This is a genomic window from Mesorhizobium sp. B2-4-17 (assembly GCF_006441275.1).
Classification (GTDB): Bacteria; Pseudomonadota; Alphaproteobacteria; order Rhizobiales; family Rhizobiaceae; genus Mesorhizobium.
Genome location: NZ_VFUX01000003.1, coordinates 167,823 through 215,560 on the forward strand (window position 1 = coordinate 167,823; position 47,738 = coordinate 215,560).

Consider the following 47,738-nt stretch of genomic DNA (forward strand, 5'->3'; position numbering starts at 1 on the left):
GAAGGGTGAATACGCCGAGCATGTCGACGACATCGCTGCCAACGTCCAGGTCGCCCCGGATCGTCGTCCCCGCGGGAATCCGGTCGACGTCGTAGACCGTGCCGTCCTCGGCCGTTACAACGGGCCACCAGATTTCTCTGTCCCGCCAGCCCTGGGCGATGGTGTAGGGCCTCAAGGCTTCCATGACTAGGCGCGCTGGGCGCCCGTTGTGCCTGCCTTGGATCTGGCTGATCGACCATCGAGCGTTCGCTTCCTGCCGCAGCTCGATCGTGACGACCGGTCGCTTCTTCGAATCCCGCACCGAAAGGTACCGCCCCCATCCCGCCCGCAGCCTGCCGTCATATGAGCCGTGTCCGATGCAATGATGCATGCGGCGGGATTCGAGATCAAGAGCCTCAGGAGTCAACATCCTGACCAGCTTATAGCCGTCGCCGAGGCCGGAGACGAACTCCTCGTCGTCCGGCCCGAGCGCCTTCGCTATACCGCCGTTGCGTCGATCCATGGCTCTGTCGGCTTCGCGCACGAGATCGTCATACGTGCCGCATTTCATCAGTTTTTTCGGCCTGCTGTGTTGGTCAAGATTTCCCAGCCACGGCGCGCCTTCATAGAGATCGGCTCGCAGCCAGTCTACAATGTGCGACAGCTGCTCGATACGGGGCATCGGATCGCTCCAGCCCTCGCTTGGCTTCTTTGGGTATTCTCCGCGGATGTTATTTGCGGCGATGCGCAGGATTGAATGTCTGACGAGATATGCCTCGGCCTGGCCGAGGCGCTCTAGCGCGCGAAGTTGGTCCAGCCATTCGTTGAGGAATTCGACGTCCTGCGGCAGCAATCCCTTGAGATTCATCGTCCCCCCTTCACGCGTCGACGTCCGTGCTCTCTGGCGTCCGTGGCGACGTAGGTCCCGCAGGACCCGTCCCAGCAGAAATTTATCGTCATTGCGAACATGGCCGCCACGATCGTCATGTCACGCAGCCTCCGCGATCTGCACGGCGTCGGCGTCGATCCGGCGCGCCGCTTCGCCCAAGTCCGCCAGCGTCGCCGACCTGCCGTCGATCCGGAACAGCCGCGGCGAGAGCTGCTCGATCCGACGCCAGGCGTTTCCGCAGAGATCGAGCAGCTGGCTCTCGGCGACGGCGCGGGTGTGCGTGCCCAGGTGCGCGTGTCGATAGCGTCGAGAGCGAGCGCCTTGGCGGCCCAGTGCAGTCCTGCGGTCGCATCGCGATATGAAGCCCGTTCCTGCTGCCCGCCCGCGCGCGGCCCGATGGGACGTGTCTGGAGCCGCGCCTCGATCGGAATGAGAGCCTGCAAGACTCCGGGCTCGGCGGCGATGGCGACCGCCAGCGGAGCCCTGACGCTGCCGCTGACCTTGGCCTGCGGAGCGTCGACCTCGATGACGAGCCGCCGTCGGCGGGCTCGGGCTGAAAGCCCCTGGTGATGCCCGGGCTGAATCGGACCCTGTCTTCGCCCTCAGGCCTAGCGCGCAGCCATGCGGACCCGAAGCCACAGGCTTCCAGCGCGGCGGCTGGTACCGTCAGGATGCACCAGCCACGAGTCCCTTTCGCGTCGCTGCGGTTCCGCGACCGGACATCGAGCGTCCCCTTGAAAACCTGCTGCATGAGGTAGCCCCCTTTTGCTTGTCTGCAAGAAGGGTTTTTCGGGCAGTCGGAAATTACAAATCAGTCAGCCCGAACAATATGTTGACGTGCACAGGCAGCATATGCTGCGCGTCAACTGAATGAGGCCGAAAATAAATTTTAAGGGGTCGCTTTTCTTTCCTGGATCCTTGTATGCGAGTGGTCGGGAACAGGAGATTTCAACATGGCACAGCATCGAGGAATGGACGTCGGCACGGCTGTCGGTTTGCAAGCAACGAGCCTCGGCGTCGGCATCGGAGCGGTAATGTTCACTGGACATGCGAACGCCATGGAGCGCGTCCGGCAGGACCGCGAGGCTCGCGAGCAGGCAACGTACGACGCTGCTGTGTCCGCGGCTCTCGGCAACGCCGAACAGCTCGGCCGCATCGCCCGCCAGGCGGTCCGTGATCTGGCTACGGCGAACGCGGAAATCGCAAAGCTGCGCCGCGCGCTGGAGCAGCGGCAGGGCTTCATCGACCGGATGAAGAGGGTTGCATGAAGAAGTCAGTCGACGAGCTGTTCGAAGAATTCAAGGACCTGCTGCAAGAAGTCCCTGAAGCAGAGCGCGCGCTGCGCGACTATCGCGCGATCCGCGGCGTCCAGTCACGTGACGCCGCTATTTCCCGGATGCGTGAGCGCGAGCTGAGGCAACGCGAAGATGAGTGGAGTGCGCTACGCGAGTACCTGCGCGCGAGCGGCATGAGCGTTTCGGATTCGATCCATTAAAAGATCGCGGGCCGGGTGGACAACAGCACTCGGTCCTTCGATTTCCTGAGGAACTGACGAGGTCGGCAACCCGACTACCCCGCAGCGCTTGCCGGACACGGCAAGCTCGCACGCTTTCGGCCCGGCCGTCGCCAGCCGCTGCAGGTCCTCCTCGCGCAATCCCAGTAGCCAATCCGTCTGCGCCGGCGACAGGCCGGAGATGTCGACTGCTCCGCGGATCGCGGGGTCGAGCGCGGATGCATATTGATGCACCGCCATTCCGACGTCGCTCGCGTGGGCGAAGTCGTTGGCGACCTCGCGCGTGTACTCGTCGCGGTACTCGTTGCGGACGTCCTCCGGAGTCGTCGTCGGCTGCGCCAGCTGCGGCATTGACGGCGGGGCAACGCAAAGCAGGCGACAGAACGCGGCGATGACGGCGAGGATCGCGCGCAGGATCGCTTCCACGGCTTCAAGTGCCAGGCGGATGACAGCTTTCATATGACGAACTCCTAAAATTGTCGGCGTATTGACAATGGTGGCGGATTCTGCAGCAAGCTACATGCAGATTTTTGAAGCTAAATTTGTTTACGAAGGCCCGAGAAAACTTGGAAGTTGCAATTTTCAATTTGCAAGTATCAAAAACTTTTTGCGAACTGGCTTGTATTGAGCGTCATTACACACAATCATTTCCTTGTCAGCGGGGTGCTGATGACAAGGGAGGACGACTTGACTGACATCGAAACACTGACCGCAGCGGTGCTCCGGACGTTCAAAACGACAGCGCAGAAAACCCAGGTGCGGGCGGTGCCGTTCGCCGCTGACGAGATCGTCCGCAGGGCTCTAGCGGACACGGCGCACAGGCACGCGTTTCTCGAGACTGTCGAAGTCGAGGGCGTGGCGGTCAGCGTCTACGGCATACCGACGCTTTCGAAAAAGCTGCTGGTCTTCACCGCGGACGACGGCAAGGCGTACAGCGGCTTCGCGCCGATGAGCAAGCCTGCCGCGCCCAGGGTGCCGAAGGCACTGAAGAAAGCCGCGCCTGCGGAGGAGCCCAAGGCGAAGCATGCAATGCCGATCGTGACGGCTGAACCGAAGAATTTCGAGGCCGACGAGCGGATCGGCGTCGGGGCACGCACTCACAACGGCGAGCGCAGGCTTTTCACATACGTGCGTCAGGGCGCGGCCGTGGGCGACCGCGTCGTTTCGGACGGGTGGACTACTCGTATCGTCGAACTTGCGGATGTCAGTGACCGAGGTCGGCTTGTGTATCTCGAAGAGGAACGCGACTTCGACCGCGTCATCGCAGTCATGTCCGCGCTGGCTCGCGAGCCGAAGCAGCACGATGAACTCTTCGGCTCGACAACTCAGGGCGGAGACAAGGAATACCTGAAATCCGTGCCAGGCACATTCACTGCCGGCGACCGATTTGCATCGACGACAGGCCGGGGCTCGCGGGAACTCGTCGTCACAGGACTTGGGAAACCGTTCCAGGCTGATTATTCGACGAAATGGGTGCAATACGCATACGTCGTCAGAGCCGAGGCTTACGACGCGATGACTGACACTGATAAAGCTGCGCTTCCGAAGGACGCGGCCGAAGCCGAGGTTTTGGCCGTCGCCAAGGCAAAGGAAACCGCAAAGACGGCGCGAAGGGCGGCTACCGTCCTCGGCGGCAGGGCGCTGACGGGCACTCCGAAACAGAAGGCTTGGGCGGAGAAAATCCGCGCTGCGGTACTCGCGAAAGCACCGCCCTCGGCGGCCGAGGAGTATCTCTCCGGAGAGAAGTTCCGAGCCGCGACATACTGGATAGAAAACCACCGCAACGCCCTGCCGCGGTGAATCCGATGGGGCTGCGCTCATACCAGTTCGATCTGAGCTTGAACGGTGTCGGCCGCGAGTACAAACGTGCTCGCGCAGGCCGATACTGGTACTGGAAAGACCGTCGTTCTCGCCGACGCCGCGAAGCGCGAGAAATATATCATCGTCGTAGCGCACCGCAATATCCTGATCCGCCAGGCGTCACTGACGCTTGCGAAGCACGGCATCATCCATGGATCTGGCTGCTCGGAGCACACGCGCCGCATGTGCTTGCTTGAGCAGCGCCGCGTTCTCGGCAAGGAGATGCTCCGCAAGGACGCCATCGCCGAGGCGAGCACGCACGCCAGCTATCGCGTCGTCGAGCGGCTGACAGCCGAACTCGAAGCGGCGCATCCGTCAGACACTCAAACGGACTGGGACTGGGCAGGCTTCGCAGCCAACGGCGCGCAGTCGGTGTTGAGGGCATCATGAGGCGGTACGACGATGACATGGACACGGATGAGCACGGCCGCAGGCTCCTCGAAGCAAAGCTGGCGCTCGCCATGCGGGATCACGCCGTCGGGGAGAAGGCAATCATTGGCGCCTTGAGGAACAGGGACGACGACGCGGTCGCCGCCGCAAGAGAACACCGGATGCGAGCTGCGGCCATCATCGCAGACATCGAAGAAAACAGAGGGGAGTACAGGCCATGAGGACCGCATCACATCAGGAGATCCGAGATCACTACGTCGAGGTCCGCGACCGCCTCAAGCGCAGCGGCTGGGATTCGTATCGCATCGCCGGCGAGCTCGGCGTTGCGCGGCAGACCAGCTACCAGTACGCCTTCAAGCCGGAGGCTAAGGGAGCCCGCGTGATCCCGGCTGAGAAGCTGGACAAGCTGCGCACCGCTGCCGTACGCGCGATTCACCAGCACTGGGACCGCGGCCAATTTCCATGGTTGACGCGAGAGCAGCGGCTGTGGATCGTTTTCGGACCGCAGCTGGAGGTCGTGCTGCAGACGACGCAGCCCGGCTTCGCCGCGTTCTACGCGGCCCGACATGGCTACTCGTGTATGCCCGGCAAGGAGGACGTCAAGCCTGATTTCAGGCTGCAGCTGGACGAAGAGCTGTGCGTGAAGTGGCTTGGCTTCCGCCACGGCGGCCTTGTGACGAAGGACGATGCGATGGCCATTGCCGACGTCGACGAATACCTCGTCGAGCGCGTGGGTCTCGAGAACCCGGGCTGGCGCATCCAGCCGACTGCGGCGCAGGTCCAGCGCATCCGTGAGCTTCATGATAGGAGATTTCTCAATGCTGCGTAAACCAGTCCAGCGCCCATATGCGGCTCATCCGCAAGAAGAACACCAAACCCGAACTCGATGTTCGGCGTCTCGTTCACTCGATGGGATATCGCTACAGGCTTCATCGCCGTGACTTGCCCGGCACGCCAGACCTGGTATTTCCATCATGCAAAAAGGTGATCCTCGTTCATGGTTGCTTCTGGCATCAGCATGATTGCCGGTTGGGGGATCGTCAGCCCAAGGCCAACCCCTCGTACTGGCTGCCGAAATTGCAGCGCAACAAAGATCGAGACGCGGCGACGGAACGGGCGCTCTTGGTTCTTGGCTGGGGGGTGATGGTGGTTTGGGAATGCGAGGTGCGTGACAAGGTCGCGGTCGCCGGCCGAATTCGTCGCTTCCTGGATGAGCCGAACATATCGTAACGGTTTGATAGAAAAGGGAATTTCTGTTGTGGTGCTCTGGCACTCTTCAAGCTAAGCTGAATCGTGCGCGGTAGAATCGCGCCGCCGGGGGGCACTTTCGCAGCGTGATCCGCCTACCAGCGATTCTGCGGGAGCACGATTTTTGTCCACATTGCGTTTCATTGACCTATTCGCAGGCTTAGGGGGCTTTCATCAGGCACTTGCGCAACTCGGGCATCGATGTGTTTTTGCATCGGAAATCGATCCGACGTTGGTTGATCTCTATGAGAAGAATTTTGGAATCCGTCCGTCTGGGGATATTCGACAGGCATACAAGAGCATCCCGCCGCACGATGTTTTGTGCGCAGGATTTCCTTGCCAGCCATTTTCCAAAGCTGGCGAGCAGCTTGGATTTGATTGCCCGCAATGGGGCGATCTCTTCGAATACGTGATCAGGATTTTGAAGCGGCATAAGCCTCGCTTCCTTCTTGTAGAAAACGTCCCCAACTTGCTGAGGCACGATCAGGGGCGGACGTGGGAACGCGTGTGCCAACGTTTGCGTGATGCAGGCTATGCCATCGACTTCAAGCTCCTATCGCCACATATGTTCGGCGTTCCGCAGACTCGGGAACGCGCATTGATCGTCGGTGCGCGGGCGGGACTAGCTCAGTTCGTATGGCCTATCGCGACACACAGCGCCGATGATATTTCCATCGCCGCCGTGCTAGACGACGCTCCGACGGAAGCCCGAGCTTTGACACCCGCCGCAATCAGCTATCTCACCGCTTGGCAGACCCTGCTCGACCGGCTTCCGCGCGATGAGCAACTCCCCTCTTTTCCGATATGGGCTATGGAGTTCGGCGCGACATACCCGTATCGCGTCGCGACCCCTACGAGCATGTCCGCGAAAGATTTGGGATCGTTCAAGGGAGCGTTTGGGCAGCCGCTACGCGGACTACAGAAATCAGAGATGGTCGCCCTTCTGCCGTCCTATGCCCGTTCCGCGAACGATACCTTTCCGAACTGGAAGATCGATTTCATTGATCAGAACCGCGCGTTCTATCGCAAGCACCGCGCGATCGTCGACGCTTGGCTGCCATCCATCCGGGAGTTCGCCCCCAGTTTCCAGAAGCTGGAATGGAATTGGAAGAACGGACCAAAAGACCTTTGGCACACCGTCATCCAGTTTCGAGCTTCAGGTATCCGGGCAAAGCGGCCCAATGCAGCGCCATCGCTTGTCGCCCTCACGACAAGCCAAGTGCCTGTCATTCCTTGGCAAAAGCGCTACATGACGATGCGCGAATGTGCCCGGCTGCAAAGCATGGGTAAGCTCACACATTTGCCCGAAACGCAGACGGCCGCCTACAAGGCGTTAGGCAACGCCGTAAACGTTGAAGTAGTGACGGCGGTTGCGACGCAGCTTCTGTCCGGGCCGCCCCCGAGAAAATTGAACCGCGGCAAGCGCGTGGTGAGTGGGGCCGCGCCCATATCCACTTCGCGCAGAAAGAAGGCCGATGAGGCTCGCATCGCCATCTAGTGAGGAACCGATCTCGGCACCTCCACCGCAAACGGTGAGCATCCGTCCAGGTGTAAGTGTGCTTTCCGTCCTGAGGCATCTCAACTATCAGCCTTGGTTCGCGCTGGCCGAGTTCGTGGACAACGCCGTCCAAAGCTACCTTGAGAATAAGGTCGAGCTTCAAAAGCTCCACGGTGAGCAGTGGAAGCTCAAGGTCTCCATCTCCATCGATACGTCGGCGCCAGGCCGGATCGTCATCCGTGACAACGCTGCTGGAATTCAGCAAAGCGTGTTTCCCAGAGCTTTTCGCCCCGCTGTCATTCCCCCCGACCGCTCCGGCTTGTCCGAATTTGGAATGGGGATGAAAAGCGCGGCGTGCTGGTTTTCGTCACGCTGGCACGTGCGGACCAAAGCGCTTGGAGAAGAAGTTGAGCGCTCGGTTCATTTCGATATAAATCACATCGTTCGTGACGAGATTGAGGAACTGACGATCGACGAGCGCGGCGCTCAGGCAAACGCGCACTACACCGAAATCGTTCTAGAAGATCTGCACCATGTGCCCCTGGGTCGCACGCTTGGCAAGATCAAGGAGCATCTAACGGACATCTACCGCGTTTTTGTCCGTGAGGGCACGTTGGAGTTGAAACTCGGCGCGGACACTCTCGCCTATGCTGAGCCGCCCGTGCTTAATGCGCCATACTACAAAGAACCAACTGGGAAGCCGCATCTTTGGCGCAAAGACATCGGGTTCGACTTAGGCGGCGGTCTTTCTGTGACCGGCTTCGCCGCTCTGCGCGACCCGGGCAACTATTCCCGCTCCGGGTTCGCGCTGTTTCGGCGAAGCCGATTGATCGAGGGAAGCGGTGAAGAGGGATACCGGCCCACTGCGATCTTTGGGACCAGCGGCAGCAGCAGCTATGCGCGCCTGCGCCTTTTCGGCGAACTCCACCTGAGAGGCTTCGAGGTCAGCCATACGAAGGATGGCTTTCGATGGGACGAGAACGAGGAGCCGTTCCTCGACCTTCTCAGGGAGCATCTTGATAGCGAGGAACTGCCACTGCTCCGGCAGTGCGAGAACTACCGATCACTTGCATCCAAGAAAGATCGCAAACTAGCCGCGACCATAGCGCTTCAGCGCGCGGGCAATGCAATTGCGGATACCGTTCCCGACGTTCTCCCCGGAATCGCGGACAAGGAGCCGGTCGAGACACGGACCGAACCGCTGGACGAACAACCAACTCTAGCCACGCGGGAGTTCCGCTTCGACTTCCGCGGCGATCCATGGCTCGTCAGGATCGAGCTATCTGACGATCCCGCCGAAGGCGACTGGCTGTCTATCAGTGATCTCGGAGCCGCCACGGAGTGCGGCCCCGATACGATCGAGATACGCGTTTCGATGGCGCATCCATTTATGATCTCATTCGCTCAGACCGAAGCCGACGCTATTGAGCCGCTTCTGCGCATAGCGGCAGCGCTTGCAATTTCAGAGAAGCTGGCGCGACGCGCGGGCGTGAAATCGGCGGGCACTGTACGGCGCAATATGAATGATCTTCTCAGGGAGGCCTTGTCGCAGCCATGACTTCCAAAGCCTCACCCCCGGCGGGCAAGCCGCTTAAGCCCGGTATTAAATGGGTTCCCAGTCGGGGCGAGCAGGCCCTGGGTGTCGCCGAGCGAAGCAAGCTGGACGCCAATGCCCAGGAGGCGCTGCTTCAGTCGGCCGCCGAAATATTGGGATCGGGCATGGACCCGAAGAAGCTGCCCGACAAGGCTACCGGCCTAGTGGTCGGATACGTCCAAAGCGGAAAGACGCTTTCATTCACGACCGTTATCGGCCTTGCCCGCGACAATGGCTTTCCAATCGTGATCCTCGTCGCAGGCAACAAGGACAATTTGCTCACCCAGTCTCATCAGCGACTCCATAAGGATTTGGACGTCGATGGCGGAGAAGGGCTGCCTGCCTGGATCATGGAGAAGAACCCCAAGGTGCAGGACGGGCAGTATGAGCAACTTCTGCGGCAGACGATTGCAAATTGGCGGGACACGACACGCGATCCCGATGAGAAGCCCACGCTGCTGCTGACGGTTCTGAAGCAAAATCATCGTCTTCGTGCGCTGACGGGTTTGCTCAGCAAGCTGAATTTGACGGATGTCCCCGCGCTTGTGATCGACGACGAAGCGGATCAGGCAAGCCTGAACACGAAGGTGAATCAGAACAACGAAAGCACTACCTACACCCGGCTCCGCGAGTTGCGTGATGCGTTACCCTGCCATACCTTTTTGCAGTACACCGCGACACCTCAGGCGCCCTTGCTCATCAATATCGCGGACATTCTGTCTCCCGATTTTGTTCACGTCCTTGAGCCAGGCACCGGTTATGTTGGCGGCGAAGAATTCTTCAAGACCGGCAGCCCGTACGTCAAAACAATTCCAGTTGGCGACATTCCGCCGAACAACGCGCCGATGCCGGTCGATCCGCCTGACAGCCTTCTCACGGCCATGAGGCTCTTTTACGTCGGGCTCGCTGCCAGCATCATCGCCAAATCGGGCCGACGTTCCATGCTCATTCACCCGGCGCGCGAGCGGCTGGTTCATCTGGCCAATGTCCAGTGGGCGGCCGCCGCTAAGGAGGCCTGGTATAGCGCCCTGCTGGCACCCGCCCATGATCCTGATCGAAAGGAGGCGATTGCCGATTTCAATAAGGCCTACGACGAGTTGGCCAAAACCGACCCCACGTTGCCGGACTTCAACCTTATTGTTGAGAAACTGCCGCGTGCGCTGCGCGGCACGACGATCATTGAGTTCAACACACGCGGCGCGCCGAAAACGCCCGAAATTAACTGGCGCAATGCCGAGGGCTGGATTCTCGTCGGCGGCCAGGCCGTTGATCGCGGCTTCACGGTGGATTCGCTTTCGATCACCTACATGCCCAGAGGCGTTGGGGTCGGCAACGCCGACACGATCCAGCAGCGCGCGCGCTTCTTTGGCTACAAGCGCAAGTACCTTGGACTGTGCCGCATTTACATGGAGCAGAATCTGAAGGGCGCGTTTGAGGACTATGTCGAGCACGAGCAGACGATGCGTACCGAACTCAAGAGGCTCTCCGAAACTGGCGTTAACCTTCATACGTGGCGACGACGCCTCATTCTTGATCCAGCCCTTCATCCATGCCGAAGGTCGGTGGTCTCAGACCCCTACACGCGCGCACGGGCTGGCGGAGGCTGGACCCAGCAGCGCGGCGCGTTGATGACAATCGTCACCCGCCAGGCAAATGGCGCTGTCCTCAACGAGTTAGCCAAAGGCATCACGTTCCAGCCGGATACCACCTACCCGTCAAAGGAGGCGGCGCAGCAACACCTCATCGCACCGAGCGTGCCCATGCAAGCAGTCGTGGACGCTTTAGTTGACTACCGCTTTGAAGACCCGCGCGACACGGCGAGCTTCACGGGGCTGCTTGTCACGATTGGCGAAGCGTTGCGGCGAAACAAGAACCTCGTCGCCACGGTGTATCGAATGAGGCCGACCGCAGGTGGCCGGCGTGACATTCACGACGACGGCACGATTGACAACTTCCTACAAGGCCGGACGGACCGTGTGGGCGGCTATCCCGGAGACACATCCTTTCAACAGCCCAATCGCGTGACCGTTCAGTTGCACGCCTATGACCTGAGGTTTGCGAGCAGCGGTAAGCCAGCTGCGGAAGCGGCCCCGCTCATTGTTTTCCACATTCCGCCTGCGCTGGCGAAGGACTGGCTGGTGCAGGTGCAAAGCGGGCAATAACGACAGTTGGCAGCAGCAAATGTTGGCCTGGTAGGGGAGCGAGCATGGGCAATCCAGAGAATTTTAGCCTTGATATCCCCCGACGTTGCCAATGCTGATCGACGGGCTTTGGGCGGAGGTGTCAAAGAAGCGAGCGGGTGGCGCGCTCCCGTTGAACGCCTCGTTCCTGCTGGCAATCTCGACACCCATGGTCAATCTTCCGATTTAGCGGATCTGGAAGCCGCAGATGAACCGGGCGGTGGAGCACCTCAATGATGCCGTTCTCGATCCGCACCTGGCAGCGATAATTAGGAAGGGTATCGGTTCGGAGGTGGTGGCCAACGCTGGCTTCTATCGTCCGGGAACATGGCGTTATCATTATCTTCCTAGGGGCGGCGGCCTACCTGACCTGTCCCAGGACGGCCTTCCGAAGCCTTTCGAGGGGGCACTGGCATCACCCGGAGCGGAGAAGGCCGCCGGCACATTGAGCACGGCGAGCTTCTGCACAATCCTGCGAAATGGCCTTGCTCACGGCGGCATCCTTTACTTGGATAAAGATGGTCAGACCACACGGAGCGCACCCGTACAAATGTTCTGTTTTGTGAGCACAAAGCAGTCTCAGCAAAATGGGATTGAAGGGCTGCATTTCCTTCGCGTCCGAATGAAGGACTATCGCGCATTCTTGCAGATCTGGACCAACTGGCTTCAGGCGTCGGCCACACCATCAAAGGTGCCCACTCAACTGGCCGCCGCGAAGTGACGCTGGCTAGACCGACCTCGCTAACGGTTGCGCCATGACAAGAACCTTTATCCATAATTCGAACCAGCGAGCGCTAGTCCCGTCACAGGTCCGACGGTTGATCTGGAGATCTCAGAGATCGAGGATGCCGGGATACGGGAAGTCCTTCAGACGCCCGGTGCCGCGTATTGAGCGTGGTCTATTCTGGACGCGCTTCTGACCGCAACCGGCCCGGGAACGCCGTTTGTGTTTAAGGACCCGCTCGGGCAGGCACGCGAGGTCAAGGTGGCCTTGTCGGGATTGTTCGGACGCTTTGTCGCCCGGGCCTAGAATCGTGCCACCATTCCCAAGCGCCGCTGTGGCTCACGAAAGGAAGAAAACGGTAACCGCCAACGCATGCGCTGGTCTGTCGGTTAAGGCGGCGGTAGCTGCAAAATTGGACTGCACTGCGACCGGGACGACCGCATTGCCTCCAACCGACACGAAGCCGCGTCTCGGCTACGATACGAATCCTTGGTTTGTTTCGTCCTTTGGACTTTGAGGTCCAGCTGCGGTTCCCTGGCGGACGCTCCCTGTTCGTGCTCGCAGTGCGGCGGACAAAAAGGCAACGGACGGACTGAAGTCAACGAGGCGCCGGGCGAGCGACTGGCGAAGTTGACGGCCTCCGCGTTGGCCTTGGGCTTTGACCGCCGCGTCCCGCACGACTTGCCAACGGCTCCTTTATTGCTGAGCCGCGCGCCATTTGCCAGGCGTTACGCCCACCTGGCGCGAGAAAGCGCGGGTCAGGTGGCTCTGATCGGCAAAGCCACTGGCAAGCGCAATATCGGCCAGGGAGTGGGTCCCTCCGAGCATACCCCTGGCGCGAGCAACGCGACGGTTCATCAGCCATTGGTAGGGCGCCATGCCCGTCGACTTTCGAAAGGCGTGCGCGAACTGGCTGGTCCGCAATCCGCACAGTGTCGCCAGATCAACAAGGCCGATACCGCCGATCAGGCTGGTTTCGATAATGTCCTTGGCAAGACGCTCCTGCCAGGTGCTCAGTCCTCCGGCAACGGGTCGCCGGGTGGCAAGAGCGCCGTAGTGTGCGCACACATATATGCCGAGCCCCCACATGAAATGATCGGCAAGCAGCGGATCAAGAGTCTCGGGCGCTTCGAAAAAAGGGGAAATACGCAATGCCAAGTCCCGAAGGATCGGATCTCCTGTAACGTGAAAGAGGCTGCGACCGAGGTACTTCACATGAGGCACCTCCAGATCGTCGGCAATCTCACGCATGAAATTGCGCCGCAGCAAGATCTCGATGGTATGCCGGGGTGTGGAAAAATCGATGTGCTGCACGTCGGACAGGTAAAGTATGTGCGTCTCCCCTTTGCGACGCGGGTTCGCGTAATTTTTACCGTCGACGAGGATGCTGCTTGTTTCATCGCTGAAACGAACACCGATGCTGTAGGCATCCTCCCAAACCGGAAACGCGGCGTCGACCCCGACAGGATGGAAGCCATAACTGATGTCGGCTGCAAGGAGCTGTGAACGCGCCAGGGCACGTACCGCAAGCTTGCGATCGGTATTGCTCGGAAGTCTGATGGGGACCGTTGCGATGTCAATCACCTTGGCTTTTACATTCAGGGTCATACCGACCTCGCTTTCCCAAGCAAAAGACTAGCAACACGGCGCGGCGGTTGCCATACCGGGCTCCGTCTGGATTGTAGCGGGGGATGCAACCGTGTGTGGGACTGCAAGTCCGTTGGCCCCTGCTCCATCGAAATGATTTCAGGGGCTTTGAGAGCCGATGGGACGGCGGGAGTAAACCCCGCCGTCCTTCTCCGATCAAAGTCGGGATCGTTATGATCCGGCAAGAGCATTCACGTCCGCGCAGAACTCGGCGTGCGGCTTGCTCATCGCGGCATCCTGGCACAGCCTGTGCACTTCGTTCTGCTTTTCCTTCGGCATTGCCATGAAGACCTTCTTGAATTCCGGCATCGGCTTCAGCTGCTTCAGTGCCGAATCCGCGTAGAAGGGCGCCATGTTGGAAGGTTCGTCGAGAGCGCCGGCAAGAGACACGCCGCCAAAGGCAAAAAGAGAAGCGGTTGCGAGGCAGATGACTTAGAGGTTCATGGATGTGATCCTTGTTTTGGGGGCATGGGGTCATCCCAACCACGACCGTTCTGGTAGCAATGAATAGGCCTGACGCCTCGGCGTGCGGGCCGAGGCGCATCAATGCCTGGATGTTTTCTGGTCCTGCCGCGGATGAGGCCGACGGTTGGGCGGTGAGAAAGAGCCAGCTAGTTTCCGACCGGCTTTGCCGTCTGGGCGGCCTCTTCGATGAGTTCGGCAACCGCACCGGGCTTCGACACGTAGATGGCGTGGCTGCCCGGCACCTCGACGACGGTGGAGCCGGCGCGCTTCGACATGGCGCGCTGGGCGTCCGGCGGGATCATCTTGTCTTCGGTTGCCACCAAATACCAACTGGGCTTTACCTTCCAGGCAGGCGCGCTGACCTTGCCTTCCAGCGCGGCCACGGCCCAGGGAACCTGGGAGTCGGCCATGAAGGAAGCGAGGTCCGGGCGGACATCGGCGGCGAACGATGCGGCGAACTTCGCCCGGTCAAGGAACAGGAATCCGTCGACCGGCGCCAGGATCGGCGGCACCGGAGCGCCGGGCGGCGGGTTGGCGATCAGGCTTGAAACGGATTCTCCGGCATCGGGCGCAAATGCGGTGATGTAGACCACGCCCGCCACCTTGGGATCGGTGCCGGCTTCCGAAACGACGACGCCGCCATAGGAGTGGCCGACGAGGATGACGTTGCCCGATGCCGCGGCGATCGCGCGCTTGGTCACCGAGACATCGTCGGCGAGCGATGTGGTCGGGTTCTGGACGATGGTGACGTCATAGCCATCCTTCTTGAGGATCTCATAGACGCCTTCCCAGCCGGATCCATCGACAAATCCGCCATGGACCAGCACGATGGATTTCACCGGGGCGGCGATTGCGCCCGTTGCTGATATGCCCAGGGCAAGCGCGGCAGCCGAGACTAGTGCGGTTAGAGCAGTTGACATTGAAGTTTCTCCTTTGGAGCCTGTTTCGGTGACGAGTTCACTGCGAACTCTCCACCGGCCAACGGTAGGGCTGCTTCAGCGTCTGCTGATTGAACGATCCTGCGGTGCAGGGGCTCCAGCAGGTCGATTGTCGCCCTTTAGTGCGCTGATTCTATGCTTCGACACCCACGCTCTCGTGTCTTGGAGCGATGCCGGATAGGCGAAGAACAAGTGCCAAGAATCCTGGGGCATGTCGGCACCTCCAATCTCGGAACGGCCATGTATTTGAGCCGCTTAGGTTCAGACGGCTCGGCGAGGTGCTTACTAAGACCTCGCCCGTGGATGCTCACTTGCACAGCAATTCCGATGACGAACAACACTTTCGGTTAAGATGCTTTAACTCCAAGACTCCAAACGGGCCGCTATGCCACTGCGGGCCGTGTTCTATCCTCTGCGGCTTAAGTGATCATATCAATTGCGTGCGGCGAGGTCCCCCACGCTATTTCATTGACGAACAGCCAAAATATAGACCAGCCCAGCGCCCAGAACACTTTTGCTCCTTGAGTTATTATTGAATAACTGTAAAATGCTTCAGCAGTTTTGAGACGACGCGCCAAGTTCCCTTCAATCCGGGTTCGCAGACGAAGGCATCTCCGGGAGAAAGCTCTACAGCAGTTCCACCATCCGGAGTAATGACACATTGACCTTCGATGATATGGCAGAACTCCCAGATCCCGGTGTAGTCTATTCTCCAGACACAGGGTGTGCATTCCCAAATGCCCGCTGCCCCTCGACCATCTTCCGTGCTCGAAAAGCTCCACGCGCGTGTCGTCGGATTGCCCTCCAGAACCTCCGGGAAGAACGGCGGATTCAGCTTTGGAGTAACGTCCCCTATGTTAAATCGGACCAACTTGCTCATTTGATATCTCCTTCCTACTTTTGGAGGCTTTGATCCCTGATCATTTCCCGGGCAGCATTAAATCCTGGGAGACCTGTGATGTTTCCGCCGGGGTGCGACGCCGACCCGCACAGATAAAGTCCACTGAACGCAGTCCGGTAGTCACCCGCCCCCTCAAATGGGCGCGCAAACCCGACCTGGCCGTTTGTAAATGCCCCCATAAGCACGTCGGCTTCGCGCATGTTGGGCTGGTTCAGCGCAACATCTCTGGGGCTTTGCGAAAAGGTGCCTATCGTGGCGGCCCGCAGATTGGGCGCGTAGGACGTCCACATTTCCAACATCTGTTGCGCGTGGCTTTCCTTTTCCCGTACCCAGTTGTTTGGATCCCCGTGAAGCGCGTAAGGACTCTTCTGCCACATAAACGCGGTGTGTTGGCCTGGCGGAGCTTGCGACGGATCAAAGGCCGTCGGCGTTCCTCCCCAGAGCACACGTGGGCCCGGCTCCCCCTTGTCATGTGCTCTAACAATATCGAGAAACGTAGTTACGCTATCGATTCCCATGATGACTGTTAGCGAGCGCTGCACATCGGGATGGGTATCCGCCACTCGATAGATCGGCGGCTCTTTCAGATTCAGGTGAAGCGAGAATATCGGCCCCAGAACATTATACTTGAAGTTTTTGACTTTGGCAGTCAGATCACCATTCAGCCTATCTTCGCCAATTAGTTCCAAGAACGTGAGATGTGGATTGAGGGCTGATGCAACAATTTTGTTCGCAAGTATTTTTTCACCGTTGTGAAGCTCAACACCGACCGCTCGATTATCTTCAATCAGGATTCGTTTGACAGGGGCGTTTGTGCGGACCACGCCGCCTGCACTTTCTACCGCGCGTACCAAGGCCCTCGCGAGTGTCGCGGCACCCCCACGACATGTCTGAACCCGTGCTGGAGAGGCGAACAATGACGCTATGTGATGGCCAAATCCCTTGGCGCGGAGATCGACTTCGCGCATTCCATTGATGAAAAGCAATGCCGCCTGGATACCCGGATGCCTGAATTCACTTGTCACGAACTCGAGGGGTGAATTCTGACTCACTTCCAGAAGCAGGCGGCCGTCGGCTGTCTTTTCCAACAATTCTCTACGCTTCTCAGCAGGTATTGGTGTCGAGCGTGCTTCATCCGTCAGAATATTCTTTAAGATCGGGATAAAGGCGTCGCGCCATTTTCGCAGTGTGTTCGCGTCATCACGATCAAGGGCGGAAAAGGATTCGAACGTCTTTTCGAAATCCGTCCACCATTGTAGCACCGTTCCGGTCGATGATATTATCGAGGCGTACAAATCCGCGCCGATGTAATCGACGCCATGGCTCGCCAGGTTGAGGTCCTTGAACCAAGGCATCTCGGTGATGCCTCGATGGAAAAACGCGTGGAGATTGTGGAAGAAACCTGGCTGGCTCGGATCCTCTACGGTCGATAACCCCCCGCCAGCTACAGGGGCGGCATCCAGAGATAGTGTCCGGAGGCCACTTCGACTGAGATAGGCTTGTGTTATGAGGCCGTTGTGACCAGCGCCTACGATGATTGCATCAAACTGATGATTCAACGCGGCCTTCCTCCCTAATTTTTTGTGTGGTTCACCATAGCGAGGGACGGATCATGGGAATGTATCTGGCGATACATCACTTCAGAAATTGGCCGTGGCGTATGCCCTGCCGTCAAACACCTTCGGAAGCTGCCACCCCCAACCCAGTTCCCGTTGATCGGAGGCGCGATGGTTTATCAGCCGAGCATCGAGAGCGCGCATACCTGCGAGACATCTGTTGGCTATGATTAGTGGCGCGGCGGTCAACCGCGCCCCGCCCGCAAGGTGTGAGCAATCGTCTCTTAGATCGCCATTCTATGCCTGTAGGCTCTGCCACATCGCGAGGTCGCGTTCGTCAGTCCAGATCCGTGGCCAGTCGATGCCCTGTGCTTCGTCGTATGCACGGCTTACGTTGAAGGGCAGGCAATGTTCGTAGATGGCGTAATCACCAAACGGCTCGTCGAGAGCCTTACGCACGTCCGAGAACGTCTCTTTCAGCGAGTAGCCCTTGGCGACTGCCCTCTCCGCCGCCCCGTAAAGGGCGGTAACGAAGTCGGTCGTTCCTGCAATGGCGGCCGAAACCTTGTCTTCGCCGACAAGCGCGTCACCTCTGCCTGGGACGACCGCGACGGGGTGATAAGCGGCGAGGCGTCGCAGCGTCGCTGGCCACTCGCGAAGGAACGCATCGCCGCAATAGCAGGCGGATTTGTATTCGATCAGATCGCCGGAGAAGAGAACGCCGGCGTCGGGAACCCACGCGATCGTGTCGCCTGCGGTGTGTCCGCGTCCGGGATGAAGTATCTCGACGCGCCGCTTGCCGAGCCACAATGTGAGCGCCCCTTCGAATGTCAGACTTGGCCAGGTGAGGCCGGGGATAGACTCCTTGCCCCGGAAGAGCCGGGGAAATCGCGCGATCTCCGAAGCCATGTCTTCCTCCCCGCGCTCGACAATCAGCTTGCGTGTTGCTTCGTGCGCGACAACTTCGGAGGCGCCATACGCGGACGCGCCCAGCACGCGCACGGCGTGATAGTGGGAGAGCAGGACGTACTTGATAGGTTTGTCCGTGACCGTTCGGACCCGTGAAATGACATCGTGTGCCATGGCGGGAGTCGCCTGGGCATCGATCACCATGCATGAGTCATCGCCGACGATGATGCCAGTATTAGGATCACCTTCGGCCGTATAGGCAAACAGGCCTGGACCGATCTCGGAGAAGGAGATGGTTTTGTCGGAAAGATCGCCTTTCGAGGCAAACTGTGTGGTGCTCATTCTTTACTCCTGACTTTCTCGTGGGGGAAGTGGATTGTTCTCAAAGGCACGCCCGCGCGTTGCGACGCTTGATCCGGACAGCGCAGAATCGAAAACGAGCGGTGTTGGGGCGAAGGACGAGAGGCGTTCCAGAAAGCGTGCGACGCGCAATACGCGCCGGTCGGCGCCCGGCGCTGCGGCAACCTGGATCCCGATCGGCAATCCGCCCTGGCTGGGCCATGGAATGGAAATCGCGGGTCCGTGCGCCAGATTGAACAAGGGTGTGAAAACGTTCCAGTCAAGCCATCCTGCGGAGCGACCTGGCTGCTGCAAGGCGTCGATTGTCGGCGCAGCGATTGCCATGGTTGGGGTCAGGACAACGTCGACCTGGCCGCCGAGTACGCTGGCCGCGTGGTTGGCGATCTCTTCACGATCCCGATAGAGCTGGATGACATCCGACGCGCAAAGGTCATGCAGCGGCGCGATGAATTGCATAAGTTCAGGATCAAGCTCGTTGCGACGGGCGACGGGCACACGGTGGACTGCGTCCGCGCATCCGATGCGATAGAGAACGCCAGCAATATCCCGGGCCCGAACGAACGACAGATCGACTTCCTGGAGGCTTGCAAAATGGGTGTGCAATGTCGCTAGAAAATCCCGCCACGGCTTAAGGATGTCGTCCCCGTCGAGCTGAACGGTCAGATCGCTCGGGACACCAATACGAAGCCCCGCGAGATCAGTGTCGTGTTCGATATCATCGAACCAGAGCGGGTGTTGCCGAAGCGACGTCCAATCAACCGCCGTCGGTCCTGACATGACGGACGCACTGATTGCAGCGTCAACCACGCTGGCGGTGATTGGCCCAATGTGAGGGAGCTGGGAGAACGCCGCAGGATAGGGGTCGAGCGGAATCAGGCCGAATGTCGGCTTGAACCCAACCGTACCACAGAAAGCGGCAGGAATCCTGACCGAGCCTGCTGCATCGGTAGCAACCGCCATCGCGCCGATGCCGAGCGCAATGGCGGCGGCGGCGCCGCCGCTGCTTCCTCCGGAAGTACGGGATAGATCTAGAGGATTTCGCGTTGTGCCGGACAAAGGACTGTCGGTCACCCCTTTCCACGCAAACTCCGGCGTCGTGGTCTTCCCGATAAAAACAGCTCCTGCCTCACGCAGGCGGCGTATCACAGTAGCGTCGTCACGGACCGGTCCGGTGAGCGATGTCGTTGACCCACGACGCGTCGGCCATCCAGATACGTTTATCGTGTCTTTCACTGTTGTTGGGACGCCATCGAGTGGGCCGATCGCCTCCCCCCGAAGGTGTCGTGCCTCCGCCTCTTGAGCCATGCGGATAGTCATTTGGGGGTCAACGCAGCAGAAGGCATTGACCTGCGAGCCCCTCTCGGCGATTGCCTTCAACTGGGCCCGTGCAACCTCGCTCGGTGACAGAGCCCCACTGCGAAAGAGTTTGGCAAGCAGAAGGATACGACTTTCAGCCGGCATCTACTTGCGACCTCAGCGCCTTGTAGTCGCTCGTACCGCCGTGATAGGCCTGCTCGAGGCGCAGATCCTTCATGAGTACGTCGCTCGTCCCTTCGAGGACGATTCGGCCCACCTCCAGCACGTAGCCCGGGTCGGCCAGTTCCAGCGCGAGGCGCGCGTTCTGCTCGACGAGCAGCACAGTGATGCCGCGCCGGTGTCTGAGATGATGGCGGCAATTCTTAGCTCTGGCTTGTCCTGGGCCAAACCGACCCCAGGCTGCTCGCCGATCAATGTGGTAACAACAACAGCAATACACCGCATGAACATCTTTGTAGTCACTGTTGTTCTCCTTCCATGTTTCAATCCAGAGGCGCAGACCCGGGTTGGCCAAACGCGTCTGGCATTTTCTCGGGCGTGTCGACCTGTACTCGCTGTCAACCACTCTGTGATGAGTTCACAAATCTGACGATGAATTTGGGGTGGCTGCTTTTGTGCGCCGGCCGTTGCTGGCGCACGTTAAGCACCGGCATCTACCTGGCGGGCGCGTAAGCGACAGCCTTGATCTCGATAACAAGGCCGGGTCGGGCGAGACTGTCGATGCCGAGTATCGTCCAGGTGGGATGGGGAGCGGCAATGTAGTCGGTCTTGACCTTCACGAAACCCGCAAGATGGCCCTCCTTCTGAAGGCCGACGTGGTAGGATACCAGCTCGACCGTATCGTCGAGCGAGGATCCAGCTTCCTTGAGGATCAGATCCAGGCGGTCGAACGCGTTGCGGAACTGGGTCTCATCACTATCAGGCAGCGAGCCGTCTGGATTGAGTCCGATCTGACCGGCGACGTAAATGAAGTCACCCGCCCGCACAGCGGCGGAATACCCGAATTTTTCAAAAATGCTTTTGCCGTCCGCGCCCCTGAAGATGGGGCTGTCCACGGCGATTGCTTGCTTGCTCATAGTCCGTTCTTTCATTTTTGATATTAGAGGCGGGCTCCTGCGGGCAACTCAAGACCAAGGAGAAGGCGGCCGTAGGCTTCTCCGACGGGTTCGGGCTGCAGCAGGAGATGAGAGCTCATGGCGTGGATGTCGCGAAAGAGGCGCTCGACGCGCGTGCCGGTGGGAAGGATGCTTCCACCAAGCGCGGCAAACATTCGCTGCGCCTCGGCCAGAGCCAGCCGAGTTGCGACAGCAATTCGCATCCGAGCGGCGCCGCGATCCTCGAGGCTCGGCAGTGTGCTGGCCTCAACGAGTTCAATCAGGAGCTTGGCGTCATCCAGCAGGCTACGTCGCAGGATGGCCATTGTCGCTTCACCCGACGCGATCTGGATCTGAGCGACCCGGTCGTGCGCCTGATGCTGTTGCGATCCTGCATTGATCCGGGCCTTGACCAGAGCCCTGAACTCTTCCGCAACGACGGAAGCCACGCCGAGCGTCGGGGCAGCGACCGACATCGCGTTGGCCGGATTGAGAGGGTAGTCGTAGATAGCGTCACTGTTGGGACAGTCGGGATGCTTCTGTCCGGCTTGGAGCAAGCTCCATTTCATCCAACGGTGCTCAGGCACGAATGTCGGAGCCAGCGAAATGTTTTTGCTGCCGGTGCCTCGCATTCCCAGAACGTTCCAACTCGCGTGATCAATCTGGAACGCATCCTTTTCTACCAACACAATATGCAGTTCGGGTGCCTCCGCACCTGCTACCGGCAACGGAACCAACAAGCCGACCCAGGAGGCGATGTCGATACCCGATGCATACCGCCAATCGCCAGAAAGCCTTACCCCGCCCTCGACCGGCTCGGCGGCGATGTTGCGCCCGACGCCGCCCGTGAGCATCGGCACGATTGCTGGCTTGCCGCACAAAAAGACATCCTGCTGCGCCTGCGCGGAAAACTTGCCGATCATCAGAATATTGGCGGCGACGAGGCCGACGACCCACGCGCAGGAAGAACATCCCCTTGCAACTTCGAAGACAGCCGCCCAGGCTTCGGAGGGGGCAAGGCTCAGGCCACCAAAACGTTTTGGTTGCGTCATACGGAACAAGTCGGCCTCGACAAGGCGTGCAGCGACATCGTCGGGAATTCGATTGCTCGTTTCAACACGCGCCGCCTGATCTCTCAACCACGGAACCAGTTGCGCCGCCTTCGCAGTTGGCAGTTCGGCGAGCTGCGACGTAGAACGATGTTGGCCATTCTGCAAGGTCGCCGCCATTCTGGTCTTCTCCCTTCCGCGCCGACCTAGACACGGCCGACGGTCATCATTTGCAGGTATCCGGAAATACTTACCCAGCCCGCACGCCCGGCTCTGTATCTGGTGATACGGACGGTTGGATTATGTGGTTGTAAGCTGGGTAGGGTCGGCTGATTGCCGCGCCGCATGGACGGCGGGCTTGCGGCGACCTAACGCTGGATCCGAGGCCAGATACCAGTTGCCCTGCTTGCCGTCGCCCCTGATAGTTGCCGTGCGGTGGTAGGAGACACCATCGCCGGGCTGCCTATGCATGCGTGAGAATTGCGTTATCGCGACGTTGGAAACGGAACATAGTATGTCAAAACGACAACTTCATACCTGGCGGCTCGAGCCGGAATTGATGACCGTAATATGCGGACACCTTGATGCTGGCCGCCGACGTCATTTCAGGAAGAACGAGGCGATTTACGAGCAGGGAGAGCTGTCTTCAAAGTTCTTCTACATTGAAAAGGGACTGGCGCAGGTTTCCATCATCCGTTTCGATGGAACCGAAATGCTGCTCGAATTCATGGGGCCCCATACGATCATTGGCGAAGGCGCCGCGTTCGACTACTTGCCCCGGTTTTCCTGTGCTTTTGCCGTCGAGGATACCCAGGCGGTTGAGTTCGACGCTGAACGTCTAACGGAGGTGTTTCGGGACCGTCCGGAGTTTGCGTCGGCGCTCCTTCGGGTCACAAGCATCAAGCAGCGCATATTGGCTATACGATTGGAGCATCTTGTCTCGCGAGAGCCGGCCGAACGCATCTTGGAGTTGCTACAGCGGCTCATAAGCATGTTCGGAACAGAGCATCCAAATGGACGCATCCTGGTGACCAAGCTCACCCACGAAGAGATAGCGGCCATGACGGGAACATCACGTGTGACCGTGACGCGCACCTTCCAGCGCATGCGAGAACAGAACATTATCGACATGGTGGATGGCCATATCCTGATCAAGTCGCAGGCGACAAGTGGAGTACGGCCTCGGGATTCCTAAGATCTGTCGAGCACCGATGCGAACGCTATGGATAACTCATCGAGCCGATGCTCCGGAAGACCTGCCATATTGATACGGCCGTCCCGGCCTATGTAGACTGCGTAGTCCGACCGGAGTCGATCGACCTGCTCCCGCGTGGCGCCGATCCGCGAAAACATTCCCCGCTGGTGAGCGATAAAGTCGTAGCGGTCCGTGTTTGTCTGATGCCGAAGCGCCGCTGCGAATCCTGAACGCAGATTGACGATGCGCCTGCGCATTTCTTCGAGTTCGTCTGTCCAATCGCCGCGCAACGACGGGTCTTCAAGCACGATCCTCACGACAGCCGCACCGTGATCGGGCGGCATGGAGTACATCGTTCGCACTTTGCCAAGAAGTTGACCAAAAGCCTTTTCGGTTTCCTCGGCATTCCGGCCAAGAAGAGCCGCAACCCCGACACGATCACGATAAACGCCAAAATTCTTCGAGCAACTCGCGGCGACACCGAGTTCGGGCACAATTGCCGCCAACTTCCGCAGGCCTGCAGCATCTTCCTCCAAACCATCGCCAAAGCCCTGATAGGCCATGTCGACGAGCGGAAAGAGCTCACGCCCAGCAAGAAGCTCAGTCAGGAGCGTCCATTGCGAGAGATCGAGATCGACCCCAGTAGGGTTGTGGCAACAGCCGTGCAGAAGGACGACATCGCCTGGATTGGCCGCCTTGAGGGCTTCGATCATTTCTTCGAAGCGTAACTCGTTCGTGGCGGGATCAACGTACGGATAGGTGCGCAAGTTCGCGCGGGCTGCCGCTACGACGGCAGCATGATTTGGCCAGCTCGGATCCGGAATCCAGACCGTGGCGCCCGACCGGGATGATGCGAGAAGTTCGATCAGAGTCCGCAACGCACCCGATCCACCGGGCGTCTGGCATGAGCACAACCGTGCGCCGTCCGTCTCGTGTCCGAACAACAGTTCGATCATTCTTGAATTGAATACGGTATCGCCGGCAGAGCCGAGATAGGTTTTCGTCGTCTGCTCAACCAAAAGGCGTGCCTGCGCCCTTCGCACGGCTGACATGATCGGCGTGCGGCCTTGCTCGTCCTTGTACACACCAACGCCTAGATCCACCTTCGCGGACCGGGGATCGTCACGGTATAGCCCCATCAATTCAAGAATGCTGTCCGGCTCGGCTGGGCTAAATGACTCAAACATTGTGATCCTGAGGCTGATCAGTTTCTGTGGTACGGTAGATTGCGCCTTAGGCGACCGAGTATTCTAGGTTCAAAGTCTGCAGCGCAGTGTATCGCCCGTCGAAGAACACGAGAGGTTCATCGACATCGTCAGGTCCATTCATGCTGACGACCCGGCCCACGATGATCTTGTGATCGCCACCGGGATACACATGCTCAACTTCGCAGAGAAAAACCGCATTGGCCCCGTCAACCCAGGCGAAGCCATCTTCCCGGGCGCAGGCTTTCATCTCGACATCGGCCTTGCCGGCGAATCTGCGGGAGACATTCTGCTGGTCACGTCGCAGAATATTCACCGAGAAGCGAGTGGATGAGAGAATTCTATCGGCCGTCCTGCTTTCGTTCTTGGCGCAAAAAAGCAGCAGCAGCGGGTCGAGACTGACAGAGGTCAGCGAGTTGACCGTCATTCCGATCACGTCGCCGTCCGACTCACCGACGATGACTGCGACCCCGGTTGCGAACCGGCCGATCAATCGGCGGTACGAGAGCTTTTCCTTGTCCATCACGAGCTGCTCCATTTGAATGGTGAAGCCCATAGTGCTGAATGATCTTGCGCCCGTCTGTATCCCCAGACACTTTTGAATAGAGAATATCAGGCCAGCAACAGAGCGTCGTGATCGATAGCCTTTCCACGGTTCTTGCTGAACAGGGTCAGAAGATCGTCCACCGTCGCCGATTTTCTTTCTTCACCTTTGATGTCCAATATTATTTTTCCACCATCGAGCATAATGGTTCTGGTTCCATGACTCAGCGCAAGACGCATCGAGTGTGTGACCATCAATGTCGTGAGGCGCTTCTCCCGCACAATGCGGTCCGTAAGGCCGAGGACGAAATCGGCGCTGGCGGGGTCAAGGGCGGACGTATGTTCGTCAAGAAGGAGAATGTCGGAACCCGCAAGCGAGGCCATGATCAGGCTTACCGACTGACGCTGCCCGCCCGACAACAGGCCCATGAGTTCGCCGAGCCTGCTTTCGACGCCCAGGCCAAGGCGGGATAATTCTGCCTTGAATTGAACTCGCATTGCGGCGCTGGAGGCCAGACGCATTCCGCGCTTCTGGCCTCGCTTGGCGGCGAGTGCCATGTTCTCTTCTATGGAAAGAGCTTCGCAGGTGCCGACCAGGGGATCTTGAAACACCCGTGCGGTGAGGTTCGCACGTTTATGAGTCGCCCAGCGCGTCACGTCATTGCCGGCAATGCTGACACTGCCCGATGTCACTGGCGCCTCCCCCGACAGGACGTTCAACAATGTGGACTTGCCCGCACCGTTGCTCCCGATAACGGTTAGAAACTCGCCTTCATCGATATCGAGTGAAATGCCCCGCAGAGCACGATTCTCGAGGACGGTGCCGGAATTGAAGACGCAATGGACATTCTTGACGCTAATCATTCCGCCGCCTTTTCTTGCTTCTGCGCTACGGTCGGTCTGGACGAGCCCGTGCGGAGAGATTTTGCGAGACGACCAAGGCGCGCCTTTGGAAGCATGAGTGCGAGAGCAACCAGCACGGCCGTGACAAGATTGAGATCCGAAGCCGTTAAACCAAGCCAATCGGAGTTCAAGGCAACAGAGACGGCAAGCCTGTACACGATCGCACCAACAACCGCGCCGATAACCATGAAAGCGACGCTTCGCGTTCGAAAGATTGTTTCTCCGAGGATCACCGCGGCCAAGCCGATGATGATCGTACCAGTGCCAAGCGTCACGTCAGCAAAGCCGTTGCTTTGTGCGAACAGTGCGCCACCCAGGGCGATGAGGGCATTTGTCAACGCAAGACCGACATAGGTATGGAGATCGGTCGAGACTCCTTGCGCGCGGGACATGCGGGGATTGGCGCCAGTCGCTCGCATGGCGAGACCGAATTCGCTCTTGAGGAACCAGGTGAGCAGCGCGCCGATGACAACCACACCGATGGCCATGGCCATCGGTGTAGCAATCCACATCGGCAAACCCCATGCCCGCGCAGGGCTGAGGATCGTTTCTTCGTTGAGGAGAGCTATGTTCGGCGCCCCCATCAAGCGGAGGTTGACCGAGAAAAGCGCTGTCATGGTGAGAATACCGGCAAGCAGATTGAGAATGCCGAAACGGATGGTCAGCACAGCCGTAACGAGACCGGCAAGTCCACCCGCCAGGACAGCGACGATTGTCGCTGCCCAGGGGGAATGGCCGTGGACGATCAAGATCGCCGTGACCGATGCGCCGAGAGGAAAGCTTCCGTCCGCTGTGAGATCGGGAAAATTCAGCACCCGAAAGGCGATAAACACACCGAGCGAAACGCAAGCGTAGATCAGGCCGAGCTCAATTGCCCCAGCAAACGAAATCCAACTCATGTCCGGACTCTTTCAGGAGGGGCTCAGTTCAGCACCTTGGTGGCTTTGCTGAGCACGCTCTCAGGGATCGTTATTCCGTAACTCGCGGCAGCCGACTTATTCAGAACGATTTCGGTGCCTTTCGCGTATTGGGAATCGATAGCTCCAGGCTTTTCGCCTTTTAGGATGCGGACCACGATATCACCGGTCTGCCGTCCGATATCCAAATAGCTGAACCCTACAGTTGCTATGGCGCCCTTCTCAACACTGGCACTGTCATTCGCGTAGACAGGAAGCTTGGCCTCGCGAGCGACGTTGACAACGGTCTCCAAAGCAGCGGTGACGGTGTTGTCAGGAGGGAGATAGATTGCATCGACCTGTCCGATAAGCGTTTGAGCGGCGTTGCGCACATCGGCTGTTCGGTTGGCAGGAGCGGCCACCACCTCCATGCCCTGCGCCTTGGCAACCTGCTTGAGGAGTTCCAGCGAAACCAACGAGTTGCTTTCGCCAGGATTGTACACGGTGCCGATACGCTTCAGGGCTGGCTGAATTTTTTTGAACAGGTCGACCTGCGCTGCGATCGGCGACAAGTCAGATACACCTGTTATGTTGCCCGACCCATCCGCCTTGAACGATTTTACAAGGCCGGCGACCACCGGATCGGTAACAGCGCTGAAGACGATGGGAATGTCTTTCGTGGCTGCCGCAGCGGCCTGCGCCGAAGGTGTGGAGACCGCTACAATGACGTTCGGCGACATTCCTACGAATTTCCGCGCAATCTGTGCCGCCGTTGCCGGCTGGCCCTGCGCGCTTTCATATATGAACTGCAGATTATCGTCTGAGTAGCCAGCTTCCTTCAATCTTTCGTGGACACCATCTCGAACGGCATCAAGGGCGGGATGCTCGACGATTGCAGTCACTGCCACAGTCACTTTGTCGGCAGCATGAGCAGCGGCGCTCACCGCGGTGAGCGAGGCCGCCAATGCGAAACTACGGATACAACTCTTCCAACTCGAAACCGGCATAATTCCCTCCCTGGTGCCTTCATTATTTTTGGCTTGGGGGCGAGACTACGGTTTCAAGCGCATGGGAAACTGTATCTGGTGATACCGAGCGCGAAATTTTTACACGAGCCAGGTCGCGGGATCGCAAGCTGACCTGCCCCGCCTCGGAGACTCATTTGCCGAAGGCGATGGGCAATTGTGCATTTTTACGCGTTCGAGACATTGCACTCGATGACCAAGGCAGCGTCCAAACCACCCGTTGAAAGCCTCGTTGCTAATCGGGTTCGTCAACGCTCACTTGCAGTGCGTGATTAAACTGGCACCGCAGTCTCTGATTTTACGGTCTCAAAAATAATCTGCGAGCTGACGTGCTCGACCATCGGAAGAGCGAGCAATTCGGATCGGATCACGTGGGACAGACTTTCTAAGTCTGGTGCGATGATCCTGAGCATGTAGTCCGACGCTCCGCTGACGATAACGCATTCGGTGACAGAGGAAATCTTGGCAATTTCGGCGTGAAATTTTTCAGCGTCATCTCCCTTCTGGTTGCGGAGACTGACGCTGGTAAACGCTGAAACGCGGTAACCGAGCTTGGCCCGATCCACGATTGCGACATAGCCGGAAATGATTTTCTCATCTTCGAGACGCTTCACTCGACGCTGGATCTGCGATGCCGACAACGGGACCGCGTGTGCGATTTCAGCGTGGGTCGCACTTCCGTTGACCTGGACAAACTTCAATATCTTACGGTCGATTTCATCCAGTGACATTTGCGATATATCCGCATCAATTTCTCTATTCACGCGATAATATACCGCCGGGCAATTGAAATCCAGTTGCAAATGCGCGCCTTTCGCATGTGGACTGCGATATTGTCGTGCCATGCAAGGATTTGTCACACCGTGACGGCCTTCATGACGGAGTATGTATGCACCAGGCGCGACCCAAAGGCCTTTTCAGGCCACCATTCGACACACCCGCGCTGATATCGCGGCGTCAGCATCGCAGCTCAAGCAGATAGCCTTGACGCGGGGATCAGGCCAAGGCTGCACGAATGCGTAGCGCCGGTCATGGAGCCAGACGGTGCGCCTTTCCAACGGAACCAATCCAACAAAACATCAAGGAGGACGGTATGGAAAAGTATTCACTTATAATAAACGGTCAGAAAGTCGCTACTAAACGGCACGACCCGGTACTAAATCCAGCGAACGGCGATGTTGTGGGCTATATGCCAGTCGCGACTTCGGCCAATTTGGACGAAGCGGTGGCCGCAGCGCGCGACGCGTTCAGCGGCTGGCAGGAAACATCATCCGAGCAGAGAGCAGCAGCCTGTGAGGCAATTGCGGCAAAGCTTGAGGCCCATCTGGAAGAGCTTGCCCGGCTGCTGACACTTGAACAAGGCAAACCGTTGAATGGTGCTGGGTCACGCTTCGAAATAGGCGGCGCGATCGCGTGGACACGGCATGCCGCAAGTCTCGACCTGCCCATCGAAGTGCTCCAGGATGGACCCGGTGGACGCATCGAGCTTCACCGCAAACCGATTGGAGTCGTTGGTTCGATCACCCCGTGGAACTGGCCGGTCATGATCGCCTGCTGGCACGTGATCCCGGCCATCCGCGCGGGGAACACGGTCGTGATCAAGCCCTCCCCGCAGACTCCACTCTCGACGATCCGCCTTGTCGAACTCATCAACGAGGTCGTTCCGCCAGGAGTCGTCAACGTCATTTCGGGAGAAAATGACATCGGTGCGCTGATGTCGTCTCATCCGGGGATCGACAAATTGACGTTCACCGGCTCGACGGCAACAGGCAAGAAGGTGATGTCAAGCGCCGCATCGACGCTCAAGAGGTTGACCCTTGAGCTTGGCGGCAATGACGTTGGGATCGTCCTGCCGGACGCGGACCCGAAAGCGATCGCCGAGGGCCTTTTCTGGGGAGCATTCAGCAACAGCGGTCAGACCTGCGCTGCACTGAAGCGGCTTTACGTCCATGACAGGCTGTACGATGCCGTTTGCGACGCACTTGTTGCTTTCGCCTCGAACATTCCGGTCGGAGACGGTTCGGATGAGAACTCGATTCTGGGACCACTTCAGAACCGTGCGCAGTTTGAAATCGTTGCTTCCTTCGTTGAGGAGGCTCGGCAAAAGGGCGGCCGCATACTCATCGGCGGAAATCCGTCGAACGGGCCAGGCCACTTCTATCCGATAACCCTGGTCGCCGATGTCGACCACGGCTGCAAGCTCGTTGACTTGGAGCAGTTCGGACCGGCTCTGCCGATCATCCGCTATTCGGACATTGGCGAGGTGATTCGAAGAGCAAATGACAATCCTTCGGGACTTGGTGGATCTGTTTGGGGTGCCGATCTCGCTGAGGCAAAACGCATAGCATCGGCTCTCGAATGCGGTTCCGTTTGGATCAACAAGCATGGCGCGATTCAACCGAATGTTCCGTTCGGCGGCATCAAACAATCTGGAATGGGCGTCGAGTTCGGGATCGATGGCTTGAAGGAATTCACGACTGCCCAAGCCGTGTTCGCATGATTGGTCGACGCCGGCTACCGGCCACCTTGGCCGGCGTCGCTTTCACGTGATGTGACGGCAATCTAACACGCGGTTTCCGTCCGGGGCTGACCTTCTCAATCCAGGGATGGCTTGCGCCAGAGCAAGCCTAGGTTTCCGGTTGCCGAATTTCGGCCTCGTGATGGCATACAGAGAAACAACATATGAAGGGACTATCCGTGTCGAACGATAAAAAGGAAATGGAGACCGCCGGTCGGAAGATTGCACGCGGCCTGATCGCCAATGGTGTTGACACGGTATTCGGCATTCCCGGTGCACATACATACGATCTGATGGACGGGTTCTACGCAGAACGAAATCAGTTGCGATTTATTCATACCCGGCATGAGCAAGGTGCTGGATACATGGCCTTCGGCTACGCCAAGTCGTCGGGACGTCCTGGCGTTTACTCGGTCGTCCCCGGTCCTGGTGTGCTAAATTCCGGCGCCGCGCTATGTACGGCCCTTGGCGCAGACACACCGGTTATGTGCGTAACTGGCAATATCATGTCGCACCTAATAGGACGTGGCCGCGGCCAGTTGCATGAACTACCAGACCAGCTGTCGACATTGCGAGGTATCACCAAGGGGGCAGAACGAATCGATCATCCAAGCTCGGCCTATTCGACCGTTGCTGGCTTATTCACTAAGATGCTCTCGGGGCGGCGCGGTCCTGTCGCTGTGGAGACGCCATGGGATGTTTTCGGTCAAACAGCCCCTGTCGAACAACCGCTCGTAGGTGAGCCACTTTCCTCCCCGGAAGTTGACCCGGACAAGGTAAAAGCTGCCGCAGCGCTAATTGCCCAGGCGCGGAATCCGCTGATCATCGTTGGCACTGGGGCCGTCGAGGCGTCAGAAGAAGTAAGGGAGCTGGCGAACCGCTTGCAGGCCGCCGTGACATCCTATCGCTCGGGAAAGGGTGTTCTTGCCGCGGACGAGGCGGCCTGGCTCGATGCCGCATCAGCATTCGAATACTGGAAGAGCGTTGATCTTCTGATCGGAATCGGAGCCAGCCTGCGGCTGCCGTTCATGACATGGCGCTGGCGCCCGCCGGAATTAAAGACGATCCGGATCGACATCGATCCCGTGGAAATGGTTCGGCTCAAACCGACTGTCGGCATCGTGGCGGATGCAGCTGTGGGGACAAGAGCGCTTATCGAGGCGCTGGATGGAGGTATTCGCTCAGATCGAAGTGCCGAGTTGCTCGAGATAAGGGCCAAGGTGGAAAAGGACGTCGACGCAATTCAGCCCCAGGTCGATTACCTAAGGGCGATCCGTGAGGCCCTTCCCCGCGACGGTTTCTTTGTGGAGGAAGTAAGCCAAATGGGCTTTGCGGGGCGCTTTGCGTTTCCCGTTTACGCGCCACGCCAGTACGTGACATGTGGATTTCAGGAGAATCTGGGCTTTGGATTCAACACAGCGCTTGGCGTGAAGATTGCCAACCCGGACAAAGCGGTTGTCTCAGTTTGTGGTGACGGCGGTTTCATGTTCGGAGTGCAGGAATTGGCCACGGCTGCGCAGCATGGAATTGCTGTGGTCGTGATTGTTTTCAACAATTCCGCTTATGGCAATGTCCTGCGCGATCAACGAATATCATACGACGGGCGCTACATCGGTTCGGAACTCAACAATCCGGATTTCGTCAAGCTTGCTGAGAGCTTTGGCGTAAAAGCGTTTAGGGCGCGCTGGCCATCCGAGCTTCGTAAGGTTCTGGAACGCGCCTTTTCGCTTGAGGTCCCAGTGCTGATCGAGGTGCCGATTGAGACTGGATCTGAAGCGAGTCCGTGGTCTCTGATCAGTCCTCCAGCCCCTGGAACCTCCGGCCCTCAAGCTGCCTACGCCACACTTGAAGCCTAGGCTTGAGCAACGCAGGTCGACGGCCCGCTGGCGACACTTGGCGGTGCAAGCCTGCTTCTCCTTTCAGGCGGCCCTCTTGAGCCGACCGTGAGCGATATTGTGGCGGCGCAGGTCGGAAATACGGCTATTCGAAGGTTGAGCATGAAACGGAATGAGAGGGTCAGGCTACGGCGGCGGAACATTATATTGCGGCCGCCCGCCAGACGAGGCGTGTGTGGCAGCGCGCGGCGTGAACCTTCACCTTGAGCACGGCGTGATGATGAACAGGCGCAAGACCTTTATTTTGGCCTGATTTCCGGAGATCTTATGACCCGAAACTACTCTGCACTCACCCTCTTCAAGGAGGGCTTGAACGGCCAGATGGGATGGCAGAAAGCCTGGCGGTCGCCAGCCATCAAACCACGATACGACATCGTTATCATCGGCGGCGGTGGGCACGGGCTCGCAACCGGCTACTATCTTGCCAAGCACCACAACATCCGCAACGTCGCCATAATCGAAAAGGGTTGGCTCGGCGGCGGCAATACGGGTCGGAACACCACAGTCATCCGGTCAAACTATTTCTTTCCCGAAAGTGCAGCGCTCTACGAGATGTCGCTTGGCATGTACGAAACGCTGGGAAGGGAACTGAACTACAACATCATGCTGTCCCAACGTGGCCTGTTGTCGCTTGCACATAGCGAGGCGGAGATGGAGATGTCGGCCAGAATCGTCAATGCAATGCAGATCAACGGGACCGATGCCGACCTGCTCGACAAGGCAGCGGTCCGGGAAATCCTGCCGATTCTCAATTTTTCTGAAGGCGCGCGCTATCCCGTTTTCGGCGGTGTCTGGCAGGGGCGTGCCGGGACCGCCCGGCACGACGCCGTCGCCTGGGGATACGCTCGGGCCGCCGACCGCCTTGGTGTCGACATTATCCAGACCTGCGACGTTGAGGAATTCATCATTGAGGACGGCCGCTGCAGAGGCGTGCGGACTTCGCGCGGCGACGTACGCACGGACAGAGTGGGAATGGCCGTCGCGGGGCATTCCTCGCATATGGCCCAGAGGGCCGGCTTTCGGCTGCCGATTACGTCGTACGCTTTGCAGGCTTGTGTGTCCGAACCCGTCAAGCCTGTTCTCGACAACGTTGTCCTGTCTCCGGGTACCGGGACCTATGCGAGCCAGTCGGACAAGGGCGAGATGGTGATCGGCGGCGGTCTTGACCGCGTCCCGTCCTATGGGCAGCGTGGCAACCTGCCAGTGCTCGAGCACGTAATCTCCGGTCTTCTGGAGATGTTTCCCAGCTTCCGGCAACTGCGGCTCATGCGTCAGTGGGCGGGTATCGTTGATGTTACCCCGGACTCGTCGCCGATCATCGGCGAAAGCCCGCTATCGAACCTGTTCATCGATTGCGGCTGGGGGACCGGCGGCTTCAAAGGCATACCCGCAGGGGGATTGTTGTTCGCCCACCTGCTCGCCACCGGAAAACATCACGACATTAGCCGACCATTCGATCTGAGTCGCTTCGCCCGCGGCCGTTTGATCGATGAGGCGGCCGGGTCGGGCATCGCACACTGAGGGAAACCATGCAGATATTTCCATGCCCTTTCTGCGGTCCGAGAACTGAGAGCGAGTTCCACTTCGCCGGCGACGCCGGAAATCATCGTCCTGGGGGTTCCGAACCTGTGACGGCCGATCGCTGGTCCGACTATCTCCACAACCGCAGCAATTTGCGCGGCGCCGCTAACGAAATATGGATCCATCTGACTTGCGGCGAGGCGTTTCGCATGGAGCGAGACACTATCCATCACGGTGTTCTGGCATCGCATGAACTGAGTTCGGAGGGGACGGAATGACATCTTGGAGAACGCAGCAGCAGTCTTCCATCGATCGCAAGAAACCGATCCGTTTCAAATTCGACGGAGTGTCGGTAGATGCTTTCGAGGGCGACACCATCGCCTCGGCGCTGCTTGCCAACAACATCTCTATTGTCGGCCGGAGCTTCAAATATCATAGACCGCGTGGCATCTGGGGCGCCGGTGCCGAAGAACCCAACGCGCTGGTGGACATCCGGGGAACCGGTGGGAACCCCAATTCCCGCGCCACCACGACATTGGCGGCCGACGGCCTCACCGTGCACAGCGTGAACACCTATCCGTCCGCCGCAACAGATCGCAAGGCTTTCATCGATATCTTCTCAAGATTTATCCCTGCAGCCTTCTACTATAAGACGTTCATGTTTCCGAACTGGCGTCTCTTTGAACCGCGGATTCGTGAGATGGCCGGATTGGGACGAATTGACCCATCGAATGACGGCCCTGCGCCAGCGGAACAAGTAAACCACTTCTGCGATTTGCTCGTCGTCGGCTCTGGCCCTTCAGGCATCTCAGCTGCGTTGGCGGCTTCTGAGAAGGGGCTCAAAGTCCTGATCTGCGACGAGAACGCGGGCGCGGGCGGGGCCCTTTTGTTTCGCGACGCGTCGATCGAAGGAAAGTCTGGCGCCGAGTGGATCGCGAGTTCGCTGGCAACTCTCACGAGGCGCGGTGTCCTCCTGCTCTTGAACACCACCGCCTTCGGTATGTACGACCACGGTATGGCAGGTTTGAACGAGCGCCGGACCGACGGTCAGCTGGACCGTCTATGGAGGGTTCGCGCAAATAGAACGATCCTTGCGACGGGTGCGATCGAACGCCCCCTGCCTTTCGCCAACAATGACCTACCCGGCATTATGTCGGCGGAGGCCGCATTGGTCTACCTTCGGCGCTTTTCCCTGGCTGTGGGGCGGGATGTAGCCGTCATATCGAACAATAGCTTGGCGTCGGAAACGGCGTCGGCGCTCGCGGCTGCAGGTAGCAACGTCACCTTGATCGACTATCGGAATAATACGACGGCAAAGCCAGACGGTGTGAGAATTGTTTCGGGCAAGACCGTTCGCAGAGCCTTGGGACGCAATGCGGTCGAAGGCATTGAACTTTCTGACGGCACCACGTTGAAGGTAGATTCGGTATTGGTCTCGGGAGGATTCACTCCCACGGTCCATCTCTATTGCCAAGCGCGTGGGAAGCTCGCTTGGCGAGAGGACATCCTGGCTTTCGTGCCCAGAGCAACTATTGCCGGGCTTGACGTGGTCGGTTCGGCTGCCGAACATTTTTCACTTTCAGCTGTATTGGCCAGCGGCACTCACGCTGTCCATGACGGCTCTGCGGTCCCCCTGACAAGTGACCACGACCATGAACTCGGGATCGTCGCAAGTTGGCCCAAGCCGAAGTTCAAGGGGCGCGTCTGGATCGATCTGCAAAATGATGTCACCGCCAAAGACGTGGAACTCGCGGTGCGCGAGAACTTCGTCTCGGTGGAACATCTGAAACGTTACACGACCCTTGGCATGGCGACCGACCAGGGCAAGACCTCAAACATCAATGGGCTCGCGCTCGTCGCGGAACTAACCAGCCGCCGCATTCCGGAAGTCGGAACAACAACATACCGTCCGCCTTTCACTCCGGTGCCGTTCACGTCCTTGGCAGGTTCACGCGGTGGCGTGTTGATGAACCCGGTTCGGAGGCTTCCGCTCGAGGACGAGCATCGTCGGGATGGCGCGGTCTTCCAGGAGTATGGCGGCTGGTTGCGTCCGGCTTACTATGGGGCGGGTAAGCGCGAGGCCGTCATTGCACTCGAGGCGAAGCAAGCGCGCGAGACCGTTGCCCTGTTCGACGGAACACCGCTCGGCAAGATCGAGGTGATTGGACCTGACGCCGCCGTATTCATGGATTTCGTGTATTACAACACGATGTCCACGCTCAAGCCTGGCCGCTGTCGCTATGGTTTCATCCTGGGCGAGTCCGGGATCATCTACGACGACGGGGTGTTGGTAAGGCTTGAAGAGCAACGCTTTGTGGTCTCGTGCTCGTCTTCCCACGTCGCAGGCGTTCATGCCCTTTTGGAGGAATGGAGGCAGGACCAATTCGATAAAAGGCGGGTATTCATCCACAACGCAACCGCAGAGACGGCGACACTGACTGTTTCCGGGCCAAGGTCGAAAGCCCTTTTGATGCAAGCCGACCTCGGACTTCCGCTCGACGACGACAGCCTGCCCCACATGGCCACCGGCTGGGGTTCTTACGGAGGTCTTCCCGTTCGGGTTACCCGGGTCAGCTTCACGGGTGATCGTAGCTACGAAATATCCGTCCGTTCCGACAAGGCTGCGGTGCTCTGGACCAGGCTACGTGACATCGGCAAAGCGCTTGATGCGACGCTGCTGGGCGTGGAGGCGCTTATGATTCTGCGGGCCGAAAAAGGCTACGTTGTGGTTGGCAAGGATACAGACGGAATGAGCCGTCCGATGGATTTCGGACAGACAGCGCCCCTTCAAAAGAAGAAATCCGAATTCATCGGCAAGCGCTCGCTGCTGATGGAAGAGGCGCAACGGGTCGGCCGGAATCAGTTTGTCGGGCTTGAAGTGATCGATGAATTCGGTGTGTTACCAACTGGAGCCCATGGAATTGACAAGTCCTCGGGTCGAACCAGAAGCATCGGCTATGTGACGTCGAGCTATATGAGCCCCACTCTCAACCGGCCGGTCGCGCTAGGCCTGATAGAGGGCGGCCTCTCTCGCCACGGGGAAATCATCGAACTCCAACATCTGGGCAACTCCCGTCGGGCGCGCATCGTCCAGCCATGTGCCCTTGACGAGGAAGGAGCAAGGCTCAATGCTTGACAATCCCCAAAAGTGGTCACCGACACCGGACTGGACAACAGCAAGTCTCGAGGGTGATGGCTTCAGCATCCGAACGCTACACGGGCTAACACAATGCCTGGTCAGTGGTGATCTCGGCGCATTTTCGAACAAACACGGTCTCGATCTGGGAGTGGGAGCGCTCGGTGTCGTGCGTGGAGACCGATATGCTGTACGCATGGCGCGCGACCGACTGTCAGCTTTCGGGCTTTCGGAGGAGGAGATGGGCGCGGGCTGGCATCAAGATGGCTATGCTGTCACGCAGATGAGCGCTGCGCTCCACATCTTCGAGTTCTCCGGGCCACAGGTTCTCCAGCTTGTTGCGCGTGCCACCACAATCGATCCGCGAAATCCGGGCCCATGCGCGGCGGTGCAATTTGCAGGCATCACTTCATGCCTCTATTTCCATGAAAGTCGCGAACGACTGCGGCTTCACCTCGACCGAGGTCTGGCCGCCTATATGTGGCTTTGGCTCAAGCAGCAGATATCTTTCCGGTGACCGTGATGAGGCGATGCTTTGTCGGCATCACTCTGTTTCCGACCCGGGAAGTGTCGACACGGACATGGTTTCGACAACAACGGCGAACATAGTCACGTCAATCTGGCGCTGACCCAGCGGCAATTCGCGCGGGCTATGAGGCGGCCATTCCGACTGCCAAAAGGTAACTAGTCGCTCGTAGCTACTATTCTCACATATGGATTCCGGGCCATTCTCATCGAACGCAACTATTGCCTGACCGTCAAGCCCTGAAGCCAAGCTTCGGCGTATTCGTGCCAGAAGTCCGGAACCTGCCGTTCCTTGCCCTGCTTGCGCGCTTGCGTGCCATTCGCAACCGCCACGCTTTCCCCTGCCGTCGCTACCGGCCCAAGGGCTGCTTGGAGAGCGACACTAGTTCAGCCTCATCTTTGATGCCCGCCATGTAATTAGCGATAATCCGTGAGGCGACGGCGTCGCGCTCATCTGCAGATTTGTTGTCCAGCAACAAACGATCGAAGACGCGACCAAACAAGGCAAGTTCAGAAGCATCGAAGATACCGACTTCAGTCGCCCTTCTTCGAATTGGCACCATCGTCCTCCCGGAAATCCTGAGGGAGAAGCGTGCCGCAAGTCCTCCTCGCCGCGCAAGTGCTTCAGGCTTGACGAATATTAGCATTGCCGCATATTCCCGGCGATGCTCTGGTTTTCACCTCCAGTCGCGGTTAAGTCGAAACAGATCGGCATGACCCACATGGTCAGCAATGTCGACGCGGCGGCCGAAGAGTTGCTGATATGGGACGGCCGTGGCCCGAAGTGGCGCGCCGCGGTCGAAGCCTGCCTTGCTGCGAAGGAAGGCACTGGCACAGCCGACGATGCGCGCAAGGCCTTCCTTGCTGCCGCCAAGGCCAATGGAATGCTGCGCGCCAGCAGCGTATAAAAAGTGCGCCAGGACCAGCCATAGCGGCCGCCAATGAAATGTGGTCTACGGACTGGACTGTCCAGCCAAAGCGCCGTTTGCCCCCTGCGCACGGTTGGCCGCTTCCATGATCTGCAAGGCTTCTTCTGTGGTAATGCCACACTTGCGGGCATAATAGGCGGCTTCCGTTTGAATCTCGTCATCCAACGGTAGTGCAATAATCGCCTGCCTTGCTTTGTGCTTCGCCCTTTTGCCCATACAGCGAATCATACCACAATTCTGAACGACTATCGCGCGGTACCGTGTTGCCGGTTTTCTCAGGTCAGCCGGTGACCAGCACGCAGATGCCGAGCAACTCGCGTGAAAGCGCCATCATTTCGTCTCCGCCTATACCAGCGAAGCAAGGTTGATCCCGATCTAGATGTTCGATTCTGATAAGCCCATAGCGCCTTCGGCAATCGCCATAGGGCACGCTGTAGCTGGGTGATGGCCAGAAGCCTAGACCTCCGGCGGCGGCGCAGCAGCCGTAATAATGAGCGCCTGCAACTGGCTCAAGAGCGCCTTGCTTCCAGTTGCCAAAGACTGGGACGCGCTCAACGCCGCCATCAAGTGATAGGCGGAGGGGGATGCAAACGTTTGCCTGGCTGGCGCTCGCTTTGGTTAGCTTCCAGAATAGCGGGATCGCCAACGCAAGCGCCTCACTAGCAAGTTCCTTTCGTAAAGCACGCATATTTTGAAGCGTGTGCAAAGGCTTAACTTCGATTAGCTTCGCTTGGCATTGACGGATTGAGAGGGCCGATTATCGACACACAGGCGAATGCCGGCGCCGGCTGACGGCCGCTCGTAATAGAGATGATAGCTAGGAAACGGCTGGCACAGTCGGCAAGGACGCGGACGAGTCGTCCGTAACCAATGTCCACCGCGAAAGCCGACCATGCCTAAGGGCCTGCGAGCGCGATCTCTCACAGTACAAAGAAGCCCGCGACTGTTGGAACGATGGTGAAGCACAATGACCAGAGTGCTGGGCGGACTGCGCATACTAGAACTCTTGCACTACGTCGCCGTGCCCTTTACACGCGCCTGCTAGGGACCTGGCCGCCGAGGTCATCAAGGTCGAGCCGCTCGATGGCGACCCCGTCCGGCGGTTGGGGACCCAGATTGAGGGCCGATCGCCTAGCACGGGCGCGCAAAGCACAGCGTCGCCCTCAATCCGAAGGCTCCGGAAGCGCGGGAGATCGTGCTGAAGCTGGCGGGCCGGGTGCGATGCGGTCATCGAGAACTTCCGACCGAAGCAACTGACGCGGCTGGGGCTTAGCCCTGACGTCCTGCGCACCGCGCGCCCGGACCTGGCCGGCCACAATGTGCTTGATCCTCCCTCCTCTTCCGCCGAAATCGCGGAGATACTTCCCGACTGTTGCAGTTTGGACGCTGCGGAACCTACGCAGAGCGCGTCATGCTTGGTCATCGCTGATCAGGAGGGCGAAAACAGATGCAGACATGGCTGGATTGGTACGTAAGTGGTTCGAGCAAAACCCTTCGGCGGATGTGCGAACAGTTTCCGGGAACCATTGAGACGCTCGACGCCAAATTGCATCAGCGGGCTTTGACCGACGATGCGTTTGCCTTTCGTCTGATTGTTGAGCGGTCCCGTTATGCGTTGTCCGCAGCGGCATCGACGTATGCCGGCTATCCTGGCGCGAAAAAAATGGCATCGGAGATTGTAGTGTGGGGCGAGAGCCTCGCGCCCTTCTGTCTGCAGACCGGCCAAGCGCCGCTCGCAGCGGCGTTGGATCGTGACGTCGTACGCGAACTCACGGGCACGCGATTGTCGCCTGAAGTGCGTCGATACGCGCGCGAGGCAGTGGCGCGTCACCGGACCGTTTATCTCGACATCGCCGATCGGGCACTCCTGTTCGGCGACGCCCTCCATGTGGGCGCGCTTTTCGTCGCGGAGGTCGAAAGTGGGCTCCGTTTCACCGCAGTGTTCGGAGAGGTGGGACACAAAGCCGTCCGCCGGCTTACGTGGCTGGAGGGCGGTGACTGGATTCTGACGGATCAGCATCACGACGAGAACATTCGGAAATTCCACGCCCACACCGGAATGGCAGTCCCCGCGCTACGGCCGCTGACCGATATCGCGCGCGACGCGGGCATCGAGTTGCGCGAGGTTCTGGAAGGGCTTGAGAACTTCGCCTACCTTGCGACGACCTACACCTTGACAGAGATGGAGCACGCTGAGCGGCAGCCTTGGGAGATGCTTCCCTATCGCCCGGCAAACCACGAATGCAGGCATGGACGCAAGTCCAGCGCCGCCGCCAAGAAGTTCAGCCTGTTCCGTGTCTGGCGCGTGAGCGCCCGGCATCTCGATCGCGGAGAGCGGAACAGCGGGACCGGCGGTTGGAAGCTGGGACACCGGGTCAGGGTGTCAGGCCATTATCGGCTCCAGCCGTTCGGGCCGAAGCGCAGCCAGCGCCGGCTCAGGTGGATCGCGCAGCATGAGCGCGGTCCGCGCGACGGACCGCCGGTCACGCCCATCGTCAGGATTGGCGCATTTCATCACCAGGCTGCGCTGTAAGGCGAGGACAAGGCGCGGCGCTTCGCGCGTATTCCGAGCCGAGGTGCCGAATAAATCTCCCGAAGGTTGCACGACCTTCGGGAGATTTATTGTTGCGCCGTGTTGCTACTTGCCGCGATGATACTTTTCGAGGTCACGCCTCTCGGAAAGCTTCAGTCGGCTTCTGTCGCGCTGCGGCGGCAGCTCTGGCGACTTCAGCGCCTCGGCGTAGTCAAATTCGACGCCGGTCAGGGCCGTGTAGATCGCCAGGCCGACCGCTTGCGCCATGATGGGCGGAAGCGCATTCGCGATCTGGCGGGTTTTGGTCTTGCGGTCCTTGTCCGACCCTTCGTCGCCGGAGCCGATAAACTCCCATCCATCCGGGAAACCCTGCAGTCGGGCACCCATCTCAAGCGTCAGAGGAAACAAGTCGTCCAGCTTGTGGCCCGGTTCGGGAGCCTCGTCGGCGATGCCGAACGGATCGATCTTCATGTCAATCCAGTCGTCCTTGCGAAGGTTCGACGAGAACGCCAGCCTGCCTGACTGTTCGGAACCGCCGACGATGGTCGACCCCCGACGGTTTGCGTGATTCCTAGCCCATTCTTCCGCTCCTTCCCAACCGTTGGCCACGACAAGGTCGTATAGCACCTCGCCAACGGTCCGATTCCATTGCGGGAACTTCGGCGGCATCTGGAATCTCTTGATAGGAACGTCGCGGAAGCCGACGAAGGCGACACGCGGGCGCAACTGCGCCAGACCATAGTCGCTGCCGTTGAGCGAGAATATCTGGCTCTCATATCCGAGGTCGGCGAACTTTCGGTAGAGATCCGCACGATAGTTCGCATTGGCCTGGAAGCCGAAGCCCCTGACATTTTCAAAGAAGAAGGCTCTTGGCTGGACTTCATCGACCATTCTGACCGCTTCCATGAAGAGGTCACGCTCGTCGTCCCTGCCCTGCCGCTTGCCCAAGCTGGAATGCGGTTGGCAAGGTACTCCTCCCGCCACGAGATCGACATCGCCACAGTGACGGCGGAAGTCGACCTCCGTGACGTCGGCGCAATGGACCGGGCCGAACCAACGATTGGCCATCAGGGTTTCAGCGGCGGCGGGATTGCGCTCGTACAGGGCCAGGGCGTCAAAACCGGCTGCGTGAAGCCCGAGTGCCTGTCCGCCAGCGCCGGCGCAGATCTCGATCGACGTCAGGCGATACGGCGGGTGGATTTTTTGCGGCGCGGCGGGCTCCGCCGGCAGCTTGCGCCTCTTCAGATCCTTTGCCGACACGCCGTTGTCATTGAACAGCCAGATCACGCTCTCGACCAGGACGAAATCGATGTACTCATGATCCTTATCAAAGGGATTGCCGTCTTCCTCGTCGACCGCCTTGAATGTCCCCTCCGCAAGATCGCGAAGACTGTCATATGCCCTGGCCAGCCGGACGAGCTGTTCATCATGAAGATGGAAACCACGCTCTTGTGCTGGCGGAAGGCTTGTCGTGTCGAACACGCTTTCGAATTCCCGCAGGCAGCGGCCGGCCTCGTCTTGTAGGCGCGCGCGGCGTGTCTCCATCTTTGTGTCATCCACGTCCTCTTCCTGCGCGTCGTTGAAAAAGTCGATCAGCGACTGTGCAAAGAAGATAAATCGAGTCGAGAACGTTTCTAGTTCGATCCGCGCCCTGCGCTGCGCTGACTGCTGCAATGCCTTGACCCGGCGGCGCTCGACTTCCACTTTCGGATCGGCAGCCTGCTCGCGCTGGCGTCGCTTGATGGCGGACACTTCGCTGGAATGAATGAAGCTGCCCGCCTCGATGCGCTCAAGTGCTTCGTTGCGGACAGAGTGAGGAGCGGCGATGAGCGACTTGGCGACCGTCATGGGCAGTCCACGCTCGGTGACCAAATCCATGTGTGGTCCCAGCACTTCCATGAACTTCAGGTACATACCTATGTCGCTGCGATTGAGGCCGCATTCCGAAGTGAGGAAGGTTTTCAGCTTGGACACCGGAAGATGCCGGCGTACCCGCTCGATCTCGGTGGCGATGCGGGTGTAGCCTTCCGCCATCCTCCGGTTCTGCGCGCGTACCGCGGTCTTCACCGAATGCAACGACACGTTCAGATCGAGCAGCGGCTGGATCGGCCGCACTTGAGCGGGCTCGGCCTCGATGACGGCAGCAGGTTCATCCTGGCGTGCCTCAACATCGTCGCGCTCTATTTTCGTAAATTCCACTCTGTAACCCCCGTCTTTTTGACAGGGACACTTTCAACGCCCAAATACTAACCGGGCGTGAATTTTGTTCGTCAGTCCTCGAGCGAAATTGGGTTTTGTTTCGTGGCTACAAGTTACGGTTACTATTTGCTATATATTCGAATATTCTAAATTAGCATTCATTCGATCACCGCCAAACAACATCTTCGCAACATAGATCAGTGTCTCGACGGCGACGAAGGCTCTGAAAGGGCGAGTTCGAGATCATCCGGCGATAGGTGCCGCGCTTCCGCTGCAGCAGTGCGACCGAAGAAGATGATCGCGAGGAGCTTGCCACTCCAGGAGTGAAGCCGCCCTCGATGAGACGATACAGCCACCCGCTGGCCGTCTCCGCCGTCAAAGTGCCGGCGTCAAACGCTACGATGTTTGTCGACATGCGCATGCGCGACAGCCTATCCGTTCCATCGCGCAGCCCGCAATATGGATCGTACTCGCCGGATGGCGGACGAAAGCCCACCGTTCGAGAGTGACTTCCGGTTCTTGCCAAATTGGATCGGCGGTCAAGGCCGCGGGACTCCACCATCAGCCAAGGCGTATTCCAGCTCGGCCTCGCGGATCTCAGCATGCGTCAGCTTCGCTCGCAGATCGGTGTTTCCGCGCTCCGCGCTTGCAGCGAGCGCTTCCTGCGCCAGCAGCACCTTCACGCCGTCTATTGCACGTCTTCCCTCGATTGGTGACGACCAGGCAAAGGCGCGCGTGGACTTTAGGTGGCTCGCCAGGTCGAACACATGGACTACACCTTGCCAGACCGGCTTGCCGTTGTGGCGTTCGTCTGTTGGAACGGACCGAGTCTGGCGACTTGCAAAGTGTGCTTCGCCAACAGTACGTTGGGAGCTTGTCCGGGGGTGCCTCCGCAATGCGATGGGTTACTTGGTGTCTCTCTCCTGCTGTCTGCGTGGGTATTGCAGCCAATGCATGGCCACTCGAATTCAGGGAGACTGCACCGGACGTAGATCGCCACGCGTCGGGCCTTGAGGAGCTCTTGGTAGCGACCAATTCATCTAAACGAGTCTTTCCAGGCGTCCCGCCGTTGATCAGAGCCAGTTCGAGTCCTGGCGACGATCCGATGAAACAGTTCCTCGCGACAGTACTGGCCGAAACCGAAGACACGTGGGCGGGCATCTTCAAGGCCAACGGCCTGACATATGAAGATCCGAAGCTTGTACTATTCAGCGGCAGCGTTAGGTCTACCTGTGAGGACGTATCCGCACCCAATGGCATCTTTTATTGCCCTGAAGACCATAAAATTTACCTCGACGTCATTCGCTTTCAAAAGGTTAGCGAAATCGGTGTCAAAAGCGAAATCGGATATGCTTTTCTGCTTGCACGTGAAGTCGGCCACCATGTCCAGAACCTTACCGGCATCTTGCCCAAGTTCCACCAAATGCGGAGACAGATGAACGAGGCCGACGCGAGCCGGTTGTCGGTACGCGTGGAGTTGCAGGCCGACTGCTTCGCTGGCATCTGGGGACATTACATGGAACAGAAAGGAATCTTAGACCCCGGCGACCTCGAAGAGGCGCTTTTTGCATTTCACGAGCTTGGTGACGACACGATGCAACTTAAGATGCTCGGCTCTCCGCAGCCCGACTCTCTACATGGGACTTCCAAGCAGCGCCGGATCTGGTTTCAGCGAGGGTTCGATACCGGTAACTTGAGCGCATGCGACACTTTCAACGACCCGGATCCGGCTAAAAATTAGTCCGCCGCGTCCTTTGGCATAGAAGCCAATAGTGCTTGCGCACGCTCGTTCCCCTTGTTAGCGGCCTGCTTTAAATAAATCTTGGCGAGTTGCTCGTCTTTTCTGGTTCCCTTTCCGGAAAGATACGCCTCGCCTAAATATTCTTGGGCAAAGGCATTTCCGGCGTCACCGGCCTTGAGGCCCCACTGGAAGGCGAGTGCCTCGTCTCTGGGTATGCCCTCCCCACGAGCGTAGGCCGACATGATCTCAGCCTGTGCCACATTGTCACCTTGCTGGGCTGCCCTCATAAACCAGGCAAAAGCGAGCCCTTTATCGACGGTGCCTCCAGAGCCGTCGCGATAGCAGATCCCAAGTAGACGCTGTCCTCCTACCCAGCCATGTTCCGCTGACCGCCTCGCCCACTGACACCCTTTTGCCAGATCGATCGGATTCCATGTTCCAGCCATCAGCATGAAGGCCAGATTGTATTCGGCCGCGGGAAGTGCCTTCTCGGCAGCCTGTTCGTAATACCGCTGGGCTTGCTCGACATCCTTTGTAAACGCGATGTAAGGAGAGTAGGGGTCATAAAGAGTTCCAGCATAAAACTGCGCTACTGGTCGTCCGTCTTTGGCGAGCTGGAGCAACTTTTGCAGAGAAGATTTGTCTGTGACGGCTTGATCTCTTACGGCGCGCATTTCTGCGTCGAGCTGATCGAATGTCAAAGGTACGCCCCAAGCTGAGCCCTGTTTGTCGGTATGATGAGCAGCGACAGCGATTAACCATCCCGCCAGCAACAAAGCTACGGCTTGAGGCCCCGCCACCCAGGCCAAGCGATACCATTTATCATCGGACCAAAGCAGTGCGTGGCGGGAGAGCACCTGTATCATCGGTCAGGCAGTCGCCTGTTCCAGATCGGAAATCTCGAACTTGGTAAGACTACTTGTCGGCGTTGCGGCAATCCTCAGAGATTGCACTTCCCTCATCCTTTCCAGCAGTGATCGCATTTCACGAGCGTTTCCCCAATCCTCGCTACTTAACGCTGTCCGCACCCAAGAAAGGAAGACCCGGTCAAAGCCCGTTGGCATATCGTAGTGTTCCTGTTGGGCCATTCTCTGGAATATCTGAAGAAGCTCTTCAGCTGAATAAGAAGGGAATTCAATTGTCTTGCTAAATCGACTCGCCAACCCGGGGTTCGATGACAAAAATCGACGCATCTCGTTAGGATATCCCGCAACGATCACCACGACACGATCGCGATTGTCTTCCATGAATTTCAGTATTGTCTCGACTGCTTCTCGTCCGAAATCCGTGCCGGCGCCCGCAAGCGAGTACGCTTCGTCGACGAACAGGACACCATCGAGAGCAGACCTGCATTTTTCCATGGTCTTCAATGCTGTTTGGCCTACATATCCAGCCACTAGTTCCGACCGGTCAACCTCTACCAAGTGCCCCTTTCGAAGCATTTTCAGTGACTTCAGTATTTCGCCCAGGGCCTTGGCAATCTGAGTTTTTCCGACCCCCGGGGGGCCAGTAAAAACCATATGCAAACTGATTGATGGAACCGGCAGCCCAGCCTCTTTGCGCATCGCTTCAACTTTGAGGCGGGCTATGAGCTTGTTTACCTCATCCTTCACCGCCGACAGCCCGACCATATCGTCTAGCTCTTCAATGGCTGTTGTTCCTTTGGAAGTCGGCGGACGCTCGACCTTTAGAAACGGCATTCGGGCCGTCGACTGACTGCTGGCTGATTTGTTTGCAAGCCGGGCAGCCACATAGGTTATTGACGCGCCAGCCACGATCACCGCAAGGGCGCCCAGCGCTCTCCAGATCAATTCCGAACCCGAAAGCTGTTTAATCCAGTTAATCGGGCCGGTATCTGGATTGAGGATCCAAGAACTGATGACGGTCGCAGCCACGAGCACGATCAAGAATGCGATCATTGATCCAAATGAAACGGCCCTGCTCATGCCCATCTTTTAGCAAGCCTTTCGTGGTGTCCAGACGACCTGCCTCTCAGCGGTGCCGACCAGAGGGGTAACGTACCAAACGGGATCGAGAGCGAGGGAGACGGCGTCCGTGGTTCCGAGTACAGATATTGCTCCTCGTCCCACACTGTATTCGGCCGGGAACGGTATCGCGATTCGCTGAGGCGTGTGGGTGACCTGGAATGGGGGGGATACGTACGATCCAGATCGAATTTGAATTAACCCAGTCGAAGCCCCGGCCGGCACGAGCACGGTCACTTCGGCCAGTGGCGCAGGACAGTGATCGCCCGCATCGCCAAGCAACGATCTGAAATACGGGTTAAAAGTTTCGACCGCCGCTGCGTGGTCGACCGGTGCGACTTCTCTCAGCGTAAGGCTTAGCCTGCCCCCCCTCTCTTGGGTTGACGACGAAACTGCTTCAGTTGGTGGTGGATTCAGAACCCCGACACTTACGAGACAGAAACTAGTGAGAAGCCCGCCGATGCAGCTTAAGGCCATGGGTTTATAGTGAAGCCCTGATCGCTTGTGTCGCTTAGGGCGAACCGGTTCTTGCTGCGGAACTCTCCCCGCCGAGTGCGCTGAGTTTGCACCTTTTTCCCCCATTGCGCCCACCATAATCCCCTCGATCACGATAGTGTCTGTGGTGCGAAAAGCCAAGCGTCGCAATCCAATCGGTTTATGCTAGGCTGAGCAGGCAAGAATTCTGCGGCAGACGATAGTCCCGGAGAACTGCGGGGAATATTGTCCAGTCAGACGATGCCCGAGTAGGGGATCATGCGTCCATTGCCGTCCAGATCGATGTACGCCCTGCGTCCACTCGGTCCGACAGCCATGAAAATCAATCGATCTGGTCCGACTTCTAGAAACCGAAGCGCATTGCCGTCCGGATCATAATGCGC

General features: G+C 58.6%; 44 protein-coding genes and 2 pseudogenes (1 of these 46 only partly in view). 22 read left to right on the plus strand and 24 right to left on the minus strand.

Annotated elements, in window-relative coordinates:
- Positions 1–847, minus strand: the 5' portion of a protein-coding gene (locus FJ548_RS04365) for a PcfJ domain-containing protein (protein ID WP_140776971.1). It extends 329 nt beyond the left edge of the window; the window shows 847 of its 1,176 coding nt (coding positions 1–847); the start codon lies at positions 845–847; its stop codon lies beyond the left edge, outside the window.
- 117 nt (positions 848–964) lie between these two features.
- Here FJ548_RS04365 and FJ548_RS04370 point away from each other — a divergent pair, with 117 nt between their 5' ends.
- The 3 genes from FJ548_RS04370 to FJ548_RS04380 all read left to right on the plus strand — a co-directional run bounded on the left by FJ548_RS04370 (position 965) and on the right by FJ548_RS04380 (position 2,363).
- Complete coding sequence (locus tag FJ548_RS04370; protein WP_140776973.1) at positions 965–1,438, plus strand: hypothetical protein; 474 nt, start codon at positions 965–967, stop codon at positions 1,436–1,438.
- Positions 1,439–1,821: 383 nt separating this feature from the next.
- Entirely contained in the window at positions 1,822–2,136 is a 315-nt protein-coding gene (locus FJ548_RS04375; protein WP_140776975.1) for a hypothetical protein, read from the plus strand.
- Positions 2,133–2,363 (plus strand): hypothetical protein, encoded by a 231-nt coding sequence (locus tag FJ548_RS04380; RefSeq protein ID WP_140776977.1) that lies wholly within the window; start codon positions 2,133–2,135, stop codon positions 2,361–2,363. Before FJ548_RS04375 ends, FJ548_RS04380 begins: the two co-directional genes overlap by 4 nt.
- On the opposite strand, the gene FJ548_RS04385 is transcribed toward FJ548_RS04380, so the two are convergent.
- Complete coding sequence (locus FJ548_RS04385; protein ID WP_140776979.1) at positions 2,310–2,840, minus strand: hypothetical protein; 531 nt, start codon at positions 2,838–2,840, stop codon at positions 2,310–2,312. The two genes, FJ548_RS04380 and FJ548_RS04385, sit on opposite strands and share 54 nt — an antisense overlap.
- Positions 2,841–3,068: 228 nt before the next feature.
- On the opposite strand from FJ548_RS04385, the gene FJ548_RS04390 reads away from it, so the two are divergent.
- From FJ548_RS04390 to FJ548_RS04430, 9 genes are all read left to right on the plus strand, one after another.
- Complete coding sequence (locus tag FJ548_RS04390; RefSeq protein ID WP_140776981.1) at positions 3,069–4,181, plus strand: hypothetical protein; 1,113 nt, start codon at positions 3,069–3,071, stop codon at positions 4,179–4,181.
- Positions 4,182–4,247: 66 nt separating this feature from the next.
- Complete coding sequence (locus FJ548_RS04395; protein ID WP_140776983.1) at positions 4,248–4,631, plus strand: hypothetical protein; 384 nt, start codon at positions 4,248–4,250, stop codon at positions 4,629–4,631.
- The gene (locus tag FJ548_RS04400; RefSeq protein ID WP_140776985.1) at positions 4,628–4,852 is read left to right on the plus strand and encodes a hypothetical protein; all 225 of its coding nucleotides are present in this window, start codon (positions 4,628–4,630) and stop codon (positions 4,850–4,852) included. Before FJ548_RS04395 ends, FJ548_RS04400 begins: the two co-directional genes overlap by 4 nt.
- A complete protein-coding gene (locus FJ548_RS04405; RefSeq protein WP_140776987.1) occupies positions 4,849–5,460 on the plus strand; it encodes a hypothetical protein in 612 nt (203 codons plus the stop codon). The genes FJ548_RS04400 and FJ548_RS04405 overlap by 4 nt, the downstream gene beginning before the upstream one ends.
- Positions 5,442–5,861 (plus strand): DNA mismatch endonuclease Vsr, encoded by a 420-nt coding sequence (gene vsr, locus FJ548_RS04410; protein WP_281407050.1) that lies wholly within the window; start codon positions 5,442–5,444, stop codon positions 5,859–5,861. Before FJ548_RS04405 ends, vsr begins: the two co-directional genes overlap by 19 nt.
- Positions 5,862–6,003: 142 nt before the next feature.
- On the plus strand, positions 6,004–7,377 hold the full coding sequence (gene dcm, locus FJ548_RS04415; RefSeq protein WP_140776991.1) for a DNA (cytosine-5-)-methyltransferase: 1,374 nt from the start codon (positions 6,004–6,006) through the stop codon (positions 7,375–7,377).
- A 58-nt stretch (positions 7,378–7,435) separates the two neighbouring features.
- Entirely contained in the window at positions 7,436–8,935 is a 1,500-nt protein-coding gene (locus FJ548_RS04420) for an ATP-binding protein (RefSeq protein ID WP_181168708.1), read from the plus strand.
- Positions 8,932–11,133 carry a Z1 domain-containing protein gene (locus FJ548_RS04425; protein ID WP_140776995.1) on the plus strand — a complete coding sequence of 734 codons (2,202 nt, stop codon included), beginning with the start codon at positions 8,932–8,934 and terminating at the stop codon, positions 11,131–11,133. Before FJ548_RS04420 ends, FJ548_RS04425 begins: the two co-directional genes overlap by 4 nt.
- Before the next feature lie 226 nt (positions 11,134–11,359).
- On the plus strand, positions 11,360–11,872 hold the full coding sequence (locus FJ548_RS04430; RefSeq protein WP_140776997.1) for a hypothetical protein: 513 nt from the start codon (positions 11,360–11,362) through the stop codon (positions 11,870–11,872).
- Positions 11,873–12,571: 699 nt separating this feature from the next.
- Here the strand turns inward: FJ548_RS04430 and FJ548_RS04440 are convergent.
- The 10 genes from FJ548_RS04440 to FJ548_RS04485 all read right to left on the minus strand — a co-directional run bounded on the left by FJ548_RS04440 (position 12,572) and on the right by FJ548_RS04485 (position 22,291).
- Positions 12,572–13,483: an AraC family transcriptional regulator gene (locus FJ548_RS04440; RefSeq protein ID WP_140776999.1), complete on the minus strand. Its 912-nt coding sequence runs from the start codon at positions 13,481–13,483 to the stop codon at positions 12,572–12,574.
- A gap of 210 nt (positions 13,484–13,693) precedes the next feature.
- Positions 13,694–13,876, minus strand: coding sequence for a hypothetical protein (locus FJ548_RS04445; protein WP_348640870.1), 183 nt, complete (start codon positions 13,874–13,876; stop codon positions 13,694–13,696).
- Positions 13,877–14,133: 257 nt separating this feature from the next.
- Positions 14,134–14,907 (minus strand): alpha/beta hydrolase, encoded by a 774-nt coding sequence (locus FJ548_RS04450; RefSeq protein WP_140777003.1) that lies wholly within the window; start codon positions 14,905–14,907, stop codon positions 14,134–14,136.
- A gap of 547 nt (positions 14,908–15,454) precedes the next feature.
- On the minus strand, positions 15,455–15,805 hold the full coding sequence (locus FJ548_RS04455; RefSeq protein ID WP_140777005.1) for a cupin domain-containing protein: 351 nt from the start codon (positions 15,803–15,805) through the stop codon (positions 15,455–15,457).
- Positions 15,806–15,819: 14 nt separating this feature from the next.
- The gene (locus FJ548_RS04460; protein ID WP_140777007.1) at positions 15,820–17,385 is read right to left on the minus strand and encodes an NAD(P)/FAD-dependent oxidoreductase; all 1,566 of its coding nucleotides are present in this window, start codon (positions 17,383–17,385) and stop codon (positions 15,820–15,822) included.
- Between the two features lie 294 nt (positions 17,386–17,679).
- Positions 17,680–18,633 (minus strand): MBL fold metallo-hydrolase, encoded by a 954-nt coding sequence (locus FJ548_RS04465; RefSeq protein ID WP_140777009.1) that lies wholly within the window; start codon positions 18,631–18,633, stop codon positions 17,680–17,682.
- 3 nt (positions 18,634–18,636) lie between these two features.
- Entirely contained in the window at positions 18,637–20,112 is a 1,476-nt protein-coding gene (locus FJ548_RS04470) for an amidase family protein (RefSeq protein WP_140777011.1), read from the minus strand.
- The gene (locus FJ548_RS04475) at positions 20,102–20,290 is read right to left on the minus strand and encodes a hypothetical protein (RefSeq protein ID WP_140777013.1); all 189 of its coding nucleotides are present in this window, start codon (positions 20,288–20,290) and stop codon (positions 20,102–20,104) included. The genes FJ548_RS04470 and FJ548_RS04475 overlap by 11 nt, the downstream gene beginning before the upstream one ends.
- A 331-nt stretch (positions 20,291–20,621) precedes the next feature.
- Positions 20,622–21,044, minus strand: coding sequence for a RidA family protein (locus FJ548_RS04480; RefSeq protein ID WP_140777015.1), 423 nt, complete (start codon positions 21,042–21,044; stop codon positions 20,622–20,624).
- A 23-nt stretch (positions 21,045–21,067) separates the two neighbouring features.
- Positions 21,068–22,291, minus strand: a complete 1,224-nt coding sequence (locus FJ548_RS04485) for an acyl-CoA dehydrogenase family protein (protein WP_140777017.1) — start codon at positions 22,289–22,291, stop codon at positions 21,068–21,070.
- A gap of 334 nt (positions 22,292–22,625) precedes the next feature.
- Here FJ548_RS04485 and FJ548_RS04490 point away from each other — a divergent pair, with 334 nt between their 5' ends.
- Positions 22,626–23,306 (plus strand): Crp/Fnr family transcriptional regulator, encoded by a 681-nt coding sequence (locus FJ548_RS04490; protein WP_181168710.1) that lies wholly within the window; start codon positions 22,626–22,628, stop codon positions 23,304–23,306.
- Here FJ548_RS04490 and FJ548_RS04495 read toward each other — a convergent pair.
- From FJ548_RS04495 to FJ548_RS04520, 6 genes and pseudogenes are all read right to left on the minus strand, one after another.
- Entirely contained in the window at positions 23,303–24,493 is a 1,191-nt protein-coding gene (locus FJ548_RS04495; protein ID WP_140777022.1) for an amino acid aminotransferase, read from the minus strand. The two genes, FJ548_RS04490 and FJ548_RS04495, sit on opposite strands and share 4 nt — an antisense overlap.
- Positions 24,494–24,539: 46 nt before the next feature.
- Complete coding sequence (locus FJ548_RS04500) at positions 24,540–25,067, minus strand: flavin reductase family protein (protein WP_140777024.1); 528 nt, start codon at positions 25,065–25,067, stop codon at positions 24,540–24,542.
- Between the two features lie 56 nt (positions 25,068–25,123).
- Positions 25,124–25,918, minus strand: a complete 795-nt coding sequence (locus FJ548_RS04505) for an ABC transporter ATP-binding protein (RefSeq protein ID WP_140777026.1) — start codon at positions 25,916–25,918, stop codon at positions 25,124–25,126.
- Between the two features lie 71 nt (positions 25,919–25,989).
- Positions 25,990–26,856: pseudogene (locus tag FJ548_RS04510) on the minus strand (ABC transporter permease); the annotation flags it as partial.
- 23 nt (positions 26,857–26,879) lie between these two features.
- The gene (locus tag FJ548_RS04515; protein ID WP_140777030.1) at positions 26,880–27,860 is read right to left on the minus strand and encodes an ABC transporter substrate-binding protein; all 981 of its coding nucleotides are present in this window, start codon (positions 27,858–27,860) and stop codon (positions 26,880–26,882) included.
- 290 nt (positions 27,861–28,150) lie between these two features.
- Entirely contained in the window at positions 28,151–28,723 is a 573-nt protein-coding gene (locus FJ548_RS04520) for an Lrp/AsnC family transcriptional regulator (RefSeq protein ID WP_140777032.1), read from the minus strand.
- Positions 28,724–28,971: 248 nt separating this feature from the next.
- Here FJ548_RS04520 and FJ548_RS04525 point away from each other — a divergent pair, with 248 nt between their 5' ends.
- The 6 genes from FJ548_RS04525 to FJ548_RS04550 all read left to right on the plus strand — a co-directional run bounded on the left by FJ548_RS04525 (position 28,972) and on the right by FJ548_RS04550 (position 37,465).
- Positions 28,972–30,378, plus strand: coding sequence for an aldehyde dehydrogenase family protein (locus FJ548_RS04525; RefSeq protein ID WP_140777034.1), 1,407 nt, complete (start codon positions 28,972–28,974; stop codon positions 30,376–30,378).
- Positions 30,379–30,560: 182 nt separating this feature from the next.
- Positions 30,561–32,252 (plus strand): thiamine pyrophosphate-dependent enzyme, encoded by a 1,692-nt coding sequence (locus tag FJ548_RS04530; protein ID WP_140777036.1) that lies wholly within the window; start codon positions 30,561–30,563, stop codon positions 32,250–32,252.
- A 306-nt stretch (positions 32,253–32,558) separates the two neighbouring features.
- On the plus strand, positions 32,559–33,812 hold the full coding sequence (locus tag FJ548_RS04535) for a sarcosine oxidase subunit beta family protein (protein ID WP_140777038.1): 1,254 nt from the start codon (positions 32,559–32,561) through the stop codon (positions 33,810–33,812).
- 8 nt (positions 33,813–33,820) lie between these two features.
- Positions 33,821–34,090: a sarcosine oxidase subunit delta gene (locus FJ548_RS04540; RefSeq protein WP_140777040.1), complete on the plus strand. Its 270-nt coding sequence runs from the start codon at positions 33,821–33,823 to the stop codon at positions 34,088–34,090.
- Positions 34,087–36,948, plus strand: a complete 2,862-nt coding sequence (locus tag FJ548_RS04545) for a sarcosine oxidase subunit alpha family protein (protein WP_140777042.1) — start codon at positions 34,087–34,089, stop codon at positions 36,946–36,948. Before FJ548_RS04540 ends, FJ548_RS04545 begins: the two co-directional genes overlap by 4 nt.
- The gene (locus tag FJ548_RS04550) at positions 36,941–37,465 is read left to right on the plus strand and encodes a sarcosine oxidase subunit gamma family protein (RefSeq protein WP_140777044.1); all 525 of its coding nucleotides are present in this window, start codon (positions 36,941–36,943) and stop codon (positions 37,463–37,465) included. The genes FJ548_RS04545 and FJ548_RS04550 overlap by 8 nt, the downstream gene beginning before the upstream one ends.
- 358 nt (positions 37,466–37,823) lie before the next feature.
- On the opposite strand, the gene FJ548_RS04555 is transcribed toward FJ548_RS04550, so the two are convergent.
- On the minus strand, positions 37,824–38,033 hold the full coding sequence (locus tag FJ548_RS04555; RefSeq protein WP_140777064.1) for a hypothetical protein: 210 nt from the start codon (positions 38,031–38,033) through the stop codon (positions 37,824–37,826).
- Positions 38,034–38,138: 105 nt separating this feature from the next.
- On the opposite strand from FJ548_RS04555, the gene FJ548_RS04560 reads away from it, so the two are divergent.
- Positions 38,139–38,381, plus strand: a complete 243-nt coding sequence (locus FJ548_RS04560) for a DUF982 domain-containing protein (protein ID WP_140777046.1) — start codon at positions 38,139–38,141, stop codon at positions 38,379–38,381.
- A gap of 45 nt (positions 38,382–38,426) precedes the next feature.
- Here FJ548_RS04560 and FJ548_RS04565 read toward each other — a convergent pair whose 3' ends face one another.
- Positions 38,427–38,618 (minus strand): hypothetical protein, encoded by a 192-nt coding sequence (locus FJ548_RS04565; RefSeq protein WP_246678552.1) that lies wholly within the window; start codon positions 38,616–38,618, stop codon positions 38,427–38,429.
- Positions 38,619–39,849: 1,231 nt separating this feature from the next.
- Here FJ548_RS04565 and FJ548_RS04575 point away from each other — a divergent pair.
- Positions 39,850–40,935 carry a hypothetical protein gene (locus tag FJ548_RS04575; RefSeq protein ID WP_140777050.1) on the plus strand — a complete coding sequence of 362 codons (1,086 nt, stop codon included), beginning with the start codon at positions 39,850–39,852 and terminating at the stop codon, positions 40,933–40,935.
- A 105-nt stretch (positions 40,936–41,040) separates the two neighbouring features.
- Here FJ548_RS04575 and dcm (FJ548_RS04580) read toward each other — a convergent pair whose 3' ends face one another.
- Both dcm (FJ548_RS04580) and FJ548_RS04585 read right to left on the minus strand, forming a co-directional pair.
- Positions 41,041–43,134, minus strand: coding sequence for a DNA (cytosine-5-)-methyltransferase (gene dcm, locus FJ548_RS04580; protein WP_140777052.1), 2,094 nt, complete (start codon positions 43,132–43,134; stop codon positions 41,041–41,043).
- 539 nt (positions 43,135–43,673) lie between these two features.
- Positions 43,674–43,901, minus strand: coding sequence for a hypothetical protein (locus FJ548_RS04585; RefSeq protein WP_140777054.1), 228 nt, complete (start codon positions 43,899–43,901; stop codon positions 43,674–43,676).
- A gap of 320 nt (positions 43,902–44,221) precedes the next feature.
- On the opposite strand from FJ548_RS04585, the pseudogene FJ548_RS04590 reads away from it, so the two are divergent.
- A pseudogene (locus tag FJ548_RS04590) lies at positions 44,222–44,875 on the plus strand (neutral zinc metallopeptidase); the annotation flags it as partial.
- Here FJ548_RS04590 and FJ548_RS04595 read toward each other — a convergent pair.
- Positions 44,872–45,741 (minus strand): tetratricopeptide repeat protein, encoded by an 870-nt coding sequence (locus tag FJ548_RS04595; protein ID WP_140777058.1) that lies wholly within the window; start codon positions 45,739–45,741, stop codon positions 44,872–44,874. The pseudogene FJ548_RS04590 and the gene FJ548_RS04595 overlap by 4 nt on opposite strands.
- 3 nt (positions 45,742–45,744) lie before the next feature.
- The gene (locus tag FJ548_RS04600; RefSeq protein ID WP_246678553.1) at positions 45,745–46,821 is read right to left on the minus strand and encodes an AAA family ATPase; all 1,077 of its coding nucleotides are present in this window, start codon (positions 46,819–46,821) and stop codon (positions 45,745–45,747) included.
- Positions 46,822–47,738: the final 917 nt, after the last annotated feature.

What these genes read in the sequence shown, in the direction of transcription:
- FJ548_RS04370 (WP_140776973.1), top strand. Translation starts at nt 965, where the DNA reads ATGTCACGCAGCCTCCGCGATCTGCACGGCGTCGGCGTCGATCCGGCG.
- FJ548_RS04375 (WP_140776975.1), top strand. Translation starts at nt 1,822, where the DNA reads ATGGCACAGCATCGAGGAATGGACGTCGGCACGGCTGTCGGTTTGCAA.
- FJ548_RS04380 (WP_140776977.1), top strand. Translation starts at nt 2,133, where the DNA reads ATGAAGAAGTCAGTCGACGAGCTGTTCGAAGAATTCAAGGACCTGCTG.
- FJ548_RS04385 (WP_140776979.1), bottom strand. Translation starts at nt 2,840, where the DNA reads ATGAAAGCTGTCATCCGCCTGGCACTTGAAGCCGTGGAAGCGATCCTG.
- FJ548_RS04400 (WP_140776985.1), top strand. Translation starts at nt 4,628, where the DNA reads ATGAGGCGGTACGACGATGACATGGACACGGATGAGCACGGCCGCAGG.
- FJ548_RS04405 (WP_140776987.1), top strand. Translation starts at nt 4,849, where the DNA reads ATGAGGACCGCATCACATCAGGAGATCCGAGATCACTACGTCGAGGTC.
- FJ548_RS04425 (WP_140776995.1), top strand. Translation starts at nt 8,932, where the DNA reads ATGACTTCCAAAGCCTCACCCCCGGCGGGCAAGCCGCTTAAGCCCGGT.
- FJ548_RS04430 (WP_140776997.1), top strand. Translation starts at nt 11,360, where the DNA reads ATGAACCGGGCGGTGGAGCACCTCAATGATGCCGTTCTCGATCCGCAC.
- FJ548_RS04440 (WP_140776999.1), bottom strand. Translation starts at nt 13,483, where the DNA reads ATGACCCTGAATGTAAAAGCCAAGGTGATTGACATCGCAACGGTCCCC.
- FJ548_RS04445 (WP_348640870.1), bottom strand. Translation starts at nt 13,876, where the DNA reads ATGGCGCCCTTCTACGCGGATTCGGCACTGAAGCAGCTGAAGCCGATG.
- FJ548_RS04450 (WP_140777003.1), bottom strand. Translation starts at nt 14,907, where the DNA reads ATGTCAACTGCTCTAACCGCACTAGTCTCGGCTGCCGCGCTTGCCCTG.
- FJ548_RS04455 (WP_140777005.1), bottom strand. Translation starts at nt 15,805, where the DNA reads ATGAGCAAGTTGGTCCGATTTAACATAGGGGACGTTACTCCAAAGCTG.
- FJ548_RS04465 (WP_140777009.1), bottom strand. Translation starts at nt 18,633, where the DNA reads ATGAGCACCACACAGTTTGCCTCGAAAGGCGATCTTTCCGACAAAACC.
- FJ548_RS04470 (WP_140777011.1), bottom strand. Translation starts at nt 20,112, where the DNA reads ATGCCGGCTGAAAGTCGTATCCTTCTGCTTGCCAAACTCTTTCGCAGT.
- FJ548_RS04480 (WP_140777015.1), bottom strand. Translation starts at nt 21,044, where the DNA reads ATGAGCAAGCAAGCAATCGCCGTGGACAGCCCCATCTTCAGGGGCGCG.
- FJ548_RS04485 (WP_140777017.1), bottom strand. Translation starts at nt 22,291, where the DNA reads ATGGCGGCGACCTTGCAGAATGGCCAACATCGTTCTACGTCGCAGCTC.
- FJ548_RS04490 (WP_181168710.1), top strand. Translation starts at nt 22,626, where the DNA reads ATGTCAAAACGACAACTTCATACCTGGCGGCTCGAGCCGGAATTGATG.
- FJ548_RS04495 (WP_140777022.1), bottom strand. Translation starts at nt 24,493, where the DNA reads ATGTTTGAGTCATTTAGCCCAGCCGAGCCGGACAGCATTCTTGAATTG.
- FJ548_RS04500 (WP_140777024.1), bottom strand. Translation starts at nt 25,067, where the DNA reads ATGGGCTTCACCATTCAAATGGAGCAGCTCGTGATGGACAAGGAAAAG.
- FJ548_RS04505 (WP_140777026.1), bottom strand. Translation starts at nt 25,918, where the DNA reads ATGATTAGCGTCAAGAATGTCCATTGCGTCTTCAATTCCGGCACCGTC.
- FJ548_RS04515 (WP_140777030.1), bottom strand. Translation starts at nt 27,860, where the DNA reads ATGCCGGTTTCGAGTTGGAAGAGTTGTATCCGTAGTTTCGCATTGGCG.
- FJ548_RS04520 (WP_140777032.1), bottom strand. Translation starts at nt 28,723, where the DNA reads ATGGCACGACAATATCGCAGTCCACATGCGAAAGGCGCGCATTTGCAA.
- FJ548_RS04525 (WP_140777034.1), top strand. Translation starts at nt 28,972, where the DNA reads ATGGAAAAGTATTCACTTATAATAAACGGTCAGAAAGTCGCTACTAAA.
- FJ548_RS04530 (WP_140777036.1), top strand. Translation starts at nt 30,561, where the DNA reads ATGAAGGGACTATCCGTGTCGAACGATAAAAAGGAAATGGAGACCGCC.
- FJ548_RS04535 (WP_140777038.1), top strand. Translation starts at nt 32,559, where the DNA reads ATGACCCGAAACTACTCTGCACTCACCCTCTTCAAGGAGGGCTTGAAC.
- FJ548_RS04540 (WP_140777040.1), top strand. Translation starts at nt 33,821, where the DNA reads ATGCAGATATTTCCATGCCCTTTCTGCGGTCCGAGAACTGAGAGCGAG.
- FJ548_RS04545 (WP_140777042.1), top strand. Translation starts at nt 34,087, where the DNA reads ATGACATCTTGGAGAACGCAGCAGCAGTCTTCCATCGATCGCAAGAAA.
- FJ548_RS04550 (WP_140777044.1), top strand. Translation starts at nt 36,941, where the DNA reads ATGCTTGACAATCCCCAAAAGTGGTCACCGACACCGGACTGGACAACA.
- FJ548_RS04560 (WP_140777046.1), top strand. Translation starts at nt 38,139, where the DNA reads ATGCTCTGGTTTTCACCTCCAGTCGCGGTTAAGTCGAAACAGATCGGC.
- FJ548_RS04565 (WP_246678552.1), bottom strand. Translation starts at nt 38,618, where the DNA reads ATGGGCAAAAGGGCGAAGCACAAAGCAAGGCAGGCGATTATTGCACTA.
- FJ548_RS04575 (WP_140777050.1), top strand. Translation starts at nt 39,850, where the DNA reads ATGCAGACATGGCTGGATTGGTACGTAAGTGGTTCGAGCAAAACCCTT.
- FJ548_RS04595 (WP_140777058.1), bottom strand. Translation starts at nt 45,741, where the DNA reads ATGATACAGGTGCTCTCCCGCCACGCACTGCTTTGGTCCGATGATAAA.
- FJ548_RS04600 (WP_246678553.1), bottom strand. Translation starts at nt 46,821, where the DNA reads ATGAGCAGGGCCGTTTCATTTGGATCAATGATCGCATTCTTGATCGTG.